The organism is Leisingera sp. ANG1 (assembly GCF_000203975.2).
Taxonomy (GTDB): Bacteria; Pseudomonadota; Alphaproteobacteria; order Rhodobacterales; family Rhodobacteraceae; genus Leisingera.
Genome location: NZ_AFCF02000014.1, coordinates 55,663 through 110,642 on the forward strand (window position 1 = coordinate 55,663; position 54,980 = coordinate 110,642).

57 protein-coding genes (2 of these 57 only partly in view) are annotated in these 54,980 nt (G+C 61.8%); 30 read left to right on the forward strand and 27 right to left on the reverse strand.

The features are described from left to right. The 8 genes from pnp to GC1_RS20235 all read right to left on the reverse strand — a co-directional run. Positions 1-1,473: the 5' portion of a polyribonucleotide nucleotidyltransferase gene (gene pnp, locus GC1_RS20200; protein ID WP_019295129.1), read on the reverse strand. Its footprint begins 672 nt before the window's first position; 1,473 of the gene's 2,145 nt are visible here — the first part of the coding sequence; the start codon lies at positions 1,471-1,473; its stop codon lies off the left edge, out of view. Positions 1,474-1,718: 245 nt separating this feature from the next. Further along, entirely contained in the window at positions 1,719-3,038 is a 1,320-nt protein-coding gene (locus tag GC1_RS20205) for a M16 family metallopeptidase (RefSeq protein WP_019295130.1), read from the reverse strand. Continuing rightward, complete coding sequence (locus GC1_RS20210; RefSeq protein ID WP_019295131.1) at positions 3,035-4,378, reverse strand: M16 family metallopeptidase; 1,344 nt, start codon at positions 4,376-4,378, stop codon at positions 3,035-3,037. The genes GC1_RS20205 and GC1_RS20210 overlap by 4 nt, the downstream gene beginning before the upstream one ends. Positions 4,379-4,553: 175 nt before the next feature. Then, on the reverse strand, positions 4,554-5,075 hold the full coding sequence (locus GC1_RS20215; protein ID WP_019295132.1) for a DUF3035 domain-containing protein: 522 nt from the start codon (positions 5,073-5,075) through the stop codon (positions 4,554-4,556). A 55-nt stretch (positions 5,076-5,130) separates the two neighbouring features. Continuing rightward, positions 5,131-5,613 (reverse strand): signal peptidase II, encoded by a 483-nt coding sequence (gene lspA / locus GC1_RS20220; protein ID WP_019295133.1) that lies wholly within the window; start codon positions 5,611-5,613, stop codon positions 5,131-5,133. A gap of 16 nt (positions 5,614-5,629) precedes the next feature. Then, complete coding sequence (purH, locus tag GC1_RS20225) at positions 5,630-7,219, reverse strand: bifunctional phosphoribosylaminoimidazolecarboxamide formyltransferase/IMP cyclohydrolase (RefSeq protein WP_019295134.1); 1,590 nt, start codon at positions 7,217-7,219, stop codon at positions 5,630-5,632. A gap of 24 nt (positions 7,220-7,243) precedes the next feature. Further along, on the reverse strand, positions 7,244-8,986 hold the full coding sequence (locus GC1_RS20230; protein ID WP_019295135.1) for a heparinase II/III family protein: 1,743 nt from the start codon (positions 8,984-8,986) through the stop codon (positions 7,244-7,246). A gap of 99 nt (positions 8,987-9,085) precedes the next feature. Then, a complete protein-coding gene (locus tag GC1_RS20235) occupies positions 9,086-10,348 on the reverse strand; it encodes an RsmB/NOP family class I SAM-dependent RNA methyltransferase (RefSeq protein ID WP_019295136.1) in 1,263 nt (420 codons plus the stop codon). A 77-nt stretch (positions 10,349-10,425) separates the two neighbouring features. Here GC1_RS20235 and GC1_RS20240 point away from each other — a divergent pair, with 77 nt between their 5' ends. Continuing rightward, positions 10,426-10,617: a DUF1674 domain-containing protein gene (locus GC1_RS20240; protein ID WP_019295137.1), complete on the forward strand. Its 192-nt coding sequence runs from the start codon at positions 10,426-10,428 to the stop codon at positions 10,615-10,617. A 66-nt stretch (positions 10,618-10,683) separates the two neighbouring features. On the opposite strand, the gene dapB is transcribed toward GC1_RS20240, so the two are convergent. Beyond that, positions 10,684-11,493: a 4-hydroxy-tetrahydrodipicolinate reductase gene (dapB, locus tag GC1_RS20245; RefSeq protein WP_019295138.1), complete on the reverse strand. Its 810-nt coding sequence runs from the start codon at positions 11,491-11,493 to the stop codon at positions 10,684-10,686. An 86-nt stretch (positions 11,494-11,579) separates the two neighbouring features. On the opposite strand from dapB, the gene rbfA reads away from it, so the two are divergent. Next, positions 11,580-11,975 (forward strand): 30S ribosome-binding factor RbfA, encoded by a 396-nt coding sequence (rbfA, locus tag GC1_RS20250; RefSeq protein WP_019295139.1) that lies wholly within the window; start codon positions 11,580-11,582, stop codon positions 11,973-11,975. After that, entirely contained in the window at positions 11,972-12,721 is a 750-nt protein-coding gene (locus tag GC1_RS20255) for a phosphodiester glycosidase family protein (protein WP_019295140.1), read from the forward strand. The genes rbfA and GC1_RS20255 overlap by 4 nt, the downstream gene beginning before the upstream one ends. 5 nt (positions 12,722-12,726) lie before the next feature. On the opposite strand, the gene rarD is transcribed toward GC1_RS20255, so the two are convergent. The 5 genes from rarD to mutM all read right to left on the reverse strand — a co-directional run bounded on the left by rarD (position 12,727) and on the right by mutM (position 17,931). Beyond that, the gene (gene rarD / locus GC1_RS20260) at positions 12,727-13,629 is read right to left on the reverse strand and encodes an EamA family transporter RarD (protein ID WP_029204708.1); all 903 of its coding nucleotides are present in this window, start codon (positions 13,627-13,629) and stop codon (positions 12,727-12,729) included. Positions 13,630-13,814: 185 nt separating this feature from the next. After that, positions 13,815-15,218, reverse strand: a complete 1,404-nt coding sequence (gene dnaA / locus GC1_RS20265; RefSeq protein ID WP_019295142.1) for a chromosomal replication initiator protein DnaA — start codon at positions 15,216-15,218, stop codon at positions 13,815-13,817. A 546-nt stretch (positions 15,219-15,764) separates the two neighbouring features. Next, complete coding sequence (gene rpsT, locus GC1_RS20275) at positions 15,765-16,028, reverse strand: 30S ribosomal protein S20 (protein WP_019295144.1); 264 nt, start codon at positions 16,026-16,028, stop codon at positions 15,765-15,767. A 211-nt stretch (positions 16,029-16,239) separates the two neighbouring features. After that, on the reverse strand, positions 16,240-17,016 hold the full coding sequence (locus tag GC1_RS20280) for an enoyl-CoA hydratase (RefSeq protein ID WP_019295145.1): 777 nt from the start codon (positions 17,014-17,016) through the stop codon (positions 16,240-16,242). Between the two features lie 63 nt (positions 17,017-17,079). Beyond that, the gene (gene mutM, locus GC1_RS20285) at positions 17,080-17,931 is read right to left on the reverse strand and encodes a bifunctional DNA-formamidopyrimidine glycosylase/DNA-(apurinic or apyrimidinic site) lyase (RefSeq protein ID WP_019295146.1); all 852 of its coding nucleotides are present in this window, start codon (positions 17,929-17,931) and stop codon (positions 17,080-17,082) included. Positions 17,932-18,017: 86 nt separating this feature from the next. Between mutM and ubiE the strand changes: the two genes are divergently transcribed. From ubiE to GC1_RS20310, 6 genes are all read left to right on the forward strand, one after another. Next, positions 18,018-18,770, forward strand: a complete 753-nt coding sequence (ubiE, locus tag GC1_RS20290; protein WP_019295147.1) for a bifunctional demethylmenaquinone methyltransferase/2-methoxy-6-polyprenyl-1,4-benzoquinol methylase UbiE — start codon at positions 18,018-18,020, stop codon at positions 18,768-18,770. Between the two features lie 3 nt (positions 18,771-18,773). Further along, positions 18,774-20,303 carry a 2-polyprenylphenol 6-hydroxylase gene (ubiB, locus tag GC1_RS20295; protein WP_019295148.1) on the forward strand — a complete coding sequence of 510 codons (1,530 nt, stop codon included), beginning with the start codon at positions 18,774-18,776 and terminating at the stop codon, positions 20,301-20,303. Between the two features lie 272 nt (positions 20,304-20,575). Then, a complete protein-coding gene (locus tag GC1_RS20300) occupies positions 20,576-20,965 on the forward strand; it encodes a response regulator (protein WP_019295149.1) in 390 nt (129 codons plus the stop codon). A gap of 100 nt (positions 20,966-21,065) precedes the next feature. After that, entirely contained in the window at positions 21,066-21,596 is a 531-nt protein-coding gene (locus GC1_RS22925; RefSeq protein ID WP_019295150.1) for a chemotaxis protein CheB, read from the forward strand. Positions 21,597-21,602: 6 nt separating this feature from the next. Next, a complete protein-coding gene (locus tag GC1_RS20305) occupies positions 21,603-24,341 on the forward strand; it encodes a CheR family methyltransferase (RefSeq protein ID WP_019295151.1) in 2,739 nt (912 codons plus the stop codon). A gap of 384 nt (positions 24,342-24,725) precedes the next feature. Further along, on the forward strand, positions 24,726-25,604 hold the full coding sequence (locus GC1_RS20310; protein WP_162183425.1) for a sensor histidine kinase: 879 nt from the start codon (positions 24,726-24,728) through the stop codon (positions 25,602-25,604). Positions 25,605-25,618: 14 nt separating this feature from the next. On the opposite strand, the gene GC1_RS20315 is transcribed toward GC1_RS20310, so the two are convergent. Both GC1_RS20315 and GC1_RS20320 read right to left on the reverse strand, forming a co-directional pair. Beyond that, positions 25,619-26,005, reverse strand: coding sequence for a response regulator (locus GC1_RS20315; protein ID WP_019295153.1), 387 nt, complete (start codon positions 26,003-26,005; stop codon positions 25,619-25,621). A gap of 265 nt (positions 26,006-26,270) precedes the next feature. After that, positions 26,271-27,446, reverse strand: a complete 1,176-nt coding sequence (locus GC1_RS20320) for an acetyl-CoA C-acyltransferase family protein (protein WP_019295154.1) — start codon at positions 27,444-27,446, stop codon at positions 26,271-26,273. A 198-nt stretch (positions 27,447-27,644) separates the two neighbouring features. Between GC1_RS20320 and GC1_RS20325 the strand changes: the two genes are divergently transcribed. Continuing rightward, entirely contained in the window at positions 27,645-28,211 is a 567-nt protein-coding gene (locus GC1_RS20325; protein ID WP_019295155.1) for a helix-turn-helix domain-containing protein, read from the forward strand. Positions 28,212-28,455: 244 nt separating this feature from the next. Beyond that, positions 28,456-28,662: a cold-shock protein gene (locus GC1_RS20330; protein WP_019295156.1), complete on the forward strand. Its 207-nt coding sequence runs from the start codon at positions 28,456-28,458 to the stop codon at positions 28,660-28,662. A 67-nt stretch (positions 28,663-28,729) separates the two neighbouring features. On the opposite strand, the gene GC1_RS20335 is transcribed toward GC1_RS20330, so the two are convergent. Next, complete coding sequence (locus GC1_RS20335; protein WP_019295157.1) at positions 28,730-29,131, reverse strand: VOC family protein; 402 nt, start codon at positions 29,129-29,131, stop codon at positions 28,730-28,732. A gap of 163 nt (positions 29,132-29,294) precedes the next feature. Between GC1_RS20335 and GC1_RS20340 the strand changes: the two genes are divergently transcribed. Further along, positions 29,295-30,482 carry a glycine C-acetyltransferase gene (locus tag GC1_RS20340; protein WP_019295158.1) on the forward strand — a complete coding sequence of 396 codons (1,188 nt, stop codon included), beginning with the start codon at positions 29,295-29,297 and terminating at the stop codon, positions 30,480-30,482. Between the two features lie 14 nt (positions 30,483-30,496). Further along, the gene (tdh, locus tag GC1_RS20345; protein ID WP_019295159.1) at positions 30,497-31,525 is read left to right on the forward strand and encodes an L-threonine 3-dehydrogenase; all 1,029 of its coding nucleotides are present in this window, start codon (positions 30,497-30,499) and stop codon (positions 31,523-31,525) included. Positions 31,526-31,658: 133 nt separating this feature from the next. On the opposite strand, the gene GC1_RS20350 is transcribed toward tdh, so the two are convergent. After that, complete coding sequence (locus GC1_RS20350; RefSeq protein ID WP_029204709.1) at positions 31,659-32,387, reverse strand: metallophosphoesterase family protein; 729 nt, start codon at positions 32,385-32,387, stop codon at positions 31,659-31,661. A 180-nt stretch (positions 32,388-32,567) separates the two neighbouring features. On the opposite strand from GC1_RS20350, the gene GC1_RS20355 reads away from it, so the two are divergent. After that, entirely contained in the window at positions 32,568-32,960 is a 393-nt protein-coding gene (locus GC1_RS20355) for a hypothetical protein (protein WP_019295161.1), read from the forward strand. Between the two features lie 57 nt (positions 32,961-33,017). On the opposite strand, the gene serA is transcribed toward GC1_RS20355, so the two are convergent. Next, complete coding sequence (serA, locus tag GC1_RS20360; RefSeq protein WP_019295162.1) at positions 33,018-34,613, reverse strand: phosphoglycerate dehydrogenase; 1,596 nt, start codon at positions 34,611-34,613, stop codon at positions 33,018-33,020. Between the two features lie 63 nt (positions 34,614-34,676). Further along, positions 34,677-35,831 (reverse strand): phosphoserine transaminase, encoded by a 1,155-nt coding sequence (locus GC1_RS20365; RefSeq protein WP_019295163.1) that lies wholly within the window; start codon positions 35,829-35,831, stop codon positions 34,677-34,679. A 48-nt stretch (positions 35,832-35,879) separates the two neighbouring features. Here GC1_RS20365 and GC1_RS20370 point away from each other — a divergent pair, with 48 nt between their 5' ends. From GC1_RS20370 to GC1_RS20395, 6 genes are all read left to right on the forward strand, one after another. After that, positions 35,880-36,083: a hypothetical protein gene (locus GC1_RS20370; RefSeq protein WP_152612424.1), complete on the forward strand. Its 204-nt coding sequence runs from the start codon at positions 35,880-35,882 to the stop codon at positions 36,081-36,083. A 28-nt stretch (positions 36,084-36,111) separates the two neighbouring features. Next, positions 36,112-36,987, forward strand: coding sequence for a phosphoserine phosphatase SerB (gene serB / locus GC1_RS20375; protein ID WP_019295165.1), 876 nt, complete (start codon positions 36,112-36,114; stop codon positions 36,985-36,987). 8 nt (positions 36,988-36,995) lie between these two features. Further along, positions 36,996-37,754: a TSUP family transporter gene (locus GC1_RS20380; protein WP_019295166.1), complete on the forward strand. Its 759-nt coding sequence runs from the start codon at positions 36,996-36,998 to the stop codon at positions 37,752-37,754. A 65-nt stretch (positions 37,755-37,819) separates the two neighbouring features. Further along, positions 37,820-38,140 carry an ArsR/SmtB family transcription factor gene (locus tag GC1_RS20385; protein ID WP_019295167.1) on the forward strand — a complete coding sequence of 107 codons (321 nt, stop codon included), beginning with the start codon at positions 37,820-37,822 and terminating at the stop codon, positions 38,138-38,140. After that, complete coding sequence (locus tag GC1_RS20390) at positions 38,137-38,574, forward strand: SRPBCC family protein (protein WP_019295168.1); 438 nt, start codon at positions 38,137-38,139, stop codon at positions 38,572-38,574. The genes GC1_RS20385 and GC1_RS20390 overlap by 4 nt, the downstream gene beginning before the upstream one ends. 29 nt (positions 38,575-38,603) lie before the next feature. After that, entirely contained in the window at positions 38,604-38,924 is a 321-nt protein-coding gene (locus GC1_RS20395; protein WP_019295169.1) for a YciI family protein, read from the forward strand. A 35-nt stretch (positions 38,925-38,959) separates the two neighbouring features. On the opposite strand, the gene GC1_RS20400 is transcribed toward GC1_RS20395, so the two are convergent. Continuing rightward, positions 38,960-39,958: an asparaginase gene (locus GC1_RS20400; RefSeq protein ID WP_029204710.1), complete on the reverse strand. Its 999-nt coding sequence runs from the start codon at positions 39,956-39,958 to the stop codon at positions 38,960-38,962. 181 nt (positions 39,959-40,139) lie between these two features. On the opposite strand from GC1_RS20400, the gene GC1_RS20405 reads away from it, so the two are divergent. From GC1_RS20405 to rlmN, 3 genes are all read left to right on the forward strand, one after another. Continuing rightward, positions 40,140-40,670: an invasion associated locus B family protein gene (locus GC1_RS20405; RefSeq protein ID WP_029204711.1), complete on the forward strand. Its 531-nt coding sequence runs from the start codon at positions 40,140-40,142 to the stop codon at positions 40,668-40,670. Between the two features lie 100 nt (positions 40,671-40,770). Continuing rightward, positions 40,771-41,166, forward strand: a complete 396-nt coding sequence (locus GC1_RS20410; RefSeq protein ID WP_019295172.1) for a lysozyme inhibitor LprI family protein — start codon at positions 40,771-40,773, stop codon at positions 41,164-41,166. 106 nt (positions 41,167-41,272) lie between these two features. Next, a complete protein-coding gene (gene rlmN / locus GC1_RS20415; protein ID WP_019295173.1) occupies positions 41,273-42,460 on the forward strand; it encodes a 23S rRNA (adenine(2503)-C(2))-methyltransferase RlmN in 1,188 nt (395 codons plus the stop codon). Between the two features lie 38 nt (positions 42,461-42,498). On the opposite strand, the gene GC1_RS20420 is transcribed toward rlmN, so the two are convergent. Next, positions 42,499-43,740: a reprolysin-like metallopeptidase gene (locus GC1_RS20420; RefSeq protein WP_019295174.1), complete on the reverse strand. Its 1,242-nt coding sequence runs from the start codon at positions 43,738-43,740 to the stop codon at positions 42,499-42,501. A 331-nt stretch (positions 43,741-44,071) separates the two neighbouring features. On the opposite strand from GC1_RS20420, the gene GC1_RS20425 reads away from it, so the two are divergent. Continuing rightward, the gene (locus GC1_RS20425) at positions 44,072-44,281 is read left to right on the forward strand and encodes a hypothetical protein (RefSeq protein ID WP_029204713.1); all 210 of its coding nucleotides are present in this window, start codon (positions 44,072-44,074) and stop codon (positions 44,279-44,281) included. Positions 44,282-44,308: 27 nt separating this feature from the next. Here GC1_RS20425 and GC1_RS20430 read toward each other — a convergent pair whose 3' ends face one another. Beyond that, on the reverse strand, positions 44,309-45,157 hold the full coding sequence (locus GC1_RS20430) for a TIGR00730 family Rossman fold protein (RefSeq protein ID WP_019295176.1): 849 nt from the start codon (positions 45,155-45,157) through the stop codon (positions 44,309-44,311). A gap of 148 nt (positions 45,158-45,305) precedes the next feature. On the opposite strand from GC1_RS20430, the gene GC1_RS20435 reads away from it, so the two are divergent. The 4 genes from GC1_RS20435 (at position 45,306) to GC1_RS20450 (ending at position 49,381) form a co-directional block, all read left to right on the forward strand. After that, entirely contained in the window at positions 45,306-46,226 is a 921-nt protein-coding gene (locus tag GC1_RS20435) for a threonine/serine dehydratase (protein ID WP_019295177.1), read from the forward strand. 38 nt (positions 46,227-46,264) lie between these two features. After that, on the forward strand, positions 46,265-46,864 hold the full coding sequence (locus GC1_RS20440; RefSeq protein WP_029204714.1) for a GntR family transcriptional regulator: 600 nt from the start codon (positions 46,265-46,267) through the stop codon (positions 46,862-46,864). Positions 46,865-46,982: 118 nt separating this feature from the next. Further along, positions 46,983-47,810, forward strand: a complete 828-nt coding sequence (dapD, locus tag GC1_RS20445) for a 2,3,4,5-tetrahydropyridine-2,6-dicarboxylate N-succinyltransferase (RefSeq protein WP_019295179.1) — start codon at positions 46,983-46,985, stop codon at positions 47,808-47,810. Positions 47,811-48,013: 203 nt separating this feature from the next. Next, positions 48,014-49,381: a formimidoylglutamate deiminase gene (locus GC1_RS20450; protein WP_019295180.1), complete on the forward strand. Its 1,368-nt coding sequence runs from the start codon at positions 48,014-48,016 to the stop codon at positions 49,379-49,381. Here the strand turns inward: GC1_RS20450 and GC1_RS20455 are convergent. Further along, positions 49,378-49,995, reverse strand: coding sequence for a HutD/Ves family protein (locus GC1_RS20455; protein WP_237754652.1), 618 nt, complete (start codon positions 49,993-49,995; stop codon positions 49,378-49,380). The two genes, GC1_RS20450 and GC1_RS20455, sit on opposite strands and share 4 nt — an antisense overlap. A 63-nt stretch (positions 49,996-50,058) precedes the next feature. Here GC1_RS20455 and GC1_RS20460 point away from each other — a divergent pair, with 63 nt between their 5' ends. Beyond that, complete coding sequence (locus tag GC1_RS20460; protein ID WP_029204715.1) at positions 50,059-50,406, forward strand: hypothetical protein; 348 nt, start codon at positions 50,059-50,061, stop codon at positions 50,404-50,406. 2 nt (positions 50,407-50,408) lie between these two features. On the opposite strand, the gene GC1_RS20465 is transcribed toward GC1_RS20460, so the two are convergent. From GC1_RS20465 to GC1_RS20475, 3 genes are all read right to left on the reverse strand, one after another. Further along, complete coding sequence (locus GC1_RS20465; RefSeq protein ID WP_036761810.1) at positions 50,409-51,428, reverse strand: transporter substrate-binding domain-containing protein; 1,020 nt, start codon at positions 51,426-51,428, stop codon at positions 50,409-50,411. Positions 51,429-51,571: 143 nt separating this feature from the next. Beyond that, the gene (locus GC1_RS20470) at positions 51,572-52,297 is read right to left on the reverse strand and encodes a Hint domain-containing protein (RefSeq protein WP_162183426.1); all 726 of its coding nucleotides are present in this window, start codon (positions 52,295-52,297) and stop codon (positions 51,572-51,574) included. A 353-nt stretch (positions 52,298-52,650) separates the two neighbouring features. Continuing rightward, on the reverse strand, positions 52,651-54,246 hold the full coding sequence (locus tag GC1_RS20475; RefSeq protein ID WP_019295185.1) for a Hint domain-containing protein: 1,596 nt from the start codon (positions 54,244-54,246) through the stop codon (positions 52,651-52,653). A 310-nt stretch (positions 54,247-54,556) separates the two neighbouring features. Between GC1_RS20475 and dapE the strand changes: the two genes are divergently transcribed. Further along, a protein-coding gene (dapE, locus tag GC1_RS20480; RefSeq protein WP_019295186.1) for a succinyl-diaminopimelate desuccinylase crosses the window boundary here: on the forward strand, positions 54,557-54,980 show its 5' end (the start). It continues 722 nt past the right edge of the window; the window shows 424 of its 1,146 coding nt (coding positions 1-424); the start codon lies at positions 54,557-54,559; the stop codon falls past the right edge of the window.

Below are 54,980 nucleotides of genomic sequence, written 5' to 3' on the forward strand. Positions count from 1 at the left end.
GTGGTCTTCGTCACCCAGAATGTCGGACAGGATCGCGTAGGAACCGTCGTCTTCCAGGATCAGGCCCATCGCAACACCGGCAACCGGTGCCTTCAGCGGAACACCCGCATCCATCATCGACAGCGAACCGCCGCAGACCGATGCCATCGAGGACGAACCGTTCGATTCGGTGATCTCGGAGACAACGCGGATGGTGTAGGGGAAGTCGGTTGCCGCGGGCAGAACCGCCTGCAGCGCACGCCATGCCAGCTTGCCGTGGCCGATTTCGCGGCGGCCCGGGGAACCGACACGGCCCACTTCGCCAACCGAGTACGGCGGGAAGTTGTAGTGCAGCAGGAAGTTGGATTTGAAGTTGCCGTGCAGCGCGTCGATGAACTGCTCGTCGTCGCCGGTGCCCAGAGTGGTCACGACCAGACCCTGGGTTTCACCGCGGGTGAACAGGGCAGAACCATGGGTCCGCGGCAGCAGGCCGGTTTCGGACACGATGTCCCGGATCTCGTCGGTCTTGCGGCCGTCGATCCGTTTGCCGGTTTTGACAACGTCGCCGCGCAGGATGCCGGCTTCCAGCTTTTTCAGCGCGGAACCCAGATTGGCATCTTCCAGCTGCTCTTCGGTCAGAGCGCCCTTGATGGTCTCGCGGGCAGCGGCAACAGCGGCGGTGCGCTCCTGTTTGTCGCTGATCGCGAAGGCTGCGCGCATCTCGGTTTCACCGGCGGCCTTCACGGCTTCATACAGCTCGGAGTAATCCGGCGGGGTGAAGTCGAACGGCTCGTTTGCAGCTTCTTCGGCCAGCGAGATGATCAGGTCGATGACCGGCTGGATCTGTTCGTGGGCAAATTTCACGGCACCCAGCATTTCTGCTTCGGACAGTTCGTAAGCTTCCGATTCCACCATCATCACGGCGTCTTTGGTGCCGGCAACAACCAGGTCCAGACGCTGTTCCGGGTTCAGGCGCAGGTCCTGCATGTCATCGACGGTCGGGTTCAGGACGTATTCGCCACCCTCGAAGCCAACGCGGCAGCCTGCGATCGGGCCCATGAACGGTGCGCCAGACAGGGTCAGAGCCGCCGACGCCGCGATCATTGCAACCATGTCGGGGTCGTTGACCAGATCGTGCGACAGCACGGTGCACATCACCAGCACTTCATTCTTGAAGCCGGGGACGAACAGCGGGCGGATCGGACGGTCGATCAGGCGCGCGGTCAGGGTTTCTTTTTCGGTCGGGCGCGCTTCGCGCTTGAAGAAGCCGCCGGGCACCTTGCCCGCAGCATAGTATTTTTCCTGGTAGTGCACGGTCAGCGGGAAGAAGTCCTGGCCGGGCTTCTGCTGACGGGCAAAGGTCACGTTGGCCATGACCGAGGTTTCGCCCAGGGTGGCAATCACGGAGCCATCAGCCTGGCGGGCAACCTTGCCGGTTTCCAGTGTGAGCGTCTCTTCGCCCCACTGCATCGATTTTTTGGTGACGTTAAACATCTAGCGTATCCTAATTGGGAGCACTCCCGGCCCTCCGGGTCTCCCGTTTGCGTGGCGGCCCCATTGCCGCCGGCCCCATCTATCTTTCTTTCGCGTGCCGGGGCCCTGGCACATCGTCTCAGACAGGCCCGCCCATACAGGAGTTTCAGGCAAAATGAAAGAGAAAGCGGCAGCACCCCGCCGCCATGGGCGGCAGCGCGCTGTGTCAGGCTACAGGCGCTGCAGTTGCTTGCGCTAGGTCCGGGTCAGTTGGTGGTTTCCAGTCCTTCCGGGCGGCCCGCGATGGTGAAGTGCAGCCCGTCCGGATCCAGAAATTCCGCCGCAAAGCGCTTCACATCTTCAAGAGTGACAGCATTGATGCGGTCATTTCGGGTTTCCACATAGCTGATGGGCAGATCATCCATCTGCATTCCCGCTAGAATGGAGGCGATGCGGCTGTTGCCGTCGAACCGCAGCGGGTAGGCGCCAGTCAGGTAAGTCTGAGCGTCCTTCAGCTCCTTCTCCGTAACGCCTTCCTCTGCCATACGGCGCCATTCATTGCGGATCACCTCCACCGCCTCGGCCATCTTGCCGTTGGCAGAGGCCACCGAGCCCATGTAGACGGCCGCAAGATCGCGCGGCACCAGATAGGAATAAACCCCGTAGGTCAGCCCGCGTTTTTCCCGGACTTCGGTCATCAGCCGGGTTTCAAAAGAGCCGCCGCCCAGGATCTGGTTCATCACATAAGCGGTGAAAAAGTCCGGATGTTCGCGCTCGATACCCTTTTGACCGAACAACGCCACCGATTGCGGGGTATCGAAATCAACTACGGTCACGCCACCCTCAATCGTCACGTCGGCAGGGCCGGGAATCGGCGCACCCTTATCCGGCAGCGTCCCCAAGAGGTCGTCCAGCAATGTCCCAAGCTCTTCGGCAGTGATATCACCGACTGCACTGACATAGAGCCTGTCGCGGGCAAAAACAGCTTCATAGACATCGAAAATGTCCTGCCGGCTGAGCGCGGCAACCGAGTCCAGCGTTCCCTTGCCGTCGCTGCCATACGGGTGATCGCCATAAGCCATTTTGGCGAAGGCCAGGCCGGCAATATTGTTGGGGTTCTTGGCATCAGAGCGCAGCCCGGCCAGCACCTGCGCCCGCACCCTGTCCAGCGCGTCCTGGTCAAACCGCGGCTCAAACAGCGTTTGGCGCAACAGCTCCATCGCATCATCCCGGTTTTCAGTCAGGAAGCGGGCAGAGATGGAGACGGAATCCTTGTCCGCGTCATAGCTGAATTCGGCGGCCAGGGATTCCAGCGCCCGCGCATAGTCTTGCGCGCGCAAATCGCCTGAACCCTCTTCCAGCAATCCAGTCATCAGGTAGACCCCGCCGCGCTTGCCCGGCGCGTCCAGGGAGGTACCGCCGCGGAACCGCAGTTCGAGCGCTGAGAAGGGAATCGTATGATCCTCTACCAGCCACGCAGTGATGCCACCGGGCGACGTCACTTCCTGGATCTTGATTTCAGCCCAGGCGGGCAGCGCCAGGAACCAGGCGAACAGCGCAGCGGCGGCAAGCTTCAGCAGGTTCATTGGGTCACCTCCTGGCTGCGTGTCATCCAGCCTGTCACCGATGTTTCCGGCCGCAGGACTTCACTTGCGGCAGCGATGATCTCATCTGCGGTGACCGATTGCAGAATTTTCGGCCACTCCTGCACGTCCTGCACCGTCAGACCGATGCTCAGCGCCTGACCATAGCGGTTGGCAATGCCGTTCACATTGTCCCGGTCATAAATTTCAGCGGCGCGCAGCTGCAGCTTGATCCGCTCCAGTTGGGCTTCGTCCACGCCTTCCTCCAGGAACCGCGCAATAGTGGCGTCCAGAGCCGCCTCAGCTGCCTCCATGCCCGTGCCCTCTGCAGGCACGATCAGCAGGGTGAAAGACGTATCATCCAGCGTGCTGCCGGAATAGAAAGCACCGGTGTAGACTGCGACCTGCTGGTCGAATTGCAGCGCATTTGCCAGGTAGGATGTGTTACCGCCGCCCAGAAGTTCCGCCAGCAAGTAAAGCGCCGCAGCCTTCTGCTGATCGCCGCTATCACGTTCGGGGGCCAGGTACGAACGCTGCACATATGGCTGCGCCACGCGCGGGTCCTCGAAGGTCAGACGACGGGCAGCGGTTTGCGGCGGTTCCTGGCTGCGGAAGCGTTCGGGCAAATCCGGATTGGCCGGAATCACGCCATAATATTTCTCTGCCAGCGCCTTCACCGCGTCCGGCTGCACATCCCCGGACACGACAAGGATGGCGTTGTTGGGCGCATAGTAGGTCCGGTAGAAGGACAGCGCGTCCTCCATGTCGAGACTTTCCATCTCGTGCCGCCAGCCGATCACCGGCTGGCCGTAGCGGTGATTGAGATACTGGACCGCCTGCAGCTGTTCGCGGAACAGCGCAACCGGGTCGTTGTCGGTGCGCTGGTTGCGCTCCTCCAGAATGACCTCTCGTTCGGTGACGATATCCTCCTCGTTGAGGCGGAGGTTGGTCATCCGGTCGCTCTCCATCTGCATCATCAGCTCCAGCCGGTCGGCGGCGACACGCTGGAAATAGGCGGTGTAGTCATAGCTGGTGAAGGCATTGTCCTGGCCGCCGTTGGCACGCACCGTTGCAGACAGCTCGCCCGGTGCCAGCTTGTCAGTGCCTTTGAACAGCAGGTGTTCCAGGAAATGGGCGACACCGGACTGGCCTGGCGGTTCATCCGCGGAACCGGCCCGGTACCAGACCATCTGCTGCACCACTGGGGCGCGGTGATCCTCGATCACCACCACATCCATGCCATTGTCCAAGGTAAACGCGGTTACCGCCTCATCCTCAGCCTGTGCCGGGGCGGATAAGGCAGCACTCAGCGCTGCGGCGGCCAATGTGATCCTTGGGATCATCTGGCATCCTCCAATTTTTGCACGTTTGCCCTTGCCCGGCAGGGTGCGGTTACTGCTCTTTTGCTCATTTTGGTCAATGCAGCCACAAATCGGCGCCCATTGCCAGCAGAAAGACTGCTGTCAACCTACGCCGCCGCTGGCGTCATGCAAGATTGGCTGGCGGAAAAGTGAGCGTTCAGGACTCTTCTTCAGGCGGCGAAGAGGGCGTAGCCGCACCTGCCTTGCGGAATTGTTCGCTGACTGCGAAGGGATCAATGCTCTGCTTGCGGTACAGCTGCTCGTAGCGGTCCACCGGCACGATCTTGATCCGGCCCAGGTTACGGTTGCGGTGGCGGAATTTTGCATCTTCCGAGGCCAATGTCTCCCGCACGCCTGCCTCTACTCCGTACCGGCTGGAAGCGGTGACCAATGCGGCATCACCGGATGGCACACCGGCCGCAGGCACCAGCGCGCCAGGCTTGCCGCCCAGCGCGGCAACTGCGTCAGCGCTCGGATTTGGGTCGGTCAGATTACTGCCACCGGGGGTCGGTGCGGGAAGGGCCGCATAACTGTCCGGTGCGGTCAGAGGCTTGGATGGCAGGATCAAAAACTCATCGGGGCCGGATCCGGGTTTCTGCAGGACACGCAGCCCTTTTTGCGCGCAGCCGGACACTGCCAGCGCGCCTGCAAGAACGATCACTCCGAACGGGATCCGCATTGCCCCAAACTCCTGCCTGTTTCCCAGCGCTTTTAACGCAATTGCCTGGCGAGGTCTACGCAGGCTTTTTACGGCGCCCGTCAAAGAAGATTAGCCCCGCTGCGCCCGCAAAAATGAAGATGTCCGCAACATTGAACACAAACGGGTTCTGAATGCCGCAGCAGGATGTGTTGAGGAAATCCAGGACATAGCCGTAAAGCAGCCGGTCCGCGACGTTGCCCAAGGCACCGCCGATCACAAGGCCGGCTGACAGCTGCATGCCTCTGGACTTGCTCTGCCCCCGCAATAACCACACGGCCAGAGCAATGCAGATCACCACAGAGAGCCCGATCAGGATCCAGCGGGCGGCCTCGTCGCCGCCGCCGAACAGGCCGAAGTTGATACCGGTATTCTCGCCGTAGCGGAAATTGAGAAACGGCGGCAGCACGTCGATCCGGTGGCGCTGATCCAGCCCCATCCAGTGGATCACCAGGTATTTGCTGGCCTGATCCGCCAGGAAGGAGAGGACTGCGCCCCAGATCATCCAACGTGCTGCCATGACTTAGTCGCTCTGCTTAGTGGCGGAAGTGGCGCATGCCAGTGAAGACCATGGCGAGGCCTTTTTCGTTGGCCGCCTTGATCACCTCGTCATCGCGCATCGAGCCGCCCGGCTGGATCACGCAGGCACCGCCCGCAGCCGCCGCTTCCAGCAAACCGTCCGCAAAGGGGAAGAACGCGTCCGATGCCACCGCACAGCCCTTGGCGAGGCTTTCCTCGAGGCCCAGTTCAGCAGCCATGCGGCCTGCCTTGGCGGCAGCCACATTGGCGCTGTCCAGACGGCTCATTTGGCCCGCACCGACGCCGACGGTTGCGTTGTCTTTGACATAAACGATGGCGTTGGATTTGACGTGCTTGGCAACCTTCCAGGCAAACAGCAGGTCCTGCATCTGGGCGTCAGACGGTGCCTTTTCGGTCACCACCTTCAGATCGTCCATGCCGACATAGCCAACATCCTTGTCCTGCACCAGCATGCCGCCGGCCACCTGCTTGTAGGCTACGATGGGCTTGCGCGGATCCGGCAGGCCGTCAGTCAGCAGCAGGCGCAGGTTCTTCTTGGCGGCAAAGATTTCCTTGGCTTCGTCCGACGCGCCCGGAGCAATTACCACCTCGGTGAAGATCTCGGTGATCTTGGCGGCGGTCTCCGCGTCCAGCGGCTGGTTCAGCGCCACGATGCCGCCGAAAGCGGAAGTGCGGTCGCAGTCGAAAGCCTTCTGATAGGCTTCTGCCAGGGTTGCGCCCTTGGCAACGCCGCAGGGGTTGGCGTGTTTGATGATCGCAACGGCCGGGCTTTCGGACGGGTCGAATTCCGCCACCAGCTCATACGCTGCGTCCGTATCGTTGATATTGTTGTAGCTCAGCTCCTTGCCCTGCAGCTGCACGGCGGTGGCAACGCCCGGGCGGTTCGAGCCATCAGTATAGAAGGCAGCTTCCTGATGGCTGTTTTCGCCATAGCGCAGGGTCTGCTTAAGCTCGCCGGCAAAGGCGCGGCGCTTGGGCGCTTGCAATTCCAGTTCACCCGCCAGCCAGTTGGACACAGCCGCGTCATAGGCTGCAGTACGGGCATAGGCCTTTTGCGCCAGCTTGCGGCGGAAACGCGGGCAGGTCGCGCCGTCGTGCTGATCCATGTCGCCCAGCAGCTTTTCATAGTCCTCGACATCCACAACCACATTCACAAAGGCATGGTTCTTGGCTGCCGCGCGGATCATCGCCGGGCCGCCGATGTCGATGTTCTCGATGCAGGTGTCATAGTCTGCGCCTTTAGCCACAGTGGCCTCGAACGGATAGAGGTTAACGACCAGCAGGTCGATGGCGCCGATGCCATGCTCATTCATCGCGGCAACATGGGTGTCGTTGTCGCGCAGCGCCAGCAGGCCGCCATGCACCATCGGGTGCAGGGTCTTGACCCGGCCGTCCATCATTTCCGGGAAGCCGGTCACTTCGGAGACATCCTTCACGGCGAGCCCTGCGTCACGCAGCGCCTTGGCGGAACCGCCGGTCGAAAGCAGCTCGACACCGCGCGCGGCCAGCGCCTGGCCCAGCTCAATCAGGCCGGTCTTGTCGGATACGGAAAGCAACGCACGGCGTACGGGGTGAAGGTCGGTCATGGCAGGGCAGGTCCTTTTAAAGGCTCAGTCAAACGTCTCGGGTTCGTCCCGGTTCAGGTCTCGCACGGCAATGGCAGTCTCCTGCGCTTTGCTGAGCGTCCACCGGACGCGGGTGGCATATCCCATCGCCCGCCCGGATAAAACGATCTGCTTTGCCGCACGCGGCTTCAAGCGGGTCTTTTCCAGGAAAACGCTTGGCTCCAGCCGCAGATGGCAGGCGCCGTCATGCCGGAACACCCAGATTTCCCCGCTCTTGAGCGCCATGGATACTGCTGCGCCGCCCAAGTCAAGGGTTGCATCGACTTCAGGGTGCAGATGCAGGCGGATATCAAAGCTGACACCACCATCCGGGTTGCTGCTGCTGGCCTTGTCAAAGCGGGCCTTGGCCGAATCTTCCAGCGCCAGCAGCATGTCCTCCCCGGCCAGGGCGCGGCCGTCAAAGGATAGATCCAAGGTGCGGGCATGGGTCAGGCCGAAATGCGCGGCATAGCCGTTGTGGCCGCCCTGGAACCGCAAGCCATCGGTCAGTTCAGCAAGGTCAAGCGGCACATCATCAGGCGCCTCGATCAGTTCCTCATGGCCGGTGGTTTTATGCGGCGCGGCCAGCCTGGCGCTGGAGTGGCCTTCGATGCACAACGTGCTGTGCGAGGGCGTCGCCCGGCCGGCGCGGCGCCACTCCACCCCAAAGGACTCGCCCGACCCGCAGTTAACAACGAGCGGCCTCCGGCCAGAGGTCAGTTCAAACGCAAGAGTCGAGGCATGGCCATTATAGGAGGCCTTGCCCGTGGGCGGCGCCGAGGCATCCACGATTACAGAGGTCCGCCGCGCCGACAGCCGGGTAAAGCCCATTGCCAGCCCGTCTGCATGGCGCTCGGCCACATGGCTGGCTGCCAGCGCATGGTCCAGTCGCCCCTCCAGCCCGCGGCCGCCACCATGGAATCGCGCCAGCCCGCCGTCACTGTGGCGCAACGTGCGCAGGGTCGGCGCGATCCGTTCGATGGCGGCGATATGGGCAGGCGGCACCATCCGGCCGGCCTCATGCAGCGCCGCCGCCGCCCAGGTCAGGAGGGTGAACACCTCCAGCAGTTCTTCCGGGTTGCGGGTCGGCAAGCCGCCCTGCTCGTCGATCTGGGCCTCGCATTCCGCCGCCAGCGCCTTGACCGCCGGATCGGCCAACTCCTCGCGGCCTTGCAATGAAAGACCTGCATAGATCAGCCCGCACAGCGCCTCAAACCGCGGCAGCCCGGGCGCAGCCCCTTGCCAGCGTTGCGCCAGATACCATGTCTGCTGCGCCAGGGAGCCATAGAAGGCTTCGGTCTCGTCCTTATCCTTGCCGCTTAGCAGGAACAGCGCGTGGTTGATCCAGCGGATCACCCGCCGCCCGGTCAGGTCCGGCAGCCAGGCCAGCCCTCCGCCGCGACCGTGCTGTTCGATCCAGCCCCAGACCCATTTCTGCGCCTTGAGCCGGGCCTTGAAATCGCCAACAGCCGCCAGATCGTCGAGCCAGGCAAACCCGTGCCGTTCCGCGTCAAAGGCCGTGTCCGGCGCGGCAACCTCCCACAGGCCAGTGTCTGGCGATTCGACCAGGTAGCCGGCAAACAGCAGATTGCCCGCAACTAGCTGCCGCCCGCGGGCAAAGCTGCCAATGGTACGTGGCTCCGGCTGCGAGACAAAACCGGTTGCCGCTGGCTGGCTGCGCGCGCGCCAAGCGAAATACCGGTTCAGCAGGCGGGTACCGCGGCCTGCCATTCTGTCATAAGTGGACATGCTCTGTTGCCTCACGCCGGATTGTGCCAGGGCGTTTTGGCGGGAGCATAGCGCGGGCTTCGGGCCAAGTCACCGGCGAATGCCGGAGACGCCCCGGGGTCACGCGGATTTGCGCAAAAGGGCCATGTAGAAACCGTCCATGCCGCCACGCTCCGGCCAGTAATCCGGGCGCAGGCGCAGGCCGCCTTCCTCGGTGATCCAGTCCGCATTGACGCCAGGCACTGTCAGCGCCTCACGGTCTGCGGCCATTTCCGGGTACATGTCCAGCGCCTCCTCCACCTGGCATTCGCCTTCATCCGGCAGCAGCGAGCAGGTGCAGAACATCAGCCGCCCGCCGGGTTTCACCAAAGTCCAGGCATGGGCCAGCATTTGCGCCTGCAGCTCAATCAGCTCTCCGAATTCGCTGCCGTCTTTGGCCTGCGGCAGATCCGGGTGGCGGCGGATAGTGCCAGTCGCAGAGCAAGGCGCGTCCAGCAGCACGGCGTCATACTTGCCGGTCTGCGCCAGCGCGTCCCCCACGATCAGTTCCGCCTGCAGCCCGGTGCGTTCCAGGTTTTCCCTGAGCCGGGCAACCCGGCTCTCCGAAACATCAACAGCCGTCACCTGTGCTCCGGCAGCTGCCATTTGCATGGTCTTACCACCTGGCGCCGCGCATAGTTCCAGCACGCGTTCACCAGGCTGGACGTTCAGAATGCGGGCAGGCAGCGACGCGGCGGCGTCCTGGACCCACCAATCGCCAGCCTCATAACCCGGCAGGGCGGAAACCTGGCCTGCATTGGCGAGTCTGACAGAACCGGTTGGCAGCACCTCTCCGCCAAGCTCGACCAGATCAGCACCGGGTTTGCCGGTGATATCCAGCGGCGCGCCGGCAAAATGCGCGGCCTCGATGGCCAGCATTACCTCAGCGCCCCAGGCCTGCACCAGGGGTTTCCGGATCCAGTTCGGCAGGCGCGGCGTGCGCAGTTTGGCCCATTCCGCCGGACCTTCGTCAGCCACCTTGCGCAAAACAGCATTGACCAGCCCCTTGAGCTGCCCATGGCGGCGGTGCTTGGAGACAATCGCCACCATGGCATTGACCACCCCATGCGCGGCGGCGCCCGAGCACAGCTCCACCGTCCCCAGCCGCAAGGCATTCATGACAGTGAGCGGAGTTGATTTCTTCAGGTGTTTCTTGAGCACCCGGTCGGCACGTTCCAGGCTGCGCAGGGTTGCCGCTGCCAGCCGCTGTGCACGGGCTCGGTCTTCCGGTGCCAGCTTTTCCAGCGCCCCGGCGGCATAACACTCCGCCAGCAGCCGCCCCTCTCCCAGCACCTGATCCAGCAGGTAGACCGCAGTGCGGCGGGCGTGGTTGGCATCGGACATGGGGCAACTCCTTAGGGCGCGCCTTGTGCACGCGGGACAGGGGCGTATATCATGCGCAAAGAATAAAGGAACCCGCGATGAGCGACGACACTGCGCCTGTGAAGAAAGACCTGCCGCCCGCCGCACAACGCGCGCTGGCGGAGGCAGAGGAGCGCCGGAAAGCCGCCGAGGCTGAGGAACCGCGCCCCAAGGAACTAGGCGGGCGCGATGGCCCTGATCCGGCACGTTACGGCGACTGGGAGAAAAAGGGAATCGCTGTCGATTTCTGATAAATCGCGGGTGCCAGCTCTAACGCTCCCTAAGGGCAGCGGCCCATCAGGGCCGCCGTTCAGACTTTAAAGCCCCAGCACATCCACCATGTCGTACTGGCCAGGGCCCTTGTCCTGGCCCCACAGCGCGGCTTTCAGCGCGCCGCGGGCAAAGATCGCACGGTCGGTGGCCAGGTGGCGCAGCACGATCCGCTCACCCGCTGCGGCAAACAGCACGTCATGCTCACCCACGATGTCGCCGCCGCGGATGGCGGTGAAGCCGATGTCGCCCCGTTTGCGGGCACCAGTGATCCCGTCGCGGCCGGAGTCGCGTACATCCGCCAGTTTCACACCGCGGCCCTCGGCAGCGGCCTCGCCCAGCATCAGCGCGGTGCCGGAAGGCGCATCCACCTTGTGGTGGTGATGGGCCTCGATCACCTCAATGTCGAAATCTTCGTCCAGCGCGGCGGCGACCTTTTTGGTCAACTGCACCAGCAGGTTCACCCCCAGGCTCATGTTGCCCGCGCGCACGATCACCGCGTGGCGCGATGCCGGTTCCAGCTGGGCGATCTGCTCATCCGTCATGCCGGTTGTGCCGATCACATGCACCGCGCGGGCCTGCGCCGCGAGCTTGGAAAACGCCAGCGTTGCCTCAGGCGCTGTGAAGTCGATCACCGCCTGCGCCTTGGAAAACGCCTCCAGCGCATCCGAGGTCACGGTAACTCCAACCGGCGCCCCGCCCATGGCTTCGCCCACATCACGGCCAACCCAATCGTGACCCTCACGCTCCACGGCTCCGGCCAGCGTGGCCTTGTCGCTTTCCAGCACCGTCTTGATCAGCATCTGCCCCATGCGGCCCGATGCGCCGGTAATCACGATCCCTGGTTTGTGAGTCATTGGCCCATTTCCTTGTTCAAGCTGGTTTTGTCCTACATCGCCGGGCAGCGCTTGGCAAAGCCTGCGATCCGGCATAGATCGGAACTATGGCAAAGAACAAATTCCACGATGGGCCCGGCCCCTCCCAGCGCCAGCTTCGCGTCGGCGAACTGATCCGCCGCTCGCTCTCTGAAGTGCTGGCGCGCGGCGATGTGCATGACCCGGACCTGAACCGCATGTCGATCACCGTGGGCGAGGTACGCACCTCACCCGATCTGAAAATCGCCACTGCCTTTGTGCTGCCCTTGGGCGGCAAAGGGCAGGAGGATGTATTGAAACTTCTGGCCCGCAACAAGAGCGAGCTGCGCCGCATGGTCGGCAAGAAGCTGGGCTTGAAATTCACCCCGGATCTGCGGTTCCGGCTGGATGAGACCTTCGACCAGATGGACGAAACCCGCCGGATGCTGAGTCAGGACGCGGTGCGCCGCGACGTGGAAGAGTGATCCGCAAGGCCGCATTTCTGCTGACGGCGCTATGGACCGCACCCGCGGCCGGCGCGGTCGAGTGCAGCGATGTGGCCTATGAGGGCAACCGGTACTCGATCTGCGAAGTCGACGCCGCACAGGAACAGCTTCAGCTGTTCCTGAAGGATGGCGAAAACCAGGTCTACGGACACTTCTCCTCGCTGGAGGATGCGCTGGCAAAGGACGGCAAGACGCTGGCCTTTGCGACAAACGCCGGCATGTATCACACGGACCGCTCCCCCGTCGGCCTGTATGTAGATGAAAACGGTGAGGCGATGCGGCTGGTGACCAATGCCGGTCCAGGCAACTTTGGCCTGCTGCCAAACGGGGTACTATGCATCGGTGAACGCCGTGCCGATGTGTTCGAAACCCTGGATTTCGAACACAGAGCGCCCGCCTGCACCTATGCTACCCAGTCCGGACCGATGCTGGTGATCGACGGGGAGCTGCATCCGCGCTTCCTGGCGGATTCAGACAGCTATTACATCCGCAACGGTGTAGGCACCTCGGCAGATGGCAGCCGTGCAGTCTTTGCGATCTCGCGCAATGCAGTGACGTTTCACCAGTTCGGCAGCCTGTTCCGCGACTATCTGAAGCTGCCCAATGCGCTTTACTTCGATGGAAATATCTCGCGCCTGCACGCGCCGGAACTTGGCCGCAGCGATGCTGGTTTCATGATGGGCCCGATTGTGGGTGTGATCGAGGACGCGCAGCCGTCCGATTGAACCCCTCAGCCTGTTCGCTTGCGCATCTGACGAATCATCGGCACTGAGTAGATCACCAACGCCGCCCAGATCATCGGAAAGGCGATCATCCGGGCGCTGCCGAATTCCTCGCCGAACAGCAGCACCGCCGCCAGCATGATCATCGTCGGCGCAATGTACTGCAGGATTCCCATGGTTGAGAGCCTGACCAGCTTGGCGCCATTGGCATAGACGATCAGCGGCACGGCGGTCACCACACCGCAGCCCAGGAGCAGCCAAGTGTCCGTCAAAGAGGCACCAAAGCTGCCGCTGCCCGTGGCAGCCAGATATGCGAAATACCCAAGTGCCGGCGCCAGCAGGATCAGCACCTCAAGCAGGAAGCCCTGGTTGGGGCCGATCGGCAGAGACTTCTTGAAGAAGGCATAAAACCCCCAGGACAAGGTCAGGCCAACTGCCACCCAGGGCACCCTGCCCGCCTCCAATGTCAGCACCAGCACCGCCGCCGCGGCCAACGCCACGGCGGCCATTTGCGCCTTGCCAAGAGGCTCCCGCAGCAGCAGAGCGCCCAGCGCAATGCTGAACAACGGGTTGATATAATAGCCAAGCGCGGCATCCAGCGCCCGCCCTGCTGCGATGGACCAGACATAGATCCCCCAGTTGACGGAAATCAGCGCCGCGGTGATGCAAGCCATGCCGAGCATGCGGGTATTTTTCAACGCAGCGCGCAGATCTTTGGTGCGGCGCAGGACTATCAGCAGTGCGCCGGCCACCGGCACCGACCAAATCACCCGGTGGGTAACAACCTCAGCCGCCGGAATATGCGACAGTGCCTTCATGTAGAGCGGCAGAAATCCCCACAGCAAGTAGGCGGTGACGGCGAAGGCCAGCCCGCGGGGCGTGTCCAAGTTCTGTGGCGTCTGATCAGTCATGCCGCGCTCCTCATCCAGGGCGCTGTTATGACCGGTTTTCCGCGTCATGAAACTTCGTTTTCTGTGATACCGGGCATTCACCGCTGTTATGGGTCTTGGCGGCCGCCGTTGAGCCAACAAAAAACGGCCCCGGAAACCGGGGCCGCAGTGCAATTTGGGGTTTGCAGTTCTAGCTTTTTTGCGCGTCAGGCTTCCAGCGAACGCCGCAGCATTTCGACGTCCTCGGCGATCTGGCCGTCGGTCAGCTTCAGCTCCTCGATGCGCTTCACACCGTGCATCACGGTGGTGTGGTCGCGCCCGCCAAAGCGGCGGCCGATCTCTGGCAGGGAGCGGCTGGTCAGCTGTTTGCACAGATACATCGCCACCTGACGCGGGCGCGCATAAGAGCGCAGGCGCTTGGGGCCGATGATGTCCGACATGCGGATGTTGTAATACTCGGAGACCTTGCGCTGGATTTCCTCGACGGTGATCTTGCGCTCGGAGGCGCGCAGCACGTCTGCCAAACAGTCCTGGGTCAGGTCCATGTCGATCTCACGGCCGACCAGAGACGCAAATGCGAACAGACGGGTCAGGGCGCCTTCAAGCACGCGCACATTGGTCGAGATCCGGTGTGCCAGGAATTCCAGCACACCATCCGCGATGCGCAGGTCGGGGTAGGTCTCACGCTGCTGCTGCACCTTGGTCTGCAGGATGCCCAGACGCAGTTCATAATCGGTCGGGTGCAGGTCCACGACAAGACCGCACTGCAGGCGTGACTTCACCCGGTCTTCCAGATCCTTGATCTCACCCGGGGCGCGGTCGGCCGAGATGATGATCTGCTTGTTCTGATCCACCAGCGCGTTGAAGGTGTGGAAGAATTCTTCCTGGGTCGAATCCTTGCCGGCGATGAACTGAACATCATCCACCATCAGCACATCGACCGAGCGGAACAGGTGCTTGAAGTCCATCATCTTACGCTCACGCAGAGCTTGCACAAAGCGGTACATGAACTGTTCCGCCGACAGGTACAGCACGTTCAGCGACGGGTTCTTTTCCTTCAGCTCCCAAGCGATGGCGTGCATCAGGTGGGTCTTACCCAGACCCACTCCGCCATACAGAACCAGCGGGTTGAAAGTGACCGGACCGCCCTCTCCGACGCGGCGTGCGGCAGCGTGGGCCAGTTCGTTCGGCTTGCCGACAACAAAGCTGTCGAAGGTAAAGCGCGGATCAAGCGGTGCAGCTTGCAGCGCTTCCAACGTGTCCTTGCCAGCGGAAGAAGCCGCGGGCGCAGTCATGACGGCCACATCACCATCGGCGCTGCTGTAAGCCTCTGCTCCAGCTGCGGGCTCTGCCGGGCGGACCGGGCTGTTAGCAGCAACCCGGAAAGCCAGCCGCTGGACCTGTTCCCCGGACATCGTCAGCTCATGCAGAATCAGATCTGCAAAGTTTTGGCTGACATAGTTGCCCATGAAATTCGTCGGCACCTTGAAGACGGCAACCCCACCGTCCACGGCGTCAAATTCAAGCGGCTCGATCCAGGTCGTGAAATTGTTCTGGCCGACCGTTTTCAACAGCCGGTTTCTGAGCTGTCCCCATTTTTCTTCTGTCATGCTGCGCCTCACGCATCCCCAAAAAGCAGCGGCCCATTTGCCGGGCCAGTTCTATTCTTACCCCCAACCACCCGGGGGGCATCCACGCACAGGGTTATCGTGTGCGGGCCAGCAGTGGCCGCATTACCCGAAGGCTTGACGTTCGCCTTGAACAGCAAAAACGGCCGCAAAAAGCGGCGGATTTGCCGTCACGAACAGTATCGCACACAATTGAGACAAGGCTGCTGACCCTTAACGATACAGCAGTGGATCCCGGCAACTAGCGCGCATCAGATGCGCGTCGTGCCGAGCAACCTGGCAATCTTGATGCCCGTCAAGATCGCCTCGAGCAGCCTGTCCCCCCAGCGAGTGAATCGCTGAAACAGTGGTAGCAATTTGAGGGGGGCAGCGGCAACGAAACTATGATGTTGACTCAGTCTTTGGCAGCAAAGAATCTCCTGCGCCCAGCGAGTCCCGGCAAGGGTTTTCCCAAAAAACAAGGCGCTGCAATCTGCAGCGCCCTGACAACTTTTTGACGGCCCGTGAGCCTGCTCAGCGGAGCGAATCTCAGGCCAGTGCCTTCACGCGTGCGGACAGGCGCGAGATTTTCCGGGAAGCGGTGTTTTTGTGATACACACCCTTGGTGACGCCGCGCATCAGCTCGGGCTGAGCCGCGCGCAGAGCTGCGGTTGCAGCTTCTTTATCGCCGGAAGCGATGGCTTCTTCAACTTTACGCAGGAAGGTGCGGATGCGCGAACGACGGGCTTTGTTGACGGCAAAGCGCTTCTCGTTCTGACGTGCGCGCTTCTTGGCCTGGGGCGAATTTGCCATGGTGTCTGACCTTATCTTCGGGTTCTGTTTCTATCGGACGCAATGCCAGCCAGCCCCGGATCATTCACCGGTGTGATTCTAGCCAAAGCGGGCTGCACGCGCATGTATGAGGGCGGCATCTATCCAACTCTGCATGGAATTGCAAGGGCGCCGGCCCCAAATGCAAAAAGGCGGGCTGGGCGGCCCGCCTTTCCGGTGTCTGATGTGCCGCTTACTTGTCGCGGAACTGCGCTTCGCGCTTTTCAAGAAAGGCGGCCATGCCCTCTTTCTGGTCTTCGGTCGCAAACATCGAATGAAACACGCGGCGTTCGAACAGAATGCCTTCGCTCAGCGGGAGCTCATAAGAGCGGTTCACCGCTTCCTTCACTGCCATTGCAGTCAGCTGCGATTTCTCGGCGATCTTCTGTGCTGCCGCTGTGGCTTCCTCGATCAGCTTCTTCGCGGGCACCACGCGCGACACCAAGCCTGCGCGTTCAGCCTCTTCGGCGTTCATAAAGCGGCCGGTCAGGTTCATGTCCATCGACTTGGACTTGCCCACGAACCGGGTCAGGCGCTGGGTGCCGCCGATGCCAGCTACTACACCCAAGTTGATTTCCGGCTGGCCGAACTTGGCGGTCTCGGCAGCGATGATGAAATCGCACAGCATCGCCAGCTCGCAGCCGCCGCCCAGCGCGTAGCCGGCCACCGCGGCGATCACCGGCTTGCGGATCGCCGAAATGCGGTCATTGGCGTCGGCAAACAGATTGGTGGAAAACACCTCGGTGAAACTCAGCTCCGACATCTCCTTGATGTCGGCACCGGCGGCAAAGGCCTTCTCCGAGCCGGTCAGGACAATGCAGCGCACCTTGTCGCTGGCATCGGCCTCTTCCAGAGCATCGCAAAGCTCGCCAATGAGCTCCTTGTTGAGAGCGTTCATCGCCTCAGGGCGGTTCAGCTTGATAAGGCAAACGTGGTCCTGCACATCGACGTTGATCGTCTCGTAGGCCATGATTTCTCTTTCGGTTGTTCCGTTCAGTCCTGAGTCCTTACCAAAAGGGTCCCTCTGATCAAGCTATCTTTGGCACTTTACACAGTAGAAGGTGGAACGCCCCGACTGGGTGATTCTGGCAATTGACCCGGCGCAGCCCTCTCGGCGGCAGGCCTCGCCCTCGCGGCCGTAGGCATCGAAACTATGCTGAAAATACCCAAGTTCTCCAGAGGCTTGCCTGAAATCCTTGAGCGATGAACCGCCCGCTTGGATGGCATCCTGCAGCACCTTCCGGATGATCGGCACCAACGCCGCTACCCGATGCGCGGCAATCTGCCCGGCCCTGCGGCGTGGCGAAATTCCCGCACGGAACAGCGCTTCGCAGACGTAGATGTTACCGAGACCAGCAATGATTCCCTGATCCAGTAATGCGGATTTCACCGGCGTGTTACGCCCCTTGAAGGCAGCCACCAGGTGATCCTCGTGAAAGTCATTGCCCAGCGGCTCCGGCCCCAGCACCGCCAGCAACTTGTGGGAGTCGGCGGTAGCGGTCTCCAGCAGATCCATCGCCCCGAACCGGCGCGGATCGTTGAAGGTGATGCGCGCGCCATTGTCCATGTCCAGAACCACATGGTCGTGCTTCTCCGCCTGCGGGTGCTCATGCACGAACTGCCTCAAAGGGTCGCCCGACACCGTCATCCGCCCGGACATGCCGAGGTGAATGAGCAGCGTCTCACCTGTGTCGAGATCAGCCAGAATGTATTTCGACCGCCGCCTGAGGGCATTGACCCGCGCGCCTGTCAGCCGCTCGGCCATCCGCTCCGGAAACGGCCAGCGCAGATCCGGGCGGTTCACCTGCGCCTTCACGATCACTGCGCCCTCCATCGCAGGCGCCAAACCGCGTTTCACCGTCTCGACCTCGGGCAATTCTGGCATTACACCCCTCCTGAACCAACGGGCCGCATTGTGCCTGCCCCACAGCGCCTTATAACAAGGGCGAAACTCAGCAAACGGCAAGCCTGATGAGCAACACGAGCGACAACACCACCCATTTCGGGTTCGAAACCGTCCGCGAGGCGGAGAAGGCAGGCCGCGTGCAGGGGGTCTTCAACTCGGTCGCCTCTAAATATGACATCATGAACGACGTGATGAGCGTGGGCATCCACCGGGTCTGGAAGGACGCGATGATGGACTGGCTGGCGCCGCGTCCCGGTCAGCGGCTTCTGGATGTGGCGGGCGGCACCGGCGACATTTCCTTCCGCTTCCTGAAACGCGCAGGCTCCGGCCACTCCACCGTGCTCGACCTCACCCGCCCGATGCTGGAGGAAGGCCGCAAGCGCGCCGAAGCCGAGCAGATGGCCGACAGCCTCGACTGGGTCACCGGCGACGCGATGAAGCTGCCGTTCAAGGACAACACTTTCGACGTCTATACCATCTCCTTTGGAATCCGGAATGTAACGCGGCCGCAGGAGGCACTGAACGAGGCTTACCGGGTGCTGCGCCCCGGCGGGCGGCTTATGGTGCTGGAATTCTCGCAACTGCCGAACGACGGGCTGCAAAAGCTTTACGACCTCTATTCCTTCAACGTGATCCCGCGGATGGGTCAGCTGATCGCCAATGATTACGACAGCTACCAGTATCTGGTGGAATCGATCCGCAACTTCCCGGATCAGGAAACCTTCCTGGGCATGGTGAAACAGGCGGGGTTCGAGAACGCCAAATACCGCAACCTGTCGCTGGGCATCGCCTGCCTGCATTCCGGCTGGAAGATCTGACCCATGCGCGGCCCCCATAATATCCTGCGCCTGATCCGAACAGGCGCCACATTCGAACGCACCGGCGCCATGCATTCCGTGCTGGAGGCGTTTGAGGCGCCAAAACCCCTGCGCATACTCGCCCGCACCTTGGGCTGGCCGTTCAAATGGCTGGGCTACAAGGGCGATCCGGCAATGCCGCCCGAAACCCGCGCACTGAACGCGCTGGGGCCTGCCTATATCAAGTTCGGACAGGTGCTTTCGACCCGGCCGGACGTGGTGGGCAAGGATCTGGCCAACCAGCTGCGCGTGCTGCAGGACAAGCTGCCGCCGTTTTCCCGCGCCCAGGCGCTGGCTGAGGTGGAAAAGGAGCTGGGCCGTCCGGTCTCCGAGATATTCTCGGACTTCAGCGACCCGATCGCCGCGGCCTCCATCGCCCAGGTACACCGCGCAACATTGGCGGAAACCGGCGAGGAAGTCGCGGTCAAGGTGCTGCGCCCCGGCATTGAGCGCGCCTTCAACAAGGATGTGGATGCCTTCTATTTCGCGGCCCGCATCGTGGACCTCTTCGCCCCCGGCGCCCGCCGCCTGAAGCCGATGGATGTGATTGAGCACTTCGACGGTGTGGTGCAGGGCGAACTGGACCTGCGGCTGGAAAGCGCCGCCGCCTCGGAGTTCGCCGCCAATACCGCCAAGGACGAAGGTTTCCAGCTGCCGGAAATCCGCTGGGGCTATTCGGCGCGCCGGGTGATGACCATGGGCTGGGCCGATGGTATTCCACTGGGCGACAATGAGGCGCTGGATGCAGCCGGCCACGACCGCAAGCTGCTGGCCAACCGGGTGCTGTCGCTGTTCCTGCGCCATGCGCTGCGCGACGGTTTCTTCCACGCCGACATGCACCAGGGCAACCTCAAGGTGGCAAGCAACGGCGATATAATCGCCTATGATTTCGGGATCATGGGCCACATCGACGAATATACCCGCCGGGTCTATGCCGAAATTCTCTACGGCTTCATCAAGCGCGACTACAAACGCGTGGCCGAGGTGCATTTCGAGGCCGGCTACGTGCCTGCCAACCGTGACGTCGATGAATTCGCCCGCGCCCTGCGCGCGGTGGGTGAGCCGATCTTCGGCATGGACGCCTCGCAGATTTCAATGGGCCGGCTGCTGAACTACCTGTTCGAGGTGACTGAACGCTTCGGCATGGAAACCCGCACTGAGCTGATCCTCTTGCAGCGCACCATGGTGGTGGTTGAGGGCGTTGCCCGCTCACTGGATCCGCGTATCAACATCTGGGAAGCCGCCCGGCCGGTGGTCGAGGATTACATCAAGAAATCCATCGGGCCCCGCGCAGTCGTTACCGACCTGCTGGACACCGCCAAGGTGATGGCCCGCTTTGGCCCCCGTCTGCCTGCACTGGTGGAACAGGCGCTGATCGCGCAGGCCGCACAGAACGGTGCACGGCCACGCAGCAGCAGAAGCTGGGCGGTCCCCGCCGTTCTGGGTGCTGCCGGCGCCACCGGCCTCTTCGCTGTCATTGCCTTGCTGACTTGATAAAGGCCGCGGATTGAAGGTGTTACCACGTCAGCAACGCAAGACGTGTGTCTCAAACTAAAAAACTCGCAAAAGAAGATTATCAGCCAGCTCGGACACGTTGACCGGAGGTTGAAAGAGTCCCATGATGCCAAAGGGACCCAAATCCGGCCACCCCGCTGAAATACCTGACTTTGCGGAACCGATTAGGAGCCGGCTTGGTCACCCTCGAGACAATGCCGTGACCGGATCCCTGTTTCTGATCGCAGCCGCAGCACAGACGGAATCAGCTGATGAACAACCCGCGGAAAGTCCTGCTCGTCGAAAATGACGAATTCACGCGATACATGATGCGAGAGATCATTGTGGCGCTTGGGGTTGACGTTGAGATTGCCGAAGACGGTCAGGCCAGCATCGACATGCTCAGCAGCGCGCCGAACGAGTATGGCCTGGTGCTGATGGATCTGCACATGCCGCGGCTGTCGGGGATTGAGGCGACACAGCAAATCCGGGAAGCTCCGATGGATCCTCCCAGCAGCGTGCCTATCATCGCCGTGACTGCTGATGCTGCCTATCACGATGATACGATCGTCAAGGACTTGGGCATGAACGGGTTTGCACCAAAGCCAGTGACACCCGGCCAGATTCTGAACCTAATCGACAAATTTTGCGCTGCTGCATAGGCCGCAAGCGCCGCCTTTCAGGCACAACGAGTGCAGGAAGATTTTTTGCACCGCTACTTTGCATTACGGTTGAATATTCATGGAAGACTTAGAAAAGCGCATGTCCACCGAAACGTCAGCAGCCTCACCGGAAAATGATAGCGCGGATGCCTCAGCTGAAGACAGCGGCCTTCACGTGGTCGGTGTGGCCGCTTCGGCGGGCGGGCTGGAAGCGCTTTCGCAACTGGTGCAGCACCTCCCGCAATCCGCCAACGCAATCTACGTGATTGCGCAGCATATGTCGCCAACCCATAAAAGCGTGCTGACATCTTTGCTCGCCCGCGAAACCTCCCTGCCAGTAGAAGAGCTGGGCCGGGAAACCGACCCCGTGCCGGGAACCATCTACATTACCCCGCCAGATACTGATGTGATGCTTGAGGGTGGAAAGCTGCGCTTGCGCAACCCTGCAGGGCACCCGGCATCCCCGAAGCCGTCCGCTGACCGGCTGTTCAAGAGCATTGCTCAAGAGTGCGGAGAAAACTGTGTAGGTATCGTGCTGTCGGGCACTGGAAGCGACGGCAGCTATGGCGTGCAAGCGATCCGTGAATGCGGCGGAATCACCATCGCCCAGGATCCCAGCTCCGCGAAATAGGATGGCATGCCAGCTTCGGCGATTGAAACCGGTTGTATCGATCTGACCCTGACACCGGGGCAAATCGGCGACCATTTCGAGAAAATTCTGACCCGGCCGCGCGATCTGGCATTGCTGCGCCCCGAAACGGATGAACCCAGCAAGCTCAGCGAACTGTTCGGCATCCTTCTAGCCCGCACCCAGGTCGACTTTGCCAACTATAAGGAAAACACACTGAACCGCCGCATTGCCCGGCGGATGACGGCACTGGGTATCGAAGACTACGACGGCTATGTCGATTATTGCAGGTCAAACGTGGACGAAGTCGACGCGCTGCACCGCGATTTGCTGATTTCGGTGACCCGGTTCTTCCGCGATCCTGAACAGTTCCGGAAATTGAATGAACAGCTGGAAAAACAGCTGGCAAACAGCGGCCCGGGCCCCGTTCGGGTGTGGGTCGCGGGATGTGCGACCGGCGAAGAGGCTTATTCCATCGCGATCCTTATCGCCGAACTGCTCGGCGGGCTCCACGCGCTGACCAAGACCAATGTTCAGATCTTCGCCACGGATATCGACCAGAATGCCATCGAAGTTGCGCGAAAGGGGATTTACCCCATTTCAGCAGCGCAGGACATTCCGCCCCAATATCTGAAGGAATACTTCACCGTCGGCGAAAACGACATCTCGGTCCGCCAGGAGCTTCGAAATGTGACACTGTTTTCGCAGCACAATGTGTTCCAGGACCCGCCCTTCATCAATCTCAACCTGGTCACCATCCGTAACGTCCTGATCTATTTTAACCTGGCACTGCAGGAACGTGTGCTGACCCGCCTGCACTATTCCCTGGCCTCGGGCGGGCTGCTGTTTCTGGGCACTTCGGAAACAGTGGGCGAAATGGGCATCTACTTCGAAGCCCGCCAGGGGGCCGACAAGATTTTTGGCAAACGCCGCGGCATTTCCAGGGAACTGACCGTATTACCCAGCACGCCGGGCAGCTCCTATCTGCGGTCGCAGAGCATGCGGCGGTCAGCGGCGCAAACGGCGGCCGATCAGGCTGCGCAGGCCGACCTTTCGCTTGCCCGGGCAGTTGCGCCGAATGGCGTTATTTGCACCCGTAACGGCGACATTATCGAAATCCTCGGGGATATCAGCGTCTACAGCGAAATCCGGGCCGGCATGTCGACATCGCTGAACGTCAGGATGCTGATCGACCCGCTGCGCACCGAGGCCGCCAGCCTGATTGCGGTGGCCACCCGCACCGAAGAACGGCGGGACGGGCGCTGGCATAAAGCCTCCTTGCCCAATGGCAACCGCGTCCAGCTGCAGGCCTTCCCCTTTATCAACCACAAGGGCGGCGAACTGCATTGCCTGCTGGCGATCAATTCCAAGTTCGAGGAGGAAAAGGAGCTGAACTTCAGCGAAATTTCCGACCGGGAACAGCGGGACTATGTCGAGCGGATGGAGCTGGAAATCCGCTCCACCCAGGAGGCGCTGCAGCAGACGATCGAGGAACTTCAGACCGCCAACGAGGAGCTGCAATCCTCAAACGAGGAGCTGCAGTCCACCAACGAGGAGTTCCAGGCCACAAATGAAGAACTGGAAACCTCCAACGAGGAGCTGCAATCCACCAATGAAGAGCTGCTGACCGTCAACGAGGAATTGCAGATCAGCTCAGCAGAGCGCCAGGCGCTGGCCTCCGAGCTGGAAGCGATGCTGGTCTCTTCGCCTTATGCCATTGCGCTGGCGGATCAGGCGCTGATCATCCGGCGGCTGTCGCGCGTCGCGCAGGAGGTTTTTGGCATTGGCGAGCTTCCTCCGACCGGCCTGCACCTCAGCCATTGCAACCTGCCCAATGGCTTCCCGGCACTCGCGCCGATTGCCAACACTGTGCTGCGGCTGCAGGAAACGCGCCGCATTCCCGTCCTGTCAGGCAGCGACTACTACACCCTGATCCTGTCACCCGTTCTGGACATGCACCAAAGGCTCATCGGCATCTCTATTACTGTGTCCCGGTTCGACAACGAACCTTTCAATGATGTCCTCCGGCAGATCAGCAAAGTAACCAGGGTCGGGTTCTGGACGCAGAACCTGCAATCCAACGATACCTACGTCTCGCCAGAGGTGCATGCCATTCTGGGGATGGATGACACCGCAGCCGGCCTGAGCCTTGACACGATTCTGGCGCGCGCCCACCCCGAAGACCGTGCAAGCTTGCAGTTGCAGCTTGACCCTCTGTTCAAGGACGGCGGCTCCTTCGAATTTGATGCACGCTTCTTCGATGACAGCGGAAACACCCTGAACATCGGGGGCAGCCTGATGGTTTTCCAGGATTCCCATGGCGAAAACATCCAGTTGATCGGCGTGTGCTGGGACAAGGCAAAGTTTGACGAGCGCGACCTGATGCTGGGCTGCAGCGCAGCGGTGCAGAATCATTTCGCCGTTGGCATTTTCTCCTTTGATGTGGTCAACAACGTGCCGTCCTGGAACCCACCGATGTACGATCTTCTGGGGTATGCTCAGGGAAAGCACGTCCCGTCGGTGGAAATGATGCTGGAGCGCATCCACCCTGAGGACCGGGATTTTGCGAAGGACGGGCTGCAGGATGTACTGACGATGGGACAGCCGTTCCACTACCCGCTGCGCCTGCAGACCAGCGATGGCAGCTACGCCGCAGCAGAACTGTTTGCACAAGCCCGGAGCGGCGATGCAGACCGCATAACCCATGTCTTTGGCGGCCTGCAGCTTTACCGGCGTGAACCGGAGTAAAACGCACGTGTTGTGTTGCACTGAACCTTTCAAGGTCATGCAGGCGGACCAGGCTCATCCCTCGTCCGCCCGCATTTTGCAGCCTGCACCCGCGGACAAACCGGCCCCTAGGCGGTGACTGCATTGATGCCGGATGGGAACAACCTGGACGCTGAGGTCTTGGGAAACGCCTTTTTCTGGTCTCCCTATGCGTCCTTTGTCCTCGATTGGAATGGCCGCATTCTTGCGTGCAACCGCAGGGCCGAACGCAGTTTCGCACCGGGTTGCGAACCCGGCAGCGGTGCGCTTCAAGGCACATGCATCAGCAGCCTGACCCTGCTGGATCCGGACCGGGTGATTGCAAGGCTCAGGCAAGGTACAGCGCATGGCGCAACGACTTTGCCCATGAATGCGAACATCCGCCCGTCCACGGCGCCAGAAACGGATTTCCGCGTTTCGCTGTTAAAGTCTGACGCCAAGGGTGAGCGGCTGATCATGCTGACCCATGATCAGCTGCGAGTCACCGCTGAGTCGTTCCGGCAAATGAATGACCTGCGCAGCAAGCTCAACGATGAGCTGCGCAGCGCCAAGGAAGCCAACCTGAAACTGCAAGAAACCTTGCTGTCGATGGAGGCCTTTGCCCACGCCGCCTCTCATGATCTGCGAACACCGATCAGCACCCTGAATGGCGCCTTGCACTACTTCTCGCAGCACTATGCCGCCGGTCTGCCGGAGACAGCCCAGGAATTCCTGAAGCACATGAGCCGGGCCACCAGCCAGATGGACCGGCTGACAACGGAGCTTTTGGAACATTCGGTTTCAACGTCCGCCCGGATCAACATTCAGGACATTTCAATTCAGGACGCAGTATCAGAGGCCTGCGCAGGCCTTGCCCAGGAGCTGCAAGCCTGCGGTGGCCAAATCAGCGTGTCAGGCAGCGGTTTCCGGCTGCATGCCGACCCTACCCTGCTGCACCTCGTCCTCACCAACCTGTTGACCAACGCAATCAAGTACCGGCACCCTGGGCGCCCTCTGGAAATCAAAATCAGTCAATCTTCCGCAGGGCGGGACAATTGGGAACTGTCAGTTTCGGACAATGGAACCGGCTTTGACCCCAAAGACAAATTCTTGATCCTCCAGCCGTTTCATCGCGCACACCGTGAAATCGAAGGCAGCGGCATCGGACTGTCGACTTGTGCAGAGATTTGCCGCCGCCACAACTGGCAGTTCACAGCCGATGCAGACCAAGGCAAAGGCGCCATCTTTACAATTGCCTGCAGCTAGGTCCCGGAACCTGCTCAGCTTGCTTCTGCGGTAACACTCTGGCCGGTTACATAGTCGACCATGCTTACAAGGTCCGGCAGGTTAACCGGCTTGTGCAGCACCCACCGGATATTGCGGCTCAGCCCAAACAGTTCGCCGCCGGTGAACAGCCGGCTGCCGGTGATGTAGACCACCGGAATATCGGGGCGCATGAGCGCGGCATAATCCGCCACTGGCAAGGACATTTCCTCCCCGATCTTCAGATCAAGGATCAAAATACCGGTTTCGATGCCGGAAAGAGCTGAGATGGCTTCGGAACAACTGGCAACGGCGGTGACATCATATCCGGCGTCCCGCAAAGCCATCTCGAACGTGAACCGGACACCCTTGTCGTCTTCCAGAAGCAGGACCTTGGCTGTCATTTTACCCCCTTACCATCCAGCAGGCTGCCCTGGCAGCGCGCGAGCCTTGTGCCGGATCGCTGGTCAACTATCCCGTAGAAGTTATTCCAGCGAAGCTTCGGTAAGAAGTTGTTAATATTCTTTGATTCCTACCGTTTCTTTATTTCTACTTTGAATTGCATCTCCTGTATATGAAAGAAGCGTAATATGCCCGTTAAACAAAGAGCTCCCAATGGTGAAGGCCAGACATGGGACCCCGTCATTCGCAATCCCATGCCGTTTGCAATCAAATGTGCTCAACCGCCAGTGCGATACCCTGACCGCCGCCAATGCACATGGTGATCAGCCCTTTGGAACCGCCGGTTCGCTCCAGTTCATACAGTGTTTTCAAGGTGATAATGGCACCTGTGGCCCCCACCGGGTGGCCCAGCGCAATGGCGCCGCCGTTGGGGTTCACCTTGGCCGGATCCAGCCCCAGCTCCTTGTTCACCGCCAACGCCTGCGAGGCAAAGGCCTCGTTCGACTCGATCACGTCGAAATCGCCGGCTGACAGTCCGGTTTTCTCCAGAAGGTTGCGCACCGCGGGCACCGGGCCGATGCCCATCACTTCGGGGCGCACACCGGCATGGGCATAGCCCAGAATCCGCGCCTTGGGTTTCAGCCCGGCCCGCTCTGCAGCGGTGGCAGTGGCCAGTACCATGGCCGCGGCGCCGTCGTTGATTCCGCTGGCATTTCCGGCAGTTACCCGGCCGTCCTTCTGGAACACAGCGCGCAGGCCCGCCAGTGCCTCGGGGGTGGTGGGCTTGGGGTGCTCGTCCACTTCGAAGGGCACCATGTCGCGCTTCACCTTGACCTCCACGGGCGTGATCTGGGACTTGAAATGGCCCGCCTCGATCGCCGCCGCGGCGCGGGTCTGGCTGGTGAGGGCAAACTCGTCCATCTGCGCGCGGGTGATGCCGTGCTCATCGGCGACGTTCTCAGCCGTCACCCCCATATGGCCGGTGCCGAAGGGGCAGTTCAGCGCGCCCAGCATCATGTCGAGCGATTTCACATCACCCATCTTGGCGCCCCAGCGGCTTTGCTGGAGGATATAGGGGCTGCGCGACATATTCTCGGCGCCGCCGGCCAGGGCAAACTCCGCATCCCCTAGGGCAAGCGATTGAAAGGCTGAGACAATTGCCTGCACGCCGGAGCCGCAGAGGCGGTTCACATTCATTGCAGGTACCACGTCCGGGACGCCTGCCTGCATCGCCGCAACCCGGCTCAAGTACATGTCGCGGGGTTCGGTGTTGATGATGTGGCCGAACACCACATGGCCGATCTGGCCGCCCTCCACCCCGGAGCGTTCAAGTGCTGCCTTGGAAACGGTGGCAGCCAGGTCGATCGGCGCGGTGTTTGCCAGCGCGCCGCCGAAGGTACCGATGGCGGTGCGGGCGCCGTCCAGGATCACGATCTCTGTCATTGGTCTTACTCCTCAACTCCTGCGTTGGCGCCAGTATGCGCCCGCAGCATCGACCTGTCTGCCGGGACGTGCCGTCATGGGAACGCGGCGTCACCCCCCGTGCACCCCCTGTACACCCCCTGTGCACCGCCGCGGCGCAGCATCTGCAGTTTGCCGGATCAATTGACAAATGCAGCCCATCGGCGCAGAGAATCCGTCATGACGGAAAACACAGACGATATCCTGACCCTGCTGCCCGCCCGCCTGAAAGAGGCGCGCCGCGCCCAAGGGCTGAGCCTGGAGGCGGTGGCGAACCTGTCGGGCGTCAGCCGCTCGATGGTGAGCCAGATCGAGCGCGGCGAAAGCTCCCCCACCATTGCGACGCTGTGGAACCTGACACGCGCGCTGCAGGTGGATTTTGCCGGACTGCTGGAAGCGGGCGACATGCAGGACCGGATCGAGGTGCTGCGCGCGTCGGATGTGCCCAAGATCGAGAACATGGGCCAGGGTTGCCGCATCCGCATCCTGTCACCGCCGGAGGAGGCCGGCGGACATGAGGTCTATGACATCCGGTTTGACCACGGCGGCGCGCTGGTCAGCCAACCGCACACCCGCGGCGCGGTGGAGCAGCTGACGGTGCTGGAAGGCGAGATTGCAGTCAGCTCCGGCAATGCCAGGGACCAGCTGCAGGCCGGCGACACCGCGCGCTATGCCGCCGATGTGGCCCATTCGATCACCGCGCCCGAGGGGCCTGCGCGGGTGTTTCTGATTGTGAAGAATGCGTAGTCCAACCCCGTTCCAGCCGTACTGGTAAGTTTTGCCTGCACTTTTCGGCAGGAAATCCCCACCTTGTGCCTTTTATGCACATTCCCCTTGAACGACTCGGGGGACCGGCCCATATGTGGTCCGCTAACGTTATTCTTGTCGATCCACTGTCTCCCGTTTACCGGCGCTTTCAGTCTCTCGATCCAGACCGACTACGCCAGGCTGCCGCACTTCCGCGGGCAGCATCAAAAAGGAGACTACGGATATGGCCACCGGCACCGTAAAATGGTTCAACACCACCAAAGGCTACGGCTTCATCGCGCCCGAGGGCGGCAGCAAAGATGTGTTCGTGCACATTTCCGCTGTAGAGCGTTCCGGCCTGACCGGCCTGGCGGACAACCAGAAAGTTACCTTCGACATCGAGCCCGGCCGTGACGGCCGCGAGTCGGCGGTGAACCTGCAGCTGGCATAAGCCTCGCAGCAGTACTGATCAGAAGCGCGGTCCCTGAAAAGGGGCCGCGTTTTCTTTTGTGCGGGTGTCAGCCTTTGTTCTTCTCATCCCAGAGCTTGGGTTCCCACAGTTCAACCTTGTTGCCTTCAGGATCCATGATCCAGGCGAAGCGGCCGTTTTCATGGGCATCCGGCCCTTTCAGCACCGGGATGCCTGCGTCCGTTAGCTGTGCGATCATCCCGTCCATATCGTCGATCCGGTAGTTGATCATGAAACCGGCGGTGCTGGGGTCAAACCAGGTGCCGTCCGCATCTGCGGTGCCCCAGACGGTCAGACCGCCATCCTCTGCGGTGTCGTCCTGCCAGTTCAGGACCGCACCGCCGAATTCCTGCAGGTCCAGTCCCAGATGGTCGCTGTACCACTTGGCCAGTGCTCTGGCGTCGCCGCGTGCCTTGATGAATACCCCGCCGATTCCTGTGACCTTTGCCATGGACGCACGCCTCCCTGTTTCAGTGGCAGATAGTCCGGTTTGGCGGATTTCCACTCACGCATTCCAGTTTCACGGATTTTTTTCCGTAATCCTGAAATCCTGTATTCCGGAAACGCATCCGCTATGATAGACACGCGACTCGAGACACCAAGGGAGTTTGCGCATGTCCACTGCTTTTCTGACCGACATCTCCAACACGCTGGCCCAGATCGAGGGCGAGGGGCTGTACAAGCGCGAGCGAATGATCACCTCCCCGCAGGGGGGCGAGATCACGGTTGGCGGGCGCGAAGTGATCAACCTGTGCGCCAACAACTATCTGGGCCTGGCCGACCACCCCGCCCTGATCAAGGCTGCAAAGGACGCGATGGAGCCGAAGGGCTTTGGCATGGCGTCGGTGCGGTTCATCTGCGGCACCCAGGACATTCACCGGGAGCTGGAGCAGCGGCTGGCGAAGTTCCTCGGAAAGGATGATGCGATCCTGTTTGCCGCCTGTTTCGACGCTAATGGCGGGCTGTTCGAGCCGCTGTTGGGGCCGGAGGATGCGATCATCTCCGACAGCCTGAACCATGCGTCGATCATCGACGGGATCCGGCTGTGCAAGGCCAAGCGCTACCGCTACCTGAATAGCGACATGAACGATCTGGAGGCCTGGCTGAAGCAGGCCCGCGAGGACGGTGCACGGCATATCATGATTGCAACCGACGGCGTGTTCTCGATGGACGGTTATCTGGCCAAGCTGCCGGAGATCCGGGCGCTGGCGGACAAATACGATGCGGTGGTGATGGTGGATGACTGCCACGCCACCGGTTTCATGGGTGCGACAGGCGCCGGCACGCCGGAGCATTTCGGGGTGGAGGTGGACATCCTGACGGGAACTTTGGGCAAAGCACTTGGGGGGGCCATCGGCGGTTATATCGCCGGGCCGCAGCCAGTGATCGACCTGCTGCGGCAGCGGGCGCGGCCCTATTTGTTCTCCAATTCGCTGCCGCCATCGATTGTTGCTGCCGGGCTGGAGGCGATCCGGCTGGTGGAGGAAGGGGACGGGCTGCGGGCGCAGCTGTTCGAGAATGCCAAGTACTGGCGCGCGGGGCTGGAAAAGCTAGGTTTTGACCTGCTGCCGGGTGAGCATCCGATCATCCCGGTGATGCTGGGCGAGGCGCAGCTGGCGCAGGACATGGCGGCCAAGCTGTTTGATGAGGGCGTCTATGTCTCCGGCTTCTTCTTCCCGGTGGTGCCGCGCGGCCAGGCGCGCATCCGCACCCAGATGAATGCGGCTCTAACCAAGGAAGAGCTGGACCGGGCATTGGCCGCCTTTGGCAAGGTGGGCAAGGAATTGGGAATTGTATCATGAGCCGTCCGAACACGATGAAGGCGCTGGAGAAGAGCCATCCGCAGGAGGGTCTGTGGATGGTGCAGGCGCCGGTGCCGGAGATCGGCCCCGACGAGGTGCTGATCAAGGTGAAGAAGACCGGCATCTGCGGCACCGATATCCACATCTGGAACTGGGATGAATGGGCATCGCATACCGTGCCGGTGCCGATGATCACCGGCCATGAGTTTGCCGGCGAAATTGTCGAGATCGGGCGCAATGTCACCGATCTGGCGGTGGGGCAGCGCTGTTCCGGCGAGGGGCATCTGATCAAGACCGACTCGCGCCAGAGCCGGGCCGGGAAGTTCCACCTGGACCCGGGCACCCGCGGCATCGGGGTGAATGAGCAGGGTGCCTTTGCCCAGTATCTGAAGCTGCCGGCCTTCAACGTGGTGCCGCTGCCGGAGGATATCCCGGATGAGATCGGCGCCATTCTCGATCCGCTCGGGAATGCGGTGCATACCGCGCTGAGCTTTGACCTGTTGGGCGAGGACGTGCTGATCACCGGCGCGGGCCCCATCGGCATCATGGCGGCGGCGGTGGCGAAACATGCCGGCGCGCGGCATGTGGTGATCACCGACATCAACCCGGACCGGCTGACACTGGCAGAACATGTGGTGCCGGCGGTGCGTGCGGTGAACGTGGCGCAGGAGGACCTGCAGGATGTGGTGCGCGAGTTGGGTCTGAAACAGGGCTTCGACGTCGGGTTGGAGATGTCCGGGTCGCAGGCGGCCCTCGACCAGATGGTGGAGGCGCTGGTGATGGGCGGCAAGATTGCCCTGTTGGGCATTCCGCCGGGCAAATCGCCGGTCGACTGGTCGCGCATTGTGTTCAAAGCGATCACCATCAAGGGCGTCTACGGGCGCGAGATGTTCGAGACCTGGTACAAGATGATCGCGATGCTGCAGAACGGGCTGGATGTGAGCCGGGTGATCACCCACCGGTTCGGCGTCGATGATTTCGCCGAAGGCTTTGCGGCGATGAAATCAGGCTCCAGCGGCAAGGTGGTGCTGGACTGGACGTGATGTCCGGTTGAGGGGGCTTTGCCCCCTCGCGCCTTTGGCTGGGCTTCGCCCGTTCGGGTCTGAAATGATCCCCCGGATCATTTCCGGGACGACCCTCACCCCCAGAGTATTTCCAGAAAGATGAACAGACGGATCAGGGTTCTAGCGGCACCCTGCCAGCATCTGTCAGCAGCCAGCATTCCCGGCCCTCAAACACTGCGGCAGTAAGCGGGCGGCCGTAACCGGCGCCGCTGTCGAGGTTGATGCGGTTTATCCGGTGCTCTGCCTGTTTCGCCGGGGTGTGGCCATGCACCACCAGCCAGGGGTGGGCGCGTTCGTCGGTCAGGAACTCCTGCCGGATCCAGATCAGGTCGTCCTCGCTTTGGCTCTCCAGCGGAAGGCCGGGGCGGATGCCTGCGTGGACGAACAGCAGTTCGCCCTCCTGATGGAAGGGTTTGAGGCCTGCCAGGAAATCCAGATGCGCCTGCGGGATTGCGACTCGGGCGCGGGCGTGGGTCTGGTAGATGCGGTCGCCCTCTTCGACCTCCACCCCATAGGATTGCAGGGTCTCGATGCCCCCGATGCGTTCGTGCAGCCAGTGGTAGCCGACCAGCAGCCGGGCGTCGTTGCGCGGGTAGTCCTCGAGGAACATTGAGAACATCCGGTCGTGGTTGCCCTTGAGGCAGATCCAGTCGCGGCCCGCGGCCTGCCCCTGCATCAGCCGTTCGATTACGCCGCGGCTGTCCGGGCCGCGGTCGGTGTAATCGCCGAGGAACACAATGCGGGCATCCGCGCCGCCGTCGGCCCCAATCAGCGCCAGCGCCTGCTCCAGCATCTCAAGCTGGCCGTGAATGTCGCCAATGGCGTAGATCGGGGAAGTCATCACATGTCCTTTGCTGCTGATGTTTTGATGCCGGATCAAGCCTTGCACCTCAACCCCGCAGAAATGTCCCACCCCGCCGGTTTTCCCAAAAGATCAGTGAAGTATGCTAGGCTGGCGTTTCGAAATCCGCGGTGTTCCGATGATGGGAGAAACGGAACAGCGACATGGGAGGGACAAGTGATGAATGGAATTGCACGGCCGTTCATGCTGATTGCAGTGGTGTGTGCCCTGGGCGGCATGGTTTGGGGGATCCAGATGTCGGCAAGCCAGGATCACCTGCTGTCGCCGGCGCACGGGCATCTGAACCTGCTGGGCTGGGTCAGCTGCGCGATCTATGCGTTTTATTATCATCTGGTGCCAAGCGCCGGTGAAGGTAGGCTGCCGCGGCTGCATCTGACTGCCACAGTGCTGTCGCTGGGGCTGCTGGTTCCGGGTATCCCGCTGGCGATCCAGGAGCGCACAGAGGTGCTGGCCCAGGCCGGATCACTGGCGGCGCTGGTGTCGATGCTGGTTTTCGGCGTTATTGTTCTGCGCAGCCGGCCGGAGAAGGCAACGATCGCGCACCAGAGGTGACAACGGAAAAGCCCCCGCAGCAATGGCGGGGGCTTTTGCAAGATTATGCCAGACGGGTCAGACGACGTCGAACTGCAGCGGCTTGATCTGGTTGAATAGACCGGTTTCCGCCAGTTTGGCGCGCACCTCTGCCGGGACTTCATTATCCACATAGAGAAGCGCAATGGCTTCGCCGCCGGCCTCGGAGCGGCCCAGGGTGAAGTTGGCGATGTTGACGCCGTGGTCGCCAAGGGTATGGCCCAGTGTGCCGATGATGCCGGGCACGTCCTCGTTTGTGGTGTAGAGCATATGCGCGCCGACGTCGGCGTCGATGTTGATGCCCTTGATCTGGATGAACCGCGGCTTGCCGTCGGAGAACACGGTGCCGGCCACCGAGCGTTCGCGCTTGGAGGTCACCGCGGTCACCTTGACATAGCCGTCAAAGGAGCCGGATTTGTCCTGGCTGGTGGTGGAAATCTGCACGCCGCGCTCCTTGGCAACAACGGGCGCGGAGACCAGGTTCACCTCCGGATTGGCGCGTTTCATGATGCCGGCAACCACCGCGCAGTTCAGCGCATCCAGGTTCATGCCGGCGGCGACACCGTCATAGAGGATGTTGATCGCCTTGATCGGCTCATCTGTCATCTGGCCGACGAAGCTGCCCAGATGATCGGCCAGCTTGATCCAGGGGCCCATGACCTTGGCTTCCTCAGCGGTGACGCTGGGCATGTTGAGCGCGTTTTCAACCGCGCCGGTCAGCAGGTAGTTGGACATCTGCTCTGCCACCTGCAGGGCGACGTTTTCCTGCGCCTCGGTGGTGGCGGCGCCCAGGTGCGGGGTGCAGACCACGTTGGGCAGGCCGAACAGGGCGTTTTCCTTGGCCGGCTCCACCGAGAACACGTCGAAGGCGGCGCCGGCCACATGGCCGGAGGTCAGCAGTTCCGCCAGCGCGCCCTCGTCCACCAGGCCGCCGCGGGCGCAGTTGATAATGCGCACGCCCTTCTTGGTCTTCTCAAGGTTCTCCTTGGACAGGATGTTGCGGGTCTGGTCGGTCAGCGGCACGTGCAGGGTGATGAAATCGGCACGGGCCAGCAGCTCATCCAGCTCCACCTTCTCGACGCCCATCTTGTCGGCTTTCTCGGTGCTCAGGTAGGGGTCATAGGCCACCACCTTCATCTTGAGGCCGCGGGCGCGGTCGCAGACGATGCCACCGATGTTACCGGCGCCGATAACGCCCAGGGTCTTGGCGGTCAGTTCGGTGCCCATGAACTTGGACTTTTCCCATTTGCCGGCATGGGTGGAGGCCGAGGCCTCCGGCAGCTGGCGGGCGACTGCGAACATCATTGCAATCGCGTGTTCGGCGGTGGTGATCATGTTGCCGAACGGAGTGTTCATCACAATGACGCCGCGCTTGGAGGCGGCCTCCTTGTCGATGTTGTCGGTGCCGATGCCGGCGCGGCCGATCACCTTGAGGTTCTCGGCGTTCTCAAGGATCTTGTCGGTCACCTTGGTGGCGGAGCGGATCGCGAGGCCGTCGTACTGGCCGATGATTTCCGCCAGTTTATCTTTGTCCTTGCCCACGTCGGGCAGGAAGTCGACGTCAATGCCGCGGTCGCGGAAGATCTGAACGGCGGCCTCGGACAGCTTGTCGGAGATGAGTACTTTGGGAGCCATGTCTGTGGTCCTTAGAATGTCTGTGCTGGGACGGCGGGCGTAGCCGCCCGCCTTTGAGGTTGCTCAGGCCGCTTCGGTCTGCGCGGCGATCTCGGCCTCGAAGGCCCATTTGATCCAGGGCATCAGGGTTGCCACGTCAGAGGCTTCCACCGTGCCGCCGCACCAGATGCGCAGGCCCGGAGGCGCGTCGCGGTAGGCGCCGATGTCGTAGGCGACGCCTTCAGCTTCCAGACGTTTGGCCACGGCCTTGGCAAAGGCAGCGCCGTCCTGGATGCGCTCGTCGGTGAACTTGAGGCAAACAGACGTGTTGGAGCGGTATTCCGGCTGCTCGGCCAGGAAGGCGATCCAGGGGTTGTCCTGCACGAAGCTTTGCACTGCGGCGAGGTTCGCGTAGGCGCGCTCGCGCAGGCCTTCCATGCCGCCTACCGAGCGGGCCCAGTCGAGCGCCAGCAGGTAGTCCTCCACCGCCAGCATCGAGGGGGTGTTGATGGTCGCGCCCTGGAAGATGCCGTCGATCAGCTTGCCACCCTTGGTCAGGCGGAAGATTTTGGGCAGCGGCCAGGCGGGGGTGTAGCTCTCCAGACGCTCCACTGCGCGGGGGCTGAGGATGATCATGCCGTGCGCAGCTTCGCCGCCCAGCACCTTCTGCCAGGAGAAGGTGGTCACATCCAGCTTGTCCCACGGCAGATACTGCGCAAAGGCGGCGGAGGTGGCGTCGCAGATGGTCAGACCTTCGCGGTCCGCCGGGATCCAGTCGCCGTTGGGGACGCGCACGCCGGAAGTGGTGCCGTTCCAGGTGAAGACGACGTCGTTGGTGAAATCGACGGTGCCGAGGTCCACGATCTGGCCATAGTCGGCGGTTTTGACGGTGGCGTCGAGCTTCAGCTGTTTAACCGCGTCGGTGACCCAGCCGGAGCCGAAACTTTCCCAGGCCAGCATCTCAACTCCGCGGGCGCCGAGCAGGTTCCACATCGCCATTTCCACCGCGCCGGTGTCGGAGGCAGGCACGATGCCGATCTTGTAACCGGCGGGGATGTTCAGGATTTCCCGGGTGCCTTCGATCGCTGCTTTCAGCTTGTCCTTGCCCACCGCGGCGCGGTGTGAGCGGCCCAGCGGCGCGCCTGCAAGTTTGCTCAGATCAAAGACGGGGGGTTTGGCGCAAGGGCCGGACGAAAAACGCGGATTGGCCGGCCGCGCGGCAGGTTGTTCAATAGCCATAAATGCTACCCTTCCAGATAAGCGCCCCTCGTTGGGGAGGGGTGTCCCGTGATCAGAGCTAGTGTGCTGCAGCGCGGCACGCAACAGAAATTTCAGAAAAATGCGGCTGTTCATCTGTTTTTTGCGACACGATTTTCCACCATCGGAAACAGCCGCGCTGAAATGGCGCAAAGGGCTACTCCTTATGATGCCTCCGGATTTCCGCAGTTTTTTGCTGTCTGGCTGTTCCCGCGGCAGGGCGCTATGACATAGGCAGATAGCGCCGGAACGGAGCCTGCCGATGTACACCGCCACCCTGCTTTGCAACCCTGCCCGACCGGTGCTGGAGCCCGCGCTGATCGAATCGCTGCGTAATGCCTGGGGCGGTGATGAAGCGGTGTGGCTGGCGCTGGGGGCGGCGGCAGAATTTCCGCTGAAGCAGATGCCCGACAACCGATGGGACGTCTGGGCGGACCTGCAGGGCATGGGCGTGGATCTGGTCATTCAGCCCAGCGCCGGGCGCAGGAAAAAGATGCTGCTGGCCGACATGGATTCGACCATGATCCAGCAGGAATGCATTGATGAGCTGGCCGAGGAGGCAGGCGTCGGCGCGCGGGTGAAGGACATCACCGCGCGGGCGATGAACGGCGAACTGGATTTCGAAGGCGCGCTAACAGAGCGGGTCGGGCTGCTGAAGGGGCTGCCGGAGACGGTAATCGCCAAGGTTCTGGAAGAGCGCATTACCCTGATGCCCGGCGGCAAGCAGCTGCTGGCGACGATGAAGGCGGAGGGCGCCTATGCGGCGCTTGTTTCTGGCGGCTTCACGGCGTTCACGGCGCGGGTCGCAGAAGTACTGGGATTTGACGAGAACCGCGCAAACACGCTGCTGACCGAGGACGGCAAGCTGACCGGCGAGGCGGGCCGGCCGATCCTGGGGCGGGAGGCCAAGGTGGAGGCGCTGGAGCAGATCTCCACCCGGCTTGGTATCGCGGAGGCGGATGTGATTGCAGTTGGTGACGGCGCCAATGACCTGGGGATGCTAAAGCGCGCGGGCGCAGGTGTGGCGCTGCATGCCAAGCCCTCGGTCGCGGCGGAATGCGATATCCGCATTAACCACGGCGACCTGACGGCGCTGCTTTACATCCAGGGCTACGCCCAGGACGAATTCAAAGGCTGATCAATTAGATGCTGGAAGTGGGTTTCGAGACCCTGCTGCTGTTGCTGGCGGCGGGGTTTGCTGCCGGGTTCATTGACGCAATTGCAGGCGGCGGCGGGCTGATCACGGTGCCGGTTCTGCTGCTGGCCGGGGCCAATCCGGTGACGGCGCTGTCGACCAACAAAATCCAGGGGCTGTTCGGCTCAGCGACCGCCGCCTTCACCTATGCGCGCGCCGGGCATGTAGACCTGAAGGCCCAGGTCGGGCCTGCGCTGATTGCCTTTGCGGCGGCAGTTGCGGGTGCGTTTCTGGTGGCCTACTTGCCCACCGAATGGATCCGGCTGATCCTGCCGGTGCTGCTGATCGGGATCGCCATTTTCTTTGCGTTGAAGAAGGGGCTGGATGATCTCGACCGGCACCGCCGCCTGTCCCCCGCCCTGTTCACCGCCCTCATCGTTCCGCTGTGCGGGGCCTATGACGGGCTGCTGGGGCCTGGCGCAGGCAGCTTCTACATGCTCGCCTTTGTGTCGCTGGCGGGCTACGGCATCCTGCGTGCAACCGCCCATACCAAGCTGCTGAATTTCGCCTCCAATGCAGGCGGTCTGCTGGCGTTTTCCTTCTTTGCGACGCCCTGGTGGATCACCGGCCTGCTGATGGGCTGCGCCCAGATTGCCGGTGCGCGGGCGGGAGCGGGGCTGGCCAAGAAGCAGGGGGCAAAGGTGATCAAGCCGCTGCTGGTGGTGACCTCTGTCTCGCTCGCGGCCAAGCTGCTGTGGGATATGATGTAAGGTCGGCTCTGGCTTTGCCCCATATTTAACATTTCCATTAATTAACAAACATGCTAATAAATAGCATGGTACCGATTCTGAAATCCTTTGCCGCGCTGTCAGACGAAACCCGGCTGATGATCGTGGATCAGTTAATTACTGAGGGCGAACTGCCCGCCGGTGATCTGGCCCCCGGAGCAGGCATTTCGGCTCCGGCGATCTCGCGCCATCTAAAAGTCCTGCGCGAGGCCGGGCTGATAACCCAACGGGCCAAGGGCACTAAGCGGCTCTATTCTGCCCGGCCTGAAGGGCTGCGGATGATCGCCGAATGGACGCAATCGCGGCGCGCCTTCTGGGAAGGGAGCCTGGACAGGCTGGAAGCGGCCCTGATGGAGGACGAGGCATGAGCGACCTGCAGCTGAAGCGGACATTTCCGGTCAGCCCGGAGAAACTGTTTGCCTGGGTGACAACGCCGGACAAGCTGCTGCAATGGTGGGGGCCGGAAGGGGTTACCATTCCGGAACATGACCTGAACCTGAGCCGCACCGGCCCCTGGTACTCGGTCATGCAGAACAGCGACGGCCAGCGGTTTCATGTTTCCGGCCAGGTGACCCATGTGGATGCGCCGAAATCGGTTGGCTTCACCTGGGCCTGGCACGGCGACGACGGCAGCCGCGGCGATGAGAGCCATGTCACTCTGACCGTTGCAGCCACTGGGGATGGCGCCATGCTGGTGGTCGACCACCGGGATCTGGGCGATGACGAGTTTGCCGCGCGCCACGAAGACGGCTGGACCTCAACCCTGCGAAAGCTGGAGGCGCTGCTGTCCGCAGAAGACTGAACCATCAACAAAACCAAGGGAGTAGACCAATGCCACAGTTCATTTTTGCCTATCATGGCGGCAAGACCCCGGAGAGTGAGGAAGAGGGCGCCAGGGTCATGCAGGCCTGGAAAGACTGGATGGGAGGTCTGGGCGATGCCCTGAAGATGCCAGGTGCACCGGTTGGGATGTCCAAGACCGTCAGCGCTGGCGGGGTAGTGGACAATGGCGGCGCCAATCCACTGTCAGGCTATTCCGTGGTGGAAGCCGCTGATCAGGACGCGGCCTGCGAGATGGCCAAGGGCTGCCCGATGGTGGCAGACGGCAGCGGCTCGGTAGAAGTCGCTGAAATCATCGACATGGAGATGTAAGAAAATGCCCCGGTCCTGAACCGGGGCACTTGCATTTAGAACCGCAGTTCGGCAGCGGGGCGGATGGATCCGCATTCCAGCCCGCGGCGGCTGTAGAGCATCTTGTTCATGTACTTACTGGTTTCCGGGTGATCTGCGTCCAGCACGCCGAGGCTGACCATCAGCGCCGCAATCGCGCATTCGCTGGCGCGGGTGCTGCCATCAGAGATCTTCAGCGCGACACCCAGCTTCTGTTCCGGCAGGATGGCGATGAACACCGCCTCAGCCCCGGTTTTGATCGCCACCTTGCCGCCCATCGCCCGCATCAGGTTGGTGCAGCAGCGGGTCTCGCCCGCAACCAGCTCGGGATGCGCTGTCATGGCGGCAACCAGCTGCTGCGCCGCCTCAGACGCGCGATCGGAGCGGTCCGCGGCGCTGGCAAACCAGGCCATTGAGCGCGCCAGCCCGGTGACGGTGGTTGCAAAGTTCGGCGCTGAGCAGCCGTCGATGCCATAGCCGGGGCTGTCCTGGCCGGTGGTTTCCTCAAACGCAGCAAGGCAGGCCTGCTGCACCGGGTGGTCCACCTCGATGTATTCGGCGTTGCCGCCCAGGTACTGGTTCAGGGTCAAAAAGCCCGCGTGCTTGCCGGAGCAGTTGTTGTGCACCTGGCAGGGGCTGTTGTCGGTTTTGATCAGCTCATTTCGGGCGGGGATGTCGTCCGGCAGCTGCGGGCCGCAGCGGAAGTCGTCATCAGTCATACCCAGCTGACCAAGCCAAGCGTTAACCCGGTCGGTATGGATATGCGCGCCGTTGTGCGAGGCGCAGGCCAGCGCCAGCTGTTCCGAATTCAGACCATAACGCGCGGCGGCGCCGGAGGTGATCAGCGGCAGCGCCTGGATCATCTTGGCAGAGCTGCGCGGATAGATCACTGCGTCCGGATCGCCCCAGCTGCGCACCACCTGACCGCTGTCGTCACAGATGACGGCATGGCCCAGATGCAGGCTTTCCAGCAGCGGACCGCGCCAGACTTCGGCCATGGGCACTGGATTCGGCATGATGTCTCCCCTCATGTTTTCTGGGCGAATTCCTGCCAAAACGCACTTTCGCCCGTGGTGCTAGTTACGTTAGTGTGCTTGTGTAGCGCAAGCGAAGGGATCGGGACCAGACAGCGGAAGAACGCTGCGGGCCCTTTGCTTGGTTTTGAGGTATGAAAGAACAGTCTTGGAGTCGGGACAAATGGCATTGAAACTCGCCCGCGTGGCTGCGGGCCTGTGTCTGGCAGCATTGGCAACCGCAGCAACTGCACAGGAAACGTCGAACAACCGGGTTGCGGCCAAGGTCGATTGGAGCGTTTTCGAGGGCAATGACCCCAACGAGTGCTGGGGGGTTTCCGCACCGAAGGAGACCGTGAACACCCGTGACGGCCGTGTCGTGGCGGTGCGCCGCAGCGAGATCCAGCTGTTTGTCACCTTCCGCAGCAGCGATGCGCCCAAGGGCGAGGTGAGCTTTACCGGCGGCTATCCGTTTGCGCCGGGGTCCACCGTGAACATGGCAATCGGCGAGTCCGAGTTTGAGCTGTTCACCGAAGGCGAATGGGCCTGGCCGGCAACGCCAGCGGACGATTCTAAGATCGTCACCGCCATGAAACGCGGCGCCAGTGCGGTGCTGACTGCGCGGTCGGCGCGGGGCACCCAGACCAAGGATACTTTCTCGCTGCTGGGCTTCACCGCGGCGATTGAAGATGCGGAAAAGCGCTGCAGCAAGTAACCCTCTGCATGTGCGGAAACACACGAAACCCCGGCCTGCGCCGGGGTTTTCTTGTTTGGAAGGCGCAGGGGGCGTAGCATAGGGGCAGGAGGTGTCTGCCATGCTGAACTCTGCCTTTCTTCCGGTCCCTATCCTTGCGGTTGCGCTGTTAGCCCTGCCCGCCAATGCCAATCCGGCGCTGGAATGCGGCACCGGCAGCCAGGAGGAGGTTGGCTCTTGCGTGGCTGATGACGAGGAAGGTGTGGAAGCGGCCCTGTTCAACGCACTGGAGGCGGCCATGATTGCCGCCGCGGAGCGGGACAACGACACTGGCGGGACAAACACAGAGGCCGCGCTCATGGCGAGCCAAACAGCCTGGGAAGCGTTTCGCGCCGCGCATTGCAGTTTTATCGGGACGGCGCATCCGGTGCCGGAAGACGCCGGGATTGCTACCCGGGCCTGCTGGACAACCTTGGGGCGGGCGCGAGTTGACGAGCTGGTGCGTCTGGGCCAGTGACCGCCTGAAACCCGATGTGAAAGCAGATTTCCGCGGATTCCTTTTGATCTCTGTTCGAAATCCTATATAGAGCCGCATCCGCTCACCATGACCCGAGGCTTTTGCCATGACCGCCAGCGCGCCGATCACTCAGGATGTAATGACCCTGCCCCGCAAGGAGCCCGAGGGCGGCAAGATCAATCTTGTGGGCCTGACCCGCGAGCGCATGCGCGAAGTGCTGATTGAGCACGGCACACCGGAGAAGCAGGCCAAGATGCGGGTCGGCCAGATCTGGCAGTGGATCTACCAATGGGGCAAGCGTGACTTTGGTGACATGACCAACCTGGCCAAGGCCTACCGCGCGCAGCTGGCGGAGACCTTTGAGATCCGCATCCCCGAGGTGGTGAGCAAGCAGGTGTCGATCGACGGCACCCGCAAGTATCTGGTGCGGATCAACGGCGGCCACGAGGTCGAGGTGGTCTATATCCCCGAGGATGACCGCGGCACCCTATGCATCTCCAGCCAGGTGGGCTGCACCCTGACCTGCTCCTTCTGCCATACCGGCACCCAGAAGCTGGTGCGTAACCTGACCCCGGCGGAAATCGTCGGCCAGGTGATGATGGCGCGCGACGACCTGGAGGAATGGCCGGTGCCGGGCGCGCCAAAGGAAGAAACCCGGCTGCTCTCCAACATCGTGCTTATGGGCATGGGCGAGCCGCTTTATAACTTCGACAACGTGCGCGACGCGATGAAGATTGCGATGGACCCGGAAGGCATTTCCCTCAGCCGCCGCCGTATCACCCTGTCGACCTCCGGCGTGGTGCCGGAGATTGCACGGACAGCCGAGGAAATCGGCTGCCTTCTGGCGATTTCCTTCCATGCCACCACCAACGAAACCCGTGATGTGCTGGTGCCGATCAACAAGCGTTGGAATATCGACGAGCTGCTGCAGGCGCTGGCGGATTATCCCAAGGCGTCGAACTCGGAACGGATCACCTTTGAATATGTGATGCTGGACGGGGTGAATGACAGCGATGAGGACGCGCACCGGCTGATCGACCACATCAAGCGCTACCACATCCCGGCGAAGATCAACCTGATCCCGTTCAACGAATGGCCGGGGGCACCCTACAAGCGCAGCTCCAACAACCGGATCCGGGCGTTTGCCAATATCATCTATCAGGCCGGCTATGCGTCGCCGATCCGCAAGACCCGCGGCGAGGACATCATGGCGGCCTGCGGCCAGCTGAAATCAGCCACCGAACGCGCCCGCAAGAGCCGCAAACAGATTGAGGCCGAAGCCGGGATGAAGTGACCCGGCTCCGGCCCCGCTGCGGCAGGTCCCCGGCTGCCTTAACTGAAAAGGAAATCGTCTGCGGACAGCCCGCCGGTGTAGCCGGTGAGCTCGACGTTGTGATTGCCGTAGTAGCTAATATGCGTATCGCCGCCTTGCTGGGTGATGGTCAGGTCACTGAAACTGTCAGGGCTGGTTCCGGAGAACCGGATCCTGTCATTGCCATTGCCGAAGTCGGTGATTGTGTTCGAATCCCAATAGTCAGCGGAAACAAAAACAAAGACATCGTCGCCTGTTCCGCCCGTCAGGACATCAGAGCCGTCACCGCCGGAGAGGCGGTCCCGGCCGCTGCCGCCATGCAGTGTGTCGTTGCCGCGGCCGCCATACAGCTTGTCATTTCCGGAATTGCCGCGCAGGTCATCGTGTTCACCGCTGGCGCCTGAATATTTCGACGTGTTGATCCCGCCAATCAGGATATCGGCACCGCCGCCGCCCTTCAGCGTATCATTGCCATAGCCGCCAAAAAGCTTGTCTGCTCCTTTGCATCCGGCAAGCATGTCATCAGCCTCGCGGCCTTTGACCGTGTCATTGCCGCCATGCGCGAAAATCCTGGTGTCCTCTCCGGTTGCCAGAATGACTTCGGACCGGCCGCTGGTCTTGATCACTACGATATCGTCAGAGTTTTTGTACGCGTTCCAGCCTTCGGTCTTTGACGAGTTTCCATAGATATGCTGCAGCGCCTGAACATCCAAAGTGCCAAGTTCCGTGGCATTGTAGCCGGCATAATTGTAGGTCATCACGGTGTGCGCCTGATCGTCCAGATGATCGGCCAGCGTATGATCGCCATCATGCGGATGTTCCAAACCTACTGCGTGGCCGATCTCATGCAGGATCGTTTCATAGCCATAGGTGCCCGGCGCCATGCTGCTGCCCTGGATTGCCAGATCCCCCTTGCCGGTAGAAGTGGCGCTGGCCCAGGAGTAATTTGCCCAGCCGGCCGCTGAGCCGCCGTTGTAGCCGAATACATCAATCATCGCCGGACCGTCGGTTTCGACGAAGAGCAGCCCGGAGACTTCCTCGAACTCTTCCAGTGCCTGCCTGAAGTAGCTGCGCTGGGTGCTGTTGAATGACCAGTAGCTGGTTGCGCCGTAAGGGTCATCGGACGCGTTTCCCAATTCACCACTGCCGAGAAAACTGTATGTCACAACAGATTGGGTGCCGAGCTTGACCTGGCTGTTCCAGCGGTAGTTGCTGTTCGAGGTATAGGCCAAAAGCGCCGTGTAGTCTGTTACTTCGGACATCGGAAATCTCCACTGCTCCACCGCCGATAAGTTTTTGTTTGCAAATGTGGCCAAGTTTGGCCGGTTTCCTGGCGCAGAAGGTGCAAACACCGAAGAGTTTTCTGCAAAAGGCAAATACCAGCGTGTTCACGCTCTGGCGGACCGCGGCTTCCCGCCTAATTTCCAGGGCGACAGCCTTCAGACCGCTTATAAGCCCGACTGTTGCCTGACGGGCACAGCGGCAACCGCAGCACGTGCTGCCGCATTCTTTCCCCAATCCAGCTTCAATTCCGCCGCTTGGCACAAACAGTTTCCAGATTACGGACAATCCAATTTTCAGAAGGAATCACCGATGGCTCCGATGGAACGAAAGACCGCCCCGATTGACCCCAGTGTTCTGGACCTGATCCGCAGCGAACGCCAAAAGGCGCTGAGCCCGCGGGAATGGCAATTCCGCCTGCGCGGATACGGTTATGCCGTGAAAACCGTGGGAGGCGCCCAGATCCTCACCCGGCTCACGACCGGCGATGAAGTCGGCAAGCTGCCGCCGGAATTCGCCTGATCCCGGCAGCAGCGGTTCTTGCGGCGTTCAGCGCTCGCGGCCTGGCAGGCTGTCGCGCGGCGGCGCGGGCTCCCAGTTGTCGATGATCTGAACCGCTTCCTGCGCGGTATCGACCACACGGAACAGGTCCAGGTCCTGATCGGAGATGGTGCCGGCATCGGCCAGCGCCTCCCAGTTGACGATCTTATTCCAGAATTCCTTTCCGAACAGCAGGAACGGCACCCGTTCCATGCGCCCGGTCTGGATCAGGGTCAGGCTCTCAAACAGCTCATCCAGGGTGCCGAAGCCGCCCGGGAACACCGTGATCGCCCTAGCCCGCATCAGGAAATGCATCTTGCGGATCGCGAAATAGTGGAAGTTGAAGCTGAGATCCGGCGTCACATAGCCGTTGGGCGCCTGCTCATGCGGCAGCACGATAGACAGGCCGATGGAATGGCCGCCCGCATCCAGCGCGCCGCGGTTGCCTGCCTCCATCACACCAGGCCCGCCGCCGGTCACCACGACGTTATGGCGGCCGCCGCTCTCCTTTGACTTTTCTGTCATCAGCCGGGCGAACTCGCGCGCCTCATCATAGAAATGCGACAGATCCGCCAGCGTCTGGGTGCGTGCCTTGTCCTTATGCGCAGGATCCGGAATGCGGGCGCCGCCGAACATCACGATGGTGCTTTCTATGCCATGCTCGTTCAGCATCAGCTCCGGCTTCAACAGCTCCAGCTGCAAGCGCACCGGGCGCAGTTCCTCGCGGCACAGGAATTCCTCATCGGCAAAGGCCAGCCGGTAGGCCGGCGCCTGGGTCTGCGGCGTGGCGGGCACATGTTCGGCCCGGTCCCGGTCTGAGTGTGCGTCGCGGAAACGGCTGTGGCGGTCTTCGGTCATAAGCAATCCAAGTAAAAATAACAGGACCTCCTTTGTAACCGTCCTTGGCCGTTAGCGCCAATCAAGAATGCATCAGAACGCGCCGTTCCGCTTGCACGGCGGCCCGGTGCGGATAAGGTTCCGGCCAAGCAGGCAAGGAGGACCGCGCATGAACTGGCAGGATGAAATCAAGGCAGCGGCAGAACGCATCCGCCCCCATGTGCAGCAAACGCCCGTAATGCAGACCCGCGGGTTCGGCCTGGACTACCCGGTGGAACTGAAGCTGGAGCACATGCAGCACACCGGCAGTTTCAAGGCGCGCGGCGCCTTCAACACGCTGCTGAGCCAGGAAGTGCCTGCCGGCGGCCTGGTCGCGGCCTCTGGCGGCAATCACGGGGCGGCGGTTGCCCATGCTGCGCATCAACTGGGCCACAGGGCGCGTATCTACGTTCCGGAAATGGCAGGCCCCGCCAAAATCTCGCTGATCGAACGCACCGGTGCCGATCTGCAGGTGGTGCCCGGCGCCTATGCCAATGCGTTGGAGCAAGCGCAGGCCTATGAGGCTGAAACCGGTGCCATGCAGGTCCATGCCTATGACGCGCCTGCCACCGTCGCAGGGCAAGGCACCTGCTTCGCCGAATGGCAGGCACAGGGGCTGCAAGCCGACACCCTGCTGATTGCAGTAGGCGGCGGCGGGCTGATTGCCGGCGCGCTGGCTTGGTTTCAGGGCGCCCGTAAGATCATCGCCGTGGAGCCGGAAACCTCCTGCGCTTTGAACGCGGCGCTGGCAGCCGGGCAGCCGGTAGATGTAGAGGTTTCAGGCGTTGCCGCCAACGCGCTGGGTGCCAAGCAGATTGGCAATATCTGCTTTGAGCTGGCCGCTGCGCAGGGTGTCACATCCCTCACCGTGCCGGACAGTGCGATCACCCAGGCCCAGACGGCGCTCTGGCGCGAACGCCGGATCCTGGTAGAGCCTGCGGGCGCTACCGCGCTGGCGTCGCTGATGTGCGGTGCCTACCGGCCGGAGCCAGGCGAACGCGTGGCGGTACTGGTCTGCGGCGGCAACATTGCCCCGGATCCGCTGGGATAACCCTTGCAGCAATCCCCAGGCAGCCCTATCGGAATAGCATGTCCGCAACCATCGCCGATACAATCTATCTGAGCCTGAGCGAACGCATCATTACCGGTGCGCTTCCGGCTGGCGAAAAGTTGCGCCAGGACCATATCGCGCGGGAGTTTGCGGCCAGCCATGTGCCGGTGCGCGAGGCGCTGCTGCGGCTGGAGGCGCACGGGCTGGCGGTGTCCGAACCGCGGCGCGGCACACGGGTCAGCGCCCTGAACCCTGCTGAGATCCGCGAAGTGATCGAAATGCGGGTGGCGCTGGAAGTGCTGGCTTTGACGCACGCCTTTGGCCGGCTAACCGCCGAGGACATCGAAGACGCCAACGCTGCCCGTTTAGCCTGCGATGCAGCTGAGGACATGGCCAGCTGGGAACGGCTGAACCGCGCCTTTCACCGGGTGATCCTGGCACCCTGCGCAATGCCGCGGCTGCTGGCCTCGATCGACGATCTGCATATTGCCGCTGCCCGGCATCTGTTCGCCAATTGGCAGCATCAATGGAGCCGCCGGGTGGACGCCGATCACGCCGCCATTGTCCAGGCGATGACCCGGCGCGATGCTGCAGGAGCCTGTGAGATCCTGCGCCGCCACTTGCGCCGGGTGCGCTGACCGGCTGGAACCCGGCAAAACGCCGTCAGGGGCGGCAATTTGGACGCAATCCGGACATGACCTGCGGGCAGTTTGCCGGTATGAAGCTCCGAATCTAACCGATGCCGGAGGAACATCCATGTCCAACGCCCAGCTGGAAGCAGCAATCGAAGCCGCCTGGGAGGCGCGCGACACCATCACCCCCGCCACCACCGGCGAACAGCGAGAAGCGATCGAAGACACCCTGAACGCGCTTGACTCAGGCAGGCTGCGGGTGGCCGAGAAACTGGACAGCGGCGACTGGCATGTGAACCAGTGGGCCAAGAAGGCCGTGCTGCTGGGCTTCCGCATCAAGGACATGGAAATCCACGAAGGCGGCCCGCAGGCCGGCGGCTGGTGGGACAAGGTCGACAGCAAGTTCAACGGCTGGGGCGAGGCCGACTGGAAATCCGCAGGCTTCCGCGCGGTGCCGAACTGCGTGGTCCGCAAATCCGCCTATATCGCGCCGGGCGCGGTGCTGATGCCCTCCTTCGTGAACCTTGGCGCCTATGTCGACGAAGGCACCATGGTCGACACCTGGGCCACCGTCGGCTCCTGCGCCCAGATCGGCAAGAACGTGCACCTGTCGGGCGGCGTCGGCATCGGCGGTGTGCTGGAGCCGATGCAGGCCGGCCCCACAATCATTGAAGACAACTGCTTCATCGGCGCCCGTTCCGAGGTGGTCGAAGGCTGCATCGTGCGCGAAGGCTCTGTCCTGGGCATGGGTGTCTTCATCGGCAAGTCGACCAAGATCGTCGACCGCGAAACCGGCGAAGTGATGTACGGCGAAGTGCCGCCCTACTCGGTTGTTGTCGCAGGCTCGATGCCGTCCAAGAACAACATCAGCCTTTACTGCGCGGTGATCGTGAAGCGCGTGGATGAGAAGACCCGTTCCAAGACCGGCATCAACGAGCTGCTGCGCGACTGATCCACGCCGCGCAGTCTAAGACCAGAAACGCGCCCCGGCCGGGCGCGTTTTTTTCGTTTATGCAGAAGCGCCTGCTTCTTTCTGGTCCCAAATACTCCGGGGTGAGGCCGCCAGGCCGAGGGGCAGCGCCCCTTCTGCTCAAAACTCTTGCAGTGCAATAAACGTGGCGCTAATGGTATTATATCTACACATAAGAGAGTCAGATGCAGACCATTTTCGCCCAGCGCGCCCGCCTGCCCCAGGGATGGGCTGAGAACCTCCGGCTGACAGTTGATAACGGCCGGATTGCCTCAGTGGAAACCGGTGCCGGGCCGCAACCCGGGGACGCGCGGGCGGATGTGCTGCTGCCATCTCTGGGCAACCTGCACTCGCACAGCTTCCAGCGCGCGATGGCGGGCATGACGGAGTACCGCGCGGCCGGCAAGGACAGCTTCTGGACTTGGCGCGAGCTGATGTACCGCTTCATGGACTGCATCACGCCTGAGCAGTACGAGGCTATTGCAGCGCTGGTGTTCATGGAAATGCTGGAGGCCGGCTACGCATCTGTCGGCGAGTTCCATTACGTTCACCACCAGCCGGGCGGCGCGCATTTTGCCTCGATGACAGAGCTGAGCGAGCGGGTGTTTGCGGCGGCCAGCCAGACAGGCATCGGCCTGACGCACCTGCCGGTGCTTTACACCTATGGCGGTGCCGGCAAGCAGGAGCTGAGCGGCGGTCAGCAGAGGTTTGGCAACTCCGTGGCGGACTTTTCTGATCTCGTCAGCCGCGCCCGCGGGATTGCAGCGCGCGATCTGCCCGCGGATACCTGTGTCGGCATTGCGCCGCATTCGCTGCGTGCCACCTGCCCCGAGGATCTGGCGGAGGTGCTGCGGATCCAGGACCGGCTGCCGGTGCATATCCATATCGCAGAGCAGCCCAAGGAAGTGGCGGATATCAGCGATTGGCTGGGTGCGCGTCCCGTTGAATGGCTGCTGGAAAACGCGCCCGTGGATGGCAAATGGTGCCTGATCCACGCCACCCACATGACCAGCACCGAAACTATCGCCATGGCGCGGTCCGGTGCCGTTGCAGGTCTCTGTCCGATCACAGAGGCGAACCTGGGCGACGGGCCGTTCAACGGGGTGGAATACCTGGCGCATAACGGGGCATTTGGGGTTGGTTCAGACTCTAACGTGCGGATATCGCTGCCAGAGGAACTGCGAACGCTGGAATATTCCCAGCGGCTGAGGGACCTGGCGCGCAATGTGCTGGTGCCGGGCGAAGGCTCGGTGGGCGAGACTTTGTACTTGGGTGCAGCCAAGGGCGGCGCGCAGGCTTTGGGACGCGATGCCGGGCGGATCGAGGAAGGCGCGCTGGCAGATCTGGTGGCGATAGACAGCACAGTGCCCGCCCTCTGCGCGCTGAAGCCGGAGCAGTTGCTGGACGGTCTGTGTTTTGCCGCGGGCGATGACACCGTAACAGACGTCTGGAGCGCAGGCCGCCACGTAGTGCAGCAGGGCCGCCACATTGCCCGCGACACTGTGGTTGCGGGATATCAGACAGCCATCAAAGAGCTGCTGAATAGTCTCTAAACCGGCGAAAACTGCACATGGATAACCGCGCCGCCATCGGAAACCTCTCCGGTGGCGGCACCTTTTGCTGTAACACCCTCGCTTGGGAGAAAACATCCCTGGCCGTGCATCTCCAGACTGCCGGAAACCACAAAGAAGGCTTGGATGCCCTCACAGTCACGCAACGTACCTCCACTTAGAATTTCCGCCTTTGCCGTGACACGGTTCGGATCATAAATCACATTGAGCGCCTTGCAGACGCCATCGCGCAGCCGGCAATCCAAAGCCAGGCCGCCGTCAAAGAACACCGGCGTCAGCGGCCGGGCTTCCAGCCGGATGTTTCTATCCGACAGGGTGTGGCCGGCGCCTTCGACGATGCAATGAATGCGGGCGTATCCTGAAAAGGCTGAAAACGGGCCGCTTCGCTCAATTTCTGCCAGGCTGAGACGCCAGACAATTTGGCCGTTTTCTTTGTGCACGGCCAGTTCGCGGGTTATGCCGCCGCCGTTCTTCCAGGGCACCGGCTGGGCAGTCAGGGCGGAAAAACGCATCGGGTATCCTCGGGGGCCATTATTAATAAGCTTAGACATAGAGCCCGGCTGCAAACCGCCGCAAGCCTTCAGTTGATTGCGCATCACCCCGGTACAGGTGTGTCAAATGGATTGACCATCCCCCTGCCCCGGCGCTATGGCGGCGGCATGGAAAAGAAGAAACCCTCCCGCCAGCAAGTCTATACCCTGCTTGTCCAGATCGGACGCAAGGAGGGAGACGGCCTGCCCGACGGCGCCACCGGCGCTGCGCTGATGATCTATGCATCCGGTATTGATGAAGCCGAGGCGGTGCGGGAAACAGTGGCGATCCTAAAGCAAGCCGATACTGCACCGCTGGACGTGACCGGATACGGCACCCTGGAAGAGCGCGAGGCCGAAGGCCATGAAATCGGCGATGAGGAACGCGATCTGATGCAGCGGGCCCTGGAGGAAAACGCGGTGATTGTCGCTCAGATGACCCCGTTCTTTGACGGCGAAGAGCCTGTTTTTCACTAACTTCAGTTCTGGCTGCCGAACCATTTGCGGTAGAGGGCGTCATAGCTGCCGTCCTCCTGCATCGTCAAAAGCGCCTGGTTGACCTCTTCCACCAGCGGCGAGCCGGCCGGGAACACTAGCCCGTAGTTTTCCCGCAGGAACGGCTGGCCGATGGTGTGGCCGTATTGATGGCCGCCTTGCTGCACGTAGAAATTCAGTACCGGCGCATCAAAGACTATGGCCTTGATCTCCCCCGCTTCAAAGGCAGCCAGCATCTCCTCCAATCCGGAGAAGGCAGCATAGTCGATCTCGCGCCGGTCCAGGAAACCGGCGGCTGTGGAGCCGCCGATGGTGCCGACGGATCTGCCATAGAGGTCATTCACCGAGTTCACTGAGCCGGTGATTGCCTCCACTGTCATAACCGCTGTGATCTTGGCGACGAAGATTGAGACGATGAACAGCGAAGATACCACCAGCACCACGCCGAACATCCGGCCAATGGGTGTGCGCGGCACCCGTTCCTCGAAGCCGCCATTCACCACAAGGTTCAGCGCCCACCAGAAAGAGGGGAACCATGCCTCTTTCAGAGGGCGGTCGAAATAGGGCTGTGCGCGGCGTTCGAACGTCCACATCATCATGCCGCCGCCAAACAGCAGCAGAAAGGCGATCCCGATCGCCGCTGCCAGGTCCCAGGACATGATCGCCCGCAGCAGCGATGGCTCGCGGACGTCATCAGCCTGCACCATGATCTGCAAACCGCTTTCAAAAATCGGGTGGCTGAAATCCATTTCGATCTCCCGCGAGGCGGTGATCGAGATATTGGCGGCTGCCAGATCGGCCTCTCCGCTCCGCACGCCTTCCAGCATGTCCGAAAAGCTGTCAGCGCGGCTGACGCGGTAGTCCAAATCCAGCCGCTCTGCCAAGATTTTGAACAATTCCAGTGAGAAGCCGGTGTCGCGCCCCTCTTCCACCATTGAAAAGGGCGGCCGGGTGACGGTATTGACCGTCAGCACCTGCGCGGAAAGCAATTGCCCCCATAGCATGAACAGGACGGCTGGGATCAGGCGGAGATACGGCACGGAAACGCTCGGATTGGCCTCTGAAAGGGTTTCAACGTCCTTAGGCGGATCGCGGTTTTCACGCAAGCATCAAGGATGCAGAGGCAGAAATTGCGTCAAAGACTGTGTCAGGCCGTCCGCCTGTCAGCCAGAACCGCAGCGTCAAAGGCACGCAGAACCGGGAATTTCGGCTGCCGGTGTTCCGGAAGAGCAGCGGCACCGTGCGGCGCCACAAGACTGGCCGCCAGGCGCTGCGGGTCGCGGCGCAAGCGGCCCAGGTACAGGCTTTCAGTCATCGACCCGGCGGCAATCAGCGGTTCATGGTCCGGCAGGACCGCCTGGCAATAGGTTATCAGAGGCGCGCCAGCCTGGCCCGGCTGCGCGGTGCCGGTGCCCAGCAGATTGCCGGCTGGCACCAGAACCGCGGGCTTGCCAAACAGGTATTCGACCTCTGAGCCGGTCAATACCAGCCGTTGAAACGGCGCGACCTGAATGTCTTGCAGCAATCCAAAGTACGGTGCTCTGAGACGCACTGGAGCGAAGGTGCCCAGCGCAGGCACCTGGCGCTCCACCACCTGCAGCACGGGTACTGCCGCACCGCCGCTGGTCAGCACCAAGTCCCCCCGATTCAGGCAGCCCAGTGCGCGGTAGCCTTGCGGTACGGCAATTGGCGTGGCTGGCAGCAGCCCGGGGGCTGGACCAGCTGGCTCAACCTTGGCGGACAGGGCCAAGTATTCCACTGAAGTCCCCCTGTATCCCAGCGGCCCCGCCAGCGCCTGCAGATCACGCAACCGCCAAGGTTTTGGATCCGCCAGCGCGGCAATCTGCATCTGCCCGCCATCCGGCTGTTCCAATGTCAGCTGCCCTGTTCTTGCAGGGGCATCCCAGGCGTAGCTCAGCCGCAACCGTCCGGCGCGTCCAGAACTGGTCGGATTCAGTGTCTGATGCAGAACGGCCCCGCACTGCTCCAGAACGAAACTCAGACCGCCGCCCGGAACCGCCTGAATTGCCAGCCGCAGAGGCCAGTCTCCGCCCTGGGAATAAAGGAGCAATGGCTCAGGACGGGTGATTTCCGGCAAGTGGCATTCAAGCATGATTGTGCCGCACACAAGCAAACTGTCTCCGTCGGCTGTCCCGCCAGAGCGCAGCGCCTGCGTATTGCACCAATCGAGCCCGCTGCCAGAGGCCGAAAACCAGGACACCTTCCTCAGGCCGCCTGCGTTGCGGCCAGAAGCTGGCCCTCATAAGACTTAAGCGCAGGCCGGGCAGCAGCGCTGTAGCCCGCGCCGGTTTCCGGGTCCAATTCGGGAAACAGCGCGCAAATCTCCTCAGCCACCGCCTGTTCGAAAAGATTAACGATCTGCGGTCCCGGCAGGAAACTTTCCGTCTCCAATCCTTCCGAGTAGATCACTTGGTGGCTATCGAACATAAGGTGCACATAGGTGACCTCACCGCCCGGACAGCAGGTAACGCTGCGGCCGTTCACCAGATCCTTGGCCGCTACCAGAACCTCTTCTTCACCGAAGAACAGCTCAGCATGGGCCCCGCGCACAAGCACCCGGTGCTGCGGCGAGACCAGCAGCGCGCCATGCCGCCCAAAGGTATCCGCAGCAATACGAATTGGCGCAAAATCCCCTTCAGCTGCAACCGAGCGGCCACCGGTCCAGCTTAGCGGCTGGGCCCCCTCGTCGCGGGTTTCAACCAGGTCACCTGGCATCAGATCCTCAACCGGCACTTCTCCGAGCGGAGTGCGGATAAGAGTTCCGGCCACAAAACAGGGGATTGAGCTTGCGTTGACAAAGCCGGTGTCGCTGATGGTGCCGTTGCTGACTGTATAAGTGAAATTGAAATGCTCGGTATCACCGTCACCCGCCAGGGTGATTGTGCCATCTTCGTTCAGCGTCACCTGCTGGCCTGAGGGCAGCGTGACTACGGACCCTGCGGTGACTGCAACCCCGTTGATGTGTGTCACGGTCAGAGTGCTGCCGTCAGCTCCATCCGTGCCGCCGTCCCATATGTTGATATCGTTTTCCAGAATATCGATGGTCTTGCTGCCATCCGGCGTTACAAACACTTTGTCTGTAATGGCAATCAGATTGGTCTGTCCCGACTTGCCTGCAATCAGGAGATTGCTGTCATAGCTGCTGTCGCCAACGTCGGCTATGCCGATCCGGATGTTGTTCACCTGATCCGGGTTCACCCGCATCGTCAGGGTCATGGTGACCGTCAGGCCGTCCATCTCCGTGTTGAAATCATCGCTGGTGTTGTCGAGATATAGGTTCTCATTAATTGAGGCACTTACATTTGCCGGGTTCGCGGCACCGCCTGCAATTTCCAATTGGGCCGGTTCGCCATTCACCCAAACCGCAACCATGTCCTGGTAAACGGAGTTCTGAAATTCGGGAAACTCCTCAGAAGAGAATACAAACTGCAGCGTCATCACCTGCGAATCCGGAATAAAGCTCACATCCAGATAGGAGGCGTCATAGGTTCTGGTGCCGGCGATTTCATTGAAATCGGCTTGGTTGCTTGGCCCCCAGGTGTTGGTGGATTGGTTGGTGTCCTGATTGGCTTGGCCGCGCGAATTGGTGAACTGATCGGCGCGCCCCGTCGACAGTATTACGCCTGTGTCACTGGGTGTCGCACCGGGTGCCAGCGCATCGCCGTTGGAATAAATCGCTGAAGAACGGCTGTCACCGGTATAGCTGGCATCTAGAACGGTAATCCCGTCACCAAAGATGGTGTCTGCCATCTCCAATGCGGATGCATTGGTATCGTAATTAAGCTCTCGTGCCCTGACCATTGCGCCGCCTGCTCCCGCCATCCGGACAAGCGTCCCGCGCAGACAGCTGCCACTGCCGCGTCGCCAGCGGACCCGCCGCCAGTCAGTTCTGCGCGCCCCGCTGTTACGGTGGTGCTGCTCTCGGGATACCCTGCCTCGGGTTAATTATGATTAACAAATCATTAACATGATTCCCGGATACTGGGCAGGCTCTCCTTTGCAGGGCCGTGAAACCGCTGCTTTTGCGCCACATTTACGGGCCTCCCTGCGAATTGCACAGCGCTCCGTTCCGCGCTAGGCCTGTGGCAACCGGAACCTGAGGAGCCCGCCAATGCCGCAAACCGATCCCGCCCGCCTGACTGCCGACCTGATCCGCTGCCCGTCGGTCACGCCTGAGGAAGGCGGCGCATTGGTGCTGCTGGAAAAACTGCTGAGCGAGGCCGGATTCACCTGCACCCGCACCGACCGTGGCGAGGTCAGCAACCTGTTTGCCCGCTGGGGCGCCAAGGGCCATGCCAGGACCTTTGGCTTCAACGGGCATACCGATGTGGTGCCGTTGGGGGACGAGGCCGCCTGGACCATGCCGCCGTTCGGGGCAGAGGAAAAGGACGGGTTCATGTACGGGCGCGGCGCGACCGACATGAAATCCGGGGTTGCGGCCTTTGCGGCGGCGGCCGTGGACTTTGTGCGGGACACACCGCCAGACGGGTCCATCATCCTGACCATCACCGGCGACGAGGAAGGCCCTGCCGTGG

What these genes read in the sequence shown, in the direction of transcription:
- GC1_RS20430 (WP_019295176.1), bottom strand. Translation starts at nt 45,157, where the DNA reads ATGACCGAAGACCGCCACAGCCGTTTCCGCGACGCACACTCAGACCGG.
- serB (WP_019295165.1), top strand. Translation starts at nt 36,112, where the DNA reads ATGTACACCGCCACCCTGCTTTGCAACCCTGCCCGACCGGTGCTGGAG.
- GC1_RS20240 (WP_019295137.1), top strand. Translation starts at nt 10,426, where the DNA reads ATGAGCGACGACACTGCGCCTGTGAAGAAAGACCTGCCGCCCGCCGCA.
- rbfA (WP_019295139.1), top strand. Translation starts at nt 11,580, where the DNA reads ATGGCAAAGAACAAATTCCACGATGGGCCCGGCCCCTCCCAGCGCCAG.
- GC1_RS20395 (WP_019295169.1), top strand. Translation starts at nt 38,604, where the DNA reads ATGCCACAGTTCATTTTTGCCTATCATGGCGGCAAGACCCCGGAGAGT.
- serA (WP_019295162.1), bottom strand. Translation starts at nt 34,613, where the DNA reads ATGGCTCCCAAAGTACTCATCTCCGACAAGCTGTCCGAGGCCGCCGTT.
- dapB (WP_019295138.1), bottom strand. Translation starts at nt 11,493, where the DNA reads ATGACTCACAAACCAGGGATCGTGATTACCGGCGCATCGGGCCGCATG.
- dnaA (WP_019295142.1), bottom strand. Translation starts at nt 15,218, where the DNA reads ATGACAGAAGAAAAATGGGGACAGCTCAGAAACCGGCTGTTGAAAACG.
- GC1_RS20455 (WP_237754652.1), bottom strand. Translation starts at nt 49,995, where the DNA reads ATGCGCAATCAACTGAAGGCTTGCGGCGGTTTGCAGCCGGGCTCTATG.
- GC1_RS20230 (WP_019295135.1), bottom strand. Translation starts at nt 8,986, where the DNA reads ATGTCCACTTATGACAGAATGGCAGGCCGCGGTACCCGCCTGCTGAAC.
- GC1_RS20380 (WP_019295166.1), top strand. Translation starts at nt 36,996, where the DNA reads ATGCTGGAAGTGGGTTTCGAGACCCTGCTGCTGTTGCTGGCGGCGGGG.
- GC1_RS20365 (WP_019295163.1), bottom strand. Translation starts at nt 35,831, where the DNA reads ATGGCTATTGAACAACCTGCCGCGCGGCCGGCCAATCCGCGTTTTTCG.
- GC1_RS20450 (WP_019295180.1), top strand. Translation starts at nt 48,014, where the DNA reads ATGCAGACCATTTTCGCCCAGCGCGCCCGCCTGCCCCAGGGATGGGCT.
- GC1_RS20475 (WP_019295185.1), bottom strand. Translation starts at nt 54,246, where the DNA reads ATGGTCAGGGCACGAGAGCTTAATTACGATACCAATGCATCCGCATTG.
- GC1_RS20210 (WP_019295131.1), bottom strand. Translation starts at nt 4,378, where the DNA reads ATGATCCCAAGGATCACATTGGCCGCCGCAGCGCTGAGTGCTGCCTTA.
- GC1_RS20280 (WP_019295145.1), bottom strand. Translation starts at nt 17,016, where the DNA reads ATGGCCTACGAGACGATCAACGTCGATGTGCAGGACCACGTTTGCCTT.
- GC1_RS20340 (WP_019295158.1), top strand. Translation starts at nt 29,295, where the DNA reads ATGTCCACTGCTTTTCTGACCGACATCTCCAACACGCTGGCCCAGATC.
- GC1_RS20330 (WP_019295156.1), top strand. Translation starts at nt 28,456, where the DNA reads ATGGCCACCGGCACCGTAAAATGGTTCAACACCACCAAAGGCTACGGC.
- GC1_RS20405 (WP_029204711.1), top strand. Translation starts at nt 40,140, where the DNA reads ATGGCATTGAAACTCGCCCGCGTGGCTGCGGGCCTGTGTCTGGCAGCA.
- GC1_RS20310 (WP_162183425.1), top strand. Translation starts at nt 24,726, where the DNA reads ATGAATGCGAACATCCGCCCGTCCACGGCGCCAGAAACGGATTTCCGC.
- mutM (WP_019295146.1), bottom strand. Translation starts at nt 17,931, where the DNA reads ATGCCAGAATTGCCCGAGGTCGAGACGGTGAAACGCGGTTTGGCGCCT.
- GC1_RS20460 (WP_029204715.1), top strand. Translation starts at nt 50,059, where the DNA reads ATGGAAAAGAAGAAACCCTCCCGCCAGCAAGTCTATACCCTGCTTGTC.
- dapD (WP_019295179.1), top strand. Translation starts at nt 46,983, where the DNA reads ATGTCCAACGCCCAGCTGGAAGCAGCAATCGAAGCCGCCTGGGAGGCG.
- ubiB (WP_019295148.1), top strand. Translation starts at nt 18,774, where the DNA reads ATGCGCGGCCCCCATAATATCCTGCGCCTGATCCGAACAGGCGCCACA.
- GC1_RS20435 (WP_019295177.1), top strand. Translation starts at nt 45,306, where the DNA reads ATGAACTGGCAGGATGAAATCAAGGCAGCGGCAGAACGCATCCGCCCC.
- GC1_RS20425 (WP_029204713.1), top strand. Translation starts at nt 44,072, where the DNA reads ATGGCTCCGATGGAACGAAAGACCGCCCCGATTGACCCCAGTGTTCTG.
- rarD (WP_029204708.1), bottom strand. Translation starts at nt 13,629, where the DNA reads ATGACTGATCAGACGCCACAGAACTTGGACACGCCCCGCGGGCTGGCC.
- GC1_RS20300 (WP_019295149.1), top strand. Translation starts at nt 20,576, where the DNA reads ATGAACAACCCGCGGAAAGTCCTGCTCGTCGAAAATGACGAATTCACG.
- GC1_RS20465 (WP_036761810.1), bottom strand. Translation starts at nt 51,428, where the DNA reads ATGCTATGGGGGCAATTGCTTTCCGCGCAGGTGCTGACGGTCAATACC.
- GC1_RS20385 (WP_019295167.1), top strand. Translation starts at nt 37,820, where the DNA reads ATGGTACCGATTCTGAAATCCTTTGCCGCGCTGTCAGACGAAACCCGG.
- GC1_RS20335 (WP_019295157.1), bottom strand. Translation starts at nt 29,131, where the DNA reads ATGGCAAAGGTCACAGGAATCGGCGGGGTATTCATCAAGGCACGCGGC.
- GC1_RS20350 (WP_029204709.1), bottom strand. Translation starts at nt 32,387, where the DNA reads ATGACTTCCCCGATCTACGCCATTGGCGACATTCACGGCCAGCTTGAG.
- rlmN (WP_019295173.1), top strand. Translation starts at nt 41,273, where the DNA reads ATGACCGCCAGCGCGCCGATCACTCAGGATGTAATGACCCTGCCCCGC.
- GC1_RS20440 (WP_029204714.1), top strand. Translation starts at nt 46,265, where the DNA reads ATGTCCGCAACCATCGCCGATACAATCTATCTGAGCCTGAGCGAACGC.
- GC1_RS20320 (WP_019295154.1), bottom strand. Translation starts at nt 27,446, where the DNA reads ATGACAGAGATCGTGATCCTGGACGGCGCCCGCACCGCCATCGGTACC.
- tdh (WP_019295159.1), top strand. Translation starts at nt 30,497, where the DNA reads ATGAAGGCGCTGGAGAAGAGCCATCCGCAGGAGGGTCTGTGGATGGTG.
- GC1_RS20215 (WP_019295132.1), bottom strand. Translation starts at nt 5,075, where the DNA reads ATGCGGATCCCGTTCGGAGTGATCGTTCTTGCAGGCGCGCTGGCAGTG.
- GC1_RS20355 (WP_019295161.1), top strand. Translation starts at nt 32,568, where the DNA reads ATGAATGGAATTGCACGGCCGTTCATGCTGATTGCAGTGGTGTGTGCC.
- purH (WP_019295134.1), bottom strand. Translation starts at nt 7,219, where the DNA reads ATGACCGACCTTCACCCCGTACGCCGTGCGTTGCTTTCCGTATCCGAC.
- GC1_RS20235 (WP_019295136.1), bottom strand. Translation starts at nt 10,348, where the DNA reads ATGTCCGATGCCAACCACGCCCGCCGCACTGCGGTCTACCTGCTGGAT.
- GC1_RS20390 (WP_019295168.1), top strand. Translation starts at nt 38,137, where the DNA reads ATGAGCGACCTGCAGCTGAAGCGGACATTTCCGGTCAGCCCGGAGAAA.
- lspA (WP_019295133.1), bottom strand. Translation starts at nt 5,613, where the DNA reads ATGGCAGCACGTTGGATGATCTGGGGCGCAGTCCTCTCCTTCCTGGCG.
- GC1_RS20305 (WP_019295151.1), top strand. Translation starts at nt 21,603, where the DNA reads ATGCCAGCTTCGGCGATTGAAACCGGTTGTATCGATCTGACCCTGACA.
- GC1_RS20205 (WP_019295130.1), bottom strand. Translation starts at nt 3,038, where the DNA reads ATGAACCTGCTGAAGCTTGCCGCCGCTGCGCTGTTCGCCTGGTTCCTG.
- GC1_RS20315 (WP_019295153.1), bottom strand. Translation starts at nt 26,005, where the DNA reads ATGACAGCCAAGGTCCTGCTTCTGGAAGACGACAAGGGTGTCCGGTTC.
- GC1_RS20325 (WP_019295155.1), top strand. Translation starts at nt 27,645, where the DNA reads ATGACGGAAAACACAGACGATATCCTGACCCTGCTGCCCGCCCGCCTG.
- rpsT (WP_019295144.1), bottom strand. Translation starts at nt 16,028, where the DNA reads ATGGCAAATTCGCCCCAGGCCAAGAAGCGCGCACGTCAGAACGAGAAG.
- GC1_RS20410 (WP_019295172.1), top strand. Translation starts at nt 40,771, where the DNA reads ATGCTGAACTCTGCCTTTCTTCCGGTCCCTATCCTTGCGGTTGCGCTG.
- GC1_RS22925 (WP_019295150.1), top strand. Translation starts at nt 21,066, where the DNA reads ATGTCCACCGAAACGTCAGCAGCCTCACCGGAAAATGATAGCGCGGAT.
- GC1_RS20400 (WP_029204710.1), bottom strand. Translation starts at nt 39,958, where the DNA reads ATGCCGAATCCAGTGCCCATGGCCGAAGTCTGGCGCGGTCCGCTGCTG.
- ubiE (WP_019295147.1), top strand. Translation starts at nt 18,018, where the DNA reads ATGAGCAACACGAGCGACAACACCACCCATTTCGGGTTCGAAACCGTC.
- GC1_RS20420 (WP_019295174.1), bottom strand. Translation starts at nt 43,740, where the DNA reads ATGTCCGAAGTAACAGACTACACGGCGCTTTTGGCCTATACCTCGAAC.